The following is a 57,671-nucleotide window of genomic DNA, read 5'->3' as shown; positions in this document are numbered from 1 at the left end:
AGAGAGTTATACACCGGATGCCGGTCCATACATGGTGGAGTCGCTCAGAAGGGATTTCGCTTTTCTGAAGAATGATAATTTCCTGTTGTTCATGGACCCGTTCGATGATCAGACCAATGGCTTCTCTTTTGGCGCCAACGCCGCCGGGGCGCAATGGGACGGGCTGATGTACGACGGTGGTAAAGTAGATCTTAGCTGGGACAACAAATGGACTTCCGTGGTGAAGAACTACAAAGACAAGTGGGTCTTTGAGGCGGCTATTCCATTTAAGACCATCCGTTATAAGAAGGGGATTACGCATTGGGGGATCAACTTCAGCCGCAATGATCTGAAAACCACGGAGAAATCGGCCTGGGCGCCGGTGCCGCGGCAGTTTGCCACCGCTTCGCTGGCTTACACCGGCAGCCTCGACTGGGATACGGTGCCACCTGCCGCCGGCCCGAATATCTCACTGATCCCTTACCTGTTGGGCGGTATCGCCAAAGACTATGACAAGGGTACGCCTTCCAAATTTCGCCGCGACGTGGGCCTCGATGCCAAGGTGGCCATCACTTCGTCTCTGAACCTCGATCTGACGGTCAATCCCGATTTCTCCCAGGTAGACGTAGATAAGCAGGTAACCAACCTGGACCGTTTCGAATTGTTTTTCCCGGAAAAAAGACAATTTTTCCTGGAGAATGGCGACCAGTTCTCCAATTTCGGTTACAGCACCATCCGTCCTTTTTTCTCCCGGCGTATTGGCCTGGGTGCGCCGATTCACTTTGGCGCGCGCTTGAGTGGCAAACTGAATAAAGACTGGCGGCTGGGTGTGATGAACATGCAGACCGGCAAGCAGGAGGAAATAGGGCTGCCAGCGCAGAACTTTACTGTGGCGGCTTTGCAGCGGCGGGTGTTTTCGCGCTCCAATGTAGGTTTTCTGTTTATCAACAAAGAATCGCTGAACTATGATCCGTCCAAGGTGGAGGACAAGCCCGTTTACTCACGGTACAACAGGAACGTGGGCCTGGAGTACAACCTGGCTTCTTCCAACAACTTCTGGACCGGGAAGGCGATGTTGCTGAAGTCCTATAGTCCGGGTAAAACGGGGCATGATTTTGCCCATGCCGCCAACCTGCAATATACCAGCAAGGTGTGGAATATCAGCTGGCAGCACGAATACGTGGGCCGTAACTACAACGCCGAGGTGGGTTATGTGCCGCGGCAGGGGTATATCAAGCTGATGCCGCAGGTGACGAGGCTTTTCTTTCCGCAATCAGGTGTTGTCCTGAGCCATGGGCCGCAGGTGACCTCCACCTGGTTTTTGAATGAAAATTTCCGTCGTACAGACAATGAAAGTATGCTCAACTACGGCATCGTTTTCCGTAAGCGTAATACACTGAATGTTTGGGCCTCCAACACTTATATCCAGCTGCTGAACCCTTTTGACCCTACCAATACAGGCAAAGACAGCCTGAAGACAGGCACGCGGCATAACTGGAATACCGTTGGCGCCGATTATGTGTCCAAGCCGCAGAGCCTTTTCACGTATGCGTTCTCCGCCCGTTATGGAGGCTACTATGAAGATGGTACCCGGTTAATGGCCAATGCTGAACTGGGGTATCGTTTCCAGCCATACGTGAGTATTGCCGTCAGCGCTAACTACAATAATATCCGGTTACCACAGCCCTGGGGCAACAATTCTTTCTGGCTGGTAGGACCGCGCCTCGATGTAACGATGACGAATACACTGTTCTTCACCGGTTTTATGCAGTATAACGAGCAACAAAAGAACATCAACCTGAATACCCGTTTCCAGTGGCGTTATCGCCCGGCTTCCGATTTGTTTATCGTGTATACGGACAACTATCTGCCGGAACCGTTTTATGTGAAAAACAGGGCGCTGGTGCTGAAACTGGTGTACTGGTTTAATATTTAGTGATCACGTTGTTGACTATACGTAATTTCCTATCAGGTGCAGGGAGCTTCCCGCAGCTCCCTGTACGCCGGTAACTAACGTTCTCCACTACACGCTCATTGTTTAGGGGAGGCGCTACCGCCTGCCTTTTTCCCGATGCCTACCGCATGTATATTTCAATCGATTTCTGAATCCCTGTCGCAATCTCCCCATTTTTTCAAATTTTGCCATTTTTTGTTAATAAGCAGATGTTTAGATCTCGTTAACATTTCAATTCGCAATTCCATCTATCATTGTGATCGTAAAACACAATAGCCGCATCCTAAAAAAACTAAAACAGCTCAAAACATCAGAGTTTTCATTTACTATCGTTGTGAATACAACCCCCTGCGGTTTTTACTGTGGGGATTTTTCATGTCCCTAAAATTATCATGTATGCAAGGCTCCCAAAAACTGTCGTTTATACTTTCAGTAGGATTCCTGATGATACTGCATCCGGTGGCAGCGCAGACATTTATCACCATCAGCGGAAAGGTAAAAGGGGGGAGCGGGCGGCCCGTATCGGTATTATGGTGGAGTGAACCAGGCGTATCTCCGGCGAAAAGCCAGGAGGCTTTATTGCAGAAGGATTCCTTTAGTTTTCAATTGCCGGCGGAGCCGGTAGCTGCGCTGTTCTTTTACCTGGATGCCGGCGGCGCGAATAACTTCTACGGGACACTGCTCCCGGGCGACAGTCTCTCGCTGATGTTCGGGGAAGATACCCTGGTCCTCTCTGGTCGTGGGGCAGCCGCCTGCCGCGCACCATACCTCGCCCGCAGGGCGCAGGAACGGGTAGCGCGGCCGGTAAAAGACGATGCTGCCTCTCGGGTAGCCTGGTACCGGCAGCAGCTGCAGGCTGCGGAAAATGTTTTGCTGGGGTATCGCGACAGCCTTCCGGTCTTTATTTATACGATAGTACGGGCCAACGTGCTGGGAGAAACTGCCGCCAAAATGATCGCCTGCCTGTGGCATGCGTCGCCGGAGGGAATCAGCCTGGCGCAACAGGCATCTTTATATCAGCAGGTGATCCGGCCCTCGCTGCCGGCGGTGGTGCCCTCCGATACCACTGCCTTGGCTATACGATATCTGAACTACCTGTTGCAGAAAGCGGAAGCGGATTATTTTATGCAGCAGCACAGTCAGTGTACAGACCGCGAAATCTATGAGTGGATCAAAACGCATTATTCTGGTGTGTTGCGGGATAAACTGCTGGCCCATCAACTGTTGCAAAGCCTGGCCGCGGGCGGGCAACAGGAAGAGCTGGCCAACTGCGCGCACGACTACCTGTCCATTGTGCAGCATGCCGCCTGTAGGCAGGCTATAGCCGCCAGGTATGGCAAGATCAAAAAAGGCATCAGCAAAGGCATGCCGGCGCCGCCTTTCAGTCTGCCCGACAGCGCCGGGCGGCCTGTTAGCCTCAGCTATTTTAATGGCAAAGTAGTATTGCTGCATTTCTATGATGAGGATGACCAGCTGCTGCCTTCTCTGTCGGAAATCAATACCTGTTTCAATAAAGAAGAAGTGGTATTCATTCATATCAATTGTAACAACAACCCCGTTCCCAAATATCCCGGTCTGCAGTTGCAGGCTGACGGCCATATAGCCGGTGTCCTCGAACAATATAATATTAGTCGGTATCCTGCCTTGATTGTCGTGGGAAAGAACGGCGCCATCTACGCCACCCGGCCTCCGGACCCCACTGCTGATCACGGCGCAGCCCTTGCTGACATTATCTATGCGGCATTATTGCAGTAGCCCCATTTTCTGCTTATATCCAATATTTTATCTGTTCCAACGTTTATAAAAAGTACGCAGAACGACCGCATCAGCGCCATTGACCCGCAGCCGATTTTTAGAGAGAAACCCGTTTAAACTCAGTTTACTAATATTTATAATAAAATATATATATGGGAAATCTGGTTTAATCTTAGTTATTATCGTAAATTCAATATATAACCGTTAAGCCCCTCTATGCCACATGCCAAAGCGTTATTTTGATCGACTACAAACCATTGATTACCTAATCAGGATCAAAGGGACCGGTAAACCCGCTCAGTTAGCCAAGCGGCTTCGTATTTCCGAACGAACACTCTATGAATTCCTCAAAATGATGAAGGAGTTAGGTGCTCCCATTGAGTACGACCGGTACAAGGAAAGTTATTACTACTCAGAAAAAGGTGGTTTCAACATCCGGTTCTCCAAGAACCTTGTTACCGCCGCTGGTGCAGTAATGATGCTCCTCCTGATCAATCTCTGGTAAAAAGTCGGCGCCCCGGTTCACTTACCAGATCACCGGTAAGTAATCACTGCGCTTCAGCCGCCCCCAGTGGGCCTAAGATTCACACCGGCGGGTCATTAACCACCCTGCCAGCCCGAATCTTTTGTTACATCTTGAAAAAATGGACAGCCAACAGGGATTCATTCCTGTCCTGTCCATTTTTTTATTAAGCTTAAAATCTTTACAAATGATTCACAAATTCCTGCTTTATTCCCCCCATATTTACCAAAACGAAAAGTAACCCCGTTGGTATCCCCTGACAGGCCCCAACCGGGACCACTATAAAACGACTTTTTTTATAACGCGGTTTAGATTAGATTTTAGATTACACGCAGGTTTCTCTCCAGTCACCTGCTTATTTCTTATATTTAAGGCAATCTGATCGCAACCACACCAAAACAAATCTTATGTCCCGTAATTATTTTATGCTTCGCTGCGGTGATCAGCACGAAAAGATACCGTACGACGAACTGCAATACCTCGAAGTGATGAACGACCACATCCTGCTGCATCTGCAGGATAAACGCCTCGTGACTACGGAAACACTCGACTGGATCATGTCGCAGCTGCCCACGTCTGCCTTCCTGCGCGTGCATCAGTGGTATGTTGTGGCCTATCGTCATATCACCCATCTGGGGGACGATCATGTCCTGATCGGCGATGTCAGGATACCGGTCAACGCCCAGGCACTGCTGCCGCTGGCCGCCGCCATGGCCGGCAACTCACCGGCATTAAACGAACTACCGGATAGCCGTTAAAATTTTGTCCGCCACCCCGTTGGCATCTTCATCATAAGTATGCCCGCCAGGTAATACCAGCTTCCTGTAATGTGGTATCGTAAGATCGGCCAGGTTAAAATCTTTCTCCCCCGCCCGAATACCAGCAATACAGGCTTGCCGCTAATGCGGTTGATCTCTGCTGTGACGTTCATCCCCTTATTGGACGAACGTCCCAGCATATCAGAAATATGAACTTCCATATCGGTAAACCGGGAGGGCGATAAAAAAACAACCTGCGTCACCTGCGCAGACACATCTTCCGGTAACTGATTGTAGATGAAAGGCAACACATCGGCGCCCAGGGAATAACCCATCAGGATTACGCCATGACTGACGCTCCAGGCCGACTGGTAGTGGCGGATCAACGCTGCCACATCCGCCGCCGCCTGCTGCGCCGTTTTCCTGTTCCAGAAATATTTCAGGGCATTTAATGCCACCACCGGGTAGTTGTGCTGCTGGAAGGCATCCAGCATGTTGACGGAAAACTTCTTCATCCCGCCATCACCGGTAATATAAAGAATCAGCGGAGCAGTGCTGCCCGCCGCCGGTGCTTTTACCAGCACGGGCAACTTGTTCACATTGCTCTGCGCCGTCGACTGTAAAGCCAAACATATCAGTAATCCCATCAGCCACCAACGGCCTGTCTGTAATAAATATCCGGATAGCATATACAAAAATATCTCCTTCCTCCCAATCAAAATCTGTTCCGGCCTCAGGGCTGCATCACCTTACTCAGCGCCGCCGGCAACTGGATCAGATCAAAATCGTGTTCGTAAATCAGGTACTTGTTGGTCCACATCGTGGCATATTTATCCTTGAACTCGCGTAACCCCTGGTAATGACGGAAGAAACGCAGCTTTTCATAGGCGTACTTTACCATCTTTTCTGCCGTGTTCTCCGGCTGACTGATACCGGACATCGGCACCATCCCCAGGTTGAGGTATTGCAGGTCTTTGGCCTGCGCATCCTGTATCAGCGCAATAATCAGCGCATCCATTACCCCGCCGGGCGCATTGGTGCGCTTGCGGATCAGGTCATAGGTGCATTCTCCCGGCGCGTAATCAGGGATGATATTAAGGAACGCTGCAATCCTGCCATCGGCATCCGTCACCGTGATCACATCCTGGTCCCGCATGGCATCCACATCGAAAAGCCCCTGTGAAAACGTCATTTCTTTGACTTCATATTGCTCCAGCCACTCATCGCTCACTTCCTTCAGGGCGGATAACATGGCCGCAGATTGCGGCGCTGCGTGCAGTTGGGTCACATAACCCTTGTTGGCCAGGCTGTTGAGCGCATTACGCAGCGATTTTTTATCCTTGCCACTCAGCGTAAAATCACGGATATCCATAATGGCTTCCTGCCCAATCAGCATTTTTTTCTTCTTCAGCTGGCTGAAATAATAAGTGCTGTCTTCATCTACCCGGTAAAAAGCAGGCCGCAGGCCCATTTTCTTACATTGTTGTTCAAACTCCTCCAGCAGCAACAGTTTATTGTCTTCGCTGCAAACCGGTTCTTCCAGCACAATCGCAAAACTGCTGGCCACCCGGTAAGCGATAAAACCTTCATACTGGTCCGATACATACAGTATCTTGTCGTCTCCCACTTTAAAATAATCCATCGGTGAATCACCATACTGGCTCAGGTAGAAGCGGGCCTTCTCTGCAGAACTGTTGTTATGTCCGGATACAGGCAGGTAAGGACGGATAACGGTATAGAACAGGAAAGCCCATGAACTCACGCCCAATACCCGGATGGCCGACATAAATTCCCGCGCAAACCGCGTTACCGGTTGCAATCCATCGTCTTCCAGCAGCATAAAACAGTGAAATGCATGGCGCAGCGACTGTTGCAGCGTAAAGTCAATACCAAAGTGCCGCACGTTCAGGAAATAGAAACCGATGGTGCCGAAAAGCAGCACCAGCAGGAAGGTAGCGACGGCCGTAACAACGCCGATGTTCACCAGTTGCGGATTGCTTTTTACACGGTACTGCCGGGCGGTGATCAGCAGCAGGATACTGGTCACCAGCGCAAGGCTGGCCTCTTCGTAGTCGAGCGCTTTGCCGATGTGCCCCAGTACAGATATCAGCGATACCGACAACGCCACGATCCAAGCACTGCGCAGCCCTCTGAAAAGAAACGTGGCGGTAACCAGCAGTACCAGCCCCGAAAATACCACCAGCAGGTTGGATGCATGGATAGACGTACCGGGAATATAGGCCCGCAGCAGATGCATACGGTAGGCTAACGGTGGCGTCAGTACGGAGAAGATATTGACCATACCCAACAGGAAAATCAGGATGGGCGGCAGCAATCGCAGAACCAGGTCGCGGCCTTTCAGCGCAAAGGCCACCATGCCGGCCGCCAGCGGCAGCCAGAATTCAAACAGGCGGAATAATAAAGTGATTTCCAATGCCTCCAGCGTGCTGTAGCCATAGTTGCTGAGCAGGTAAGCGAGTGACAGCTCAATGGCGCCCAGTCCCCGTAAAAACGGAGAGATGATCAGGAAGATGGTCGCAACGATATAACCCACACAGGCGGCTTCCAGCGAGGGCGTGACGCCGGTGGCCAGCATGCTCAGGTAGAGATGCGCCACGCCGGCCACTTCTATCAGTACAGATGCGAGAACAGTGTAGGTAAAGGAAGGAAGTGACAACCGGAAGGTAAACATTTCATCCACCTTGTGCGCAGTAGCCGGGAAATACCGGATCAGCAGCCGGTAAGCTTTACCTTTGGTTTGCATGGACCGTACCAGCCCTACTACCGCACCCAGCAATACGCAGATGGCGGCGAGGCCCCAGGCGGCATCTTTCATGCTGCCGGTATGCAGCATGGCATACATCACCACCGGAATGCCCACCAGGAAAACAGACAGGATACCGATAAAGCCATAAATGCCGGATGCCTGATGTATCTGCTGTTTGTGTAACTGCGACCGGCGCAGGCTTTGCGGCACATAGGCCAGCGAACTGATACCGCCGGCCGGCAGGAATACGGACAACAGGTTGCGTTTCAGGAATAATTCAGTACCCAGATAAGGGCTGAGGCGGGCGCCGACAGCACGGAAACTGAACACGTACATGAGCGCCTGCAGCAGTATGTACACACCGGTGATGGCTATGCCGATCATCGCCCATACCCGGTCGGCCCGTTCAACGGCGGGCACCAGTGATTTCAGTTCATGACGCTGGGAACGGAAAAAATAAATCGCTAACAGAATGAATAATAAGGCCAGCATCTCCTTCCAGTGGAGCTTGCGCAGAAAAGCAGCAGACAGGATCTTTTTTTCAAAAGGCATGGTAAATGGTAATACTTGATTTTGTCGTTAACCCACAAAGTTAACCCTGTACTTTGGTGTAAGGCGCGTATAGCAGAGAGTTTAAGCGTATTTTAATGTCTATTCCATCAGGACAATTTTTTCGGTATGTATCGTTTGCCCGTTTTCATCGAGGAACTGTAAAAAATAGATGCCCCTGGCGAGATAAGAAGGAATATCCAGTTCATAATAATTGCGGGTGGGCAGCGGTTGCCGGTATTCCTTTGTCAGGATACGCCTGCCGGGAACATCCAGCAGTGCGATGGCTTTCACATGTACGCCGGCGCCGTAGTAAATGTGCACTACACGGCCGCGGACGGGGTTGGGCCACACGGTAATATCACCTCGTTCGTTTTTACCTTTCACGAGGCGCACGGGCCCGTAGAAGAAGCTTCCATCGGTCATGCTGACTTTCAGCCGGTAGAAAATAAATTTATCATTGGGTTGATAATCAGTGCTTGCGTAGCCAACAGGGAAGTAACTGATGCCGCCGGGGGAGCTGCTTTTCACGAACCCGATGGAATCGAAGTTATTGGTACCGGCGTATTTACGTTCCACGGTGAAGCCGGCGCAGAAGTACTCCCGGCCGGTGATCCAGTGCAGCTGCACGCTGTCGGCGTTGGTGTTGCTGCGGGTGGCTTCAAAATATTGCAGCGTGGTTCTTTCGGGGCTGTTGACCGTTTCTGCCACCAGGCTGGTGAAATAATTGGTGGCCGCGAGGTGTTGAAATGTCCTGACGCCATAGGCCGCCTGATGGTCCGGCCCGGTGGTGGAGAAGATGCTGGGCGACAAAGGGGCTGCGCGCTGTGCCGCGATGTCCCAGCCGGAAGGCAGATAGCGGGCCAGGTAGCTGGTGTTGCGGTTAGCTTCATATACCGGGCCTTCATCGCCGAAGCCATGCACCAGCCACAGGTTGATAGCAGCGTCCGGTTGGGATACGTCTACCTGCCACGTTTTGTTAACGCTTGTCAGCAACAGGTTAGGGCCTGTGGTAAGGTTTTGGTAGGCGCTATCGGTAACCCCTACACGAAAATCGGCCATCGTGCCTTTGTTGGCAATGGCGGCAGGTGTAAACGAGGCAGGACGGGTGCCTACCGGAAATACCACGGTGCCACTGGAAGCGGCTATCTGTCTGCGGTAGAGGAAGCCGCCGGCGGTAACGATAAACCGTTCGGGAGAATAATGCAGGATCTCTCCCGGCGTATGATGCCCTACCACCAGGTTCCAGCCGTTCAGGAAAACATACCCTTTTCGTATATCCAGTACGTTTACCACTTTGAGATCGCTGAGATCGTCGAGGATAATGCCCGGGGATGTTTCCACACTCAGGTTGGGGAAACTGGCCCCGGTGTTCATGACAGCGCTGAAGCCGCCGGTGATATGCTGGTAAAGCGCCGGATCGGGCTGTGTGAAGCGGAATAACCCGCCCGTGGCGCTGAAGCCGTCGCTGCTTTCATCACGGATCACCGCGTTGTTGCTGTTACGCCAGCGTAGTCCGAAGAAATTCACTACAGAGCCGCTGGTGGACAGGATATTGCCTTCATTGACCATATCCCCGAAGATGCTGATGGTGTCTGTACCGAAGATGCCGATGCGCGTATTGGGATGCAGCCATGTAGCTGCCTGCCCCGCCAGGGTGGCGGGAAGAAGCAATAGCAGCGATATGTAGAGCAGGTACCGGATAAAATATTGTTTTAGGCCGGCTAATAGCCGATGACCGTGAGAAAGACTTTATGTGATTTGTCAGTGTCTTGCGTCAAGCCATTCAGAATGGCCAGAACTGCGAGGTTGCCACGGACAATCAACAGATTGACAGCGGTTGTCGTGTAACTGGCTACGATAGGAATAGGACCGTCTGAAACTCCTGTTGTACCTCCTAAACCAGTAGCCTGAATACTCAGGATATTGGTAAAACCGGCATTGGAGATGTTGGCTGTGACCGAACCTCCGCCTGCGTTGTACAGGGTATCGGCCCATATTTTTATGGTATTGTTCAGCGGGGTGGAGGAGCTTTTGTTGTAAAACAACGGTGCGGCGGCCATCCGTACCACTTTGCCGGTAGCGTCCACTCCGATACCGGCGGCACTGGCCGTCACCGGCGATGCGCTGGTGAGGTTTTGTAACAATACGCCGGAAGTATTGGCCACGCCGCTGTTGACATGCAGGGTGGCGGAAGGAGTCGCGGTGCCTACGCCCACATTACCGGTGGAGGAGATGGTCACCCGCTGGGTATTGTTGGTCCTGAATACCAGGCCGGTAGCGTCGGTGGTGCCGACGAATTTAGTGAGTGTATCAGTACCGGTGTTGCCGGTCAGTTTCCAGCTGCTACCGGTAACGGCTATACTATCTGCCAGGCGCGACCAACCTCCGTTACGTCTTACCATCACGCTGCTGGCAGGGATATAGTAGATCAGCATGCCGTCGGGAGAAGAGGAGAGCGGTGCTACAGCGGTGTCCTGGATACGGGGAAGCAACAGGCCCTGGGTCTTCGCTCTTATTTCCAGCAAGGCTGATTTGGTGGTGGCAGCAACGGTATCGCTCAGCAGCAGCTGTTGCGCCTGCAGCCCTTGCCACAGCAGCAACAGCGCGCAGGTGAGCGCGCAGCCATGTAATATGATTTTCAGCATAATAACAGTTTAGCACCAGTAATGTGTCGTTGTCTATTTCTTGATGACCCACCAGTTGGTGCCGTCTGTCTGAATGGTTACATAGGTGTAGTTGTTGTAGATGGTGTAATTGCTGCCACCCTCTATCTGTCCGCCGGTAGGCTGGATGATTACGCTGTTGTCGATGCTGCCGCCGGTTTTTTTGATGGTATATACACGGCCAACGATGTTGGTGCCGGGAGGCAGGGTGATGGTAACGGACCCGGTGGAAGCGTTTACCAGTACGGTGTTGTCTGTTTCGGTGAGGCTGCCGGAGCTGTTGACGGACCGGATGTTCATGGACATGGAGCCGCTTACCTGCAGGGTGGAGTTGGCGCCGGCGGCACTGCCGATGTTGGCGCCTTTGCCTACGGCGAGGGAGTCGCGCAGGGTTTTGTTGCCCGCAAAGGTCTGCGTGGAATCGTTGACCACCCCGCGTGCCGTGGTGCTGGCATCGGGCACGTTGATGGTGATGCGGTTGGTAACGGAGGTACTGTCGATGTTGACATCGGTACCGGTTGTACCGGTGAGGAAGGAGATGGCGGGACCGGTTTGTCCGTTGATCTGCCGTATGCCCACGGAGAAAGCGCTGGAGTCTACCAGCCTGTTTTCGATGGCGCCGGTGGCGGGATTACGGAAAAGCACGCTGGTGGTGGCGGTGCTGACGGTGGGCGGGGCGGTGGCGAGGGTTACGTTGCCGGTGATATTGGCGCCGCCAGCGGTGACACGCAGCCCGTTGCCGACGGAAGCGGTTCCTGTTACACCCAGGTTGCCGGCCATGCTGGCGCTGTCGCGGAATGTTTTAACGCCGGCGAAGGTCTGGCTGGTGACCGATACGCCGCCCGGATTGGTGGCGTCAGCGGCCACCAGTTGCAGGGTGCCGGTAGCCGGGTCCAGGGCGAGGCCATTGGCGTTGGTCGGCGTGTTTATAAAAGCGCCGATGGTGATGGCCTGTTGTTTACTGCTGAAGTTTGCCCAGTCGGCGTAGGTAAGCAGACCGGTTTTCTGCGTAGTGCCGTTCACGATAGGAACGTTCATGGTGATGGTACTGTCTGCTGCCGTGGTGGTGATGCCATAGGCTGCATTGACGGTGTCTGCCCTGATGGTAAATCCTTGTCTGGCTACGCCGTTGAGCGTACGGATGGCGTCATTGAAGGCCGCAGCGGAGAGGTCCCGCTGGTTGACGGTGCCGGTAGCCGGATCGATGACCAGTACGCTTATCAGCGAGGTGCTGGCGGGCACCTGTTTGAGGGCTACGTTCTGATTGGCGCCGATACTGATCGCTTCGGTACCGTTGGTCCTGATGGACAAGGGCTGATTGTCGGATGTGCCGATATAGTCTGCCGACGTGGTGCCCGCGTTGCCTTTGAGTTGCCAGCTGCTGCCGGATACGGAAAGGCTGTCGGCCAGTTTGGCCCAGTATCCGCCGCGGCGTACCAGGAGGCTCTGTGTGCCGGTAAAATAGATGATCATCCCGTCGGGCGCGGTGGTGAGCGGCGCCAGGGTGGTATCCGGAATGCGGGGAAGCAGCAGGCCCTGCCGGAGGCTCTCCAGTTCAAGAATAGAAGCTTTGTTGATGGTTGACGGATTATCACCGATTTTCAGCTGCGCCCACGTTGTCTGGGACGCCAGCAGGAATAGCAGTAATGCTGCCAGACGAAGAAGCGTGTAGTTCTTTTTCATGCACAAGAAAATTAAGGGATGAGTGGATAAGGGGGACAAAGCGGTATAGGGCCCGGTTTTGGGGCTGGGAGCGGAGGTTGGATACAGGGATCCTGCAATAACTAATTCAGTATAAATATAAGCTTTCCCGTTAGGTTAAAAAGCAAAAAAATATCCCGGCCGGAGCCGGGATAAGTTGCAACAGACAGGGCCGTTTGCTGTTGCGTTATCATTGTTGAGTGTTGTTGCCTAGTGTTCGTCGGTGTTGTAGGGGACCACGAGTACGGGTATGCGGGCGTGACGGATAATATATTCCGCCGTGCTGCCTACCAGCATGTGATTGAGACCGGTGCGCCCGTGGGTGCCTACCACGAGAATGGCCGTCTGCCCGTTGTGGGCTTCATCCAGTGTTTCGTTTTTCGGGTTGCCGGTCGTTACACGGATGTTGATATTGGCAGTAGGGTACTTTTCTTTGTACGTCTGAAGAATGTCTTCTGCTTCTTTGATCCTGCCTTGTATGTCATCGGTAAATACGGGCCCGGCTTCCGGCAGGCCGAGGCCAATACCGATTTCGATCACGGTGAACAGCGAAACGGCGGCGTGCATTTTTTCTGCCAGTTCTACGCCGGTGCTGATCACCTGTTCAGAGAATGGACTCAGGTCGACTGCGATCAATATTTCTGCCATATGCGGTGTATTTATGTGTGAATAATTATTCGGTTATCTGTGTTTGTCAGGCTTTGATAGCGTCCCAGCAGAGGTCGAAGGTGGTGCTCATCCTGGCCTTTGTGAGGGCGGTGCCGCTGTAATGGATCTGTTTTACCAGCTCATTCATGGACCCGATAATAAAGGTAATCAGTAAATCCCTTTCCACATTTTTAATCAGTTGTTCTGCCTGTCCTCTCGCTATCAGCGCATAAAACGGTTCAGCCAGCTGCCTCGCCTTCTCCCGCGTAGCGGCGGTGATATAAGGAGAGTGGTAACACTGTTCCAGGAAAATGAACTCTTCGAAATGTTGCAACCGGTAACGGAGTATGTTCATCCAGATATGCCGGAAACCGGGTTTGAACGGCGCCTGCGGGTCATAGTCCCGGAAGGATACCGTCACGGAATTCTCCCGGCAGGCTGCAAACAACGCGTTGATCAGCGCGTCTTTGCTGTCGAAATAAACATAGAGGGTGCCGGTGGCGATCCCTGCTTCTCTGGAAATATCTCCCATGGTCATGCCCGCCAGGCCCTTTTTGGCGACCAGCTTGAGCACAGCCCTGAAAATACGGGCATACTTCTTATCGTCCTTCAATTTCACCCTACAAATATAAGTGAATATTTATTCGCTATAAAACAGTTTTAAATGGGCTGGAAAGAGAACGGTTCCGGCGCCTGTCGCGTAATGTTTCAACGGTGAAATGCCGCGTACCGCAGGCCATGAAACGAAAGAGTGAAGCAGGGGATTCGGGTAAAACGGATAAGCAACTTTTTTCGGTTAAGCCCCCGTAGCGTATACCACGGGGTAGTAAATGCGTTGATTAAATCGGGCGTCGGAAACTGCCGGTTTAACCAGCCTATAAATTTAGTCAACCATTGATTGGAAAAAATCCAACTGGCCTGGACAAGCCGATTGGGGTTTAGCTGAGATATTTGTTAGATGTATGCATTTCATTTGTTACTATTTTCCATAACGCAGTGTTAGTACCGTAATATTACTGGCAATCCGTTCTGATTTAGTTAACAGAATCTAAACGTCTTCGGATTAACAATTGACGAAGCGCCTGAAATTGACTGAAACCCTTTACAGGTAAGCATTGTCTGATTTTTGGTATTTATCCACACTTATTAACAGGTATCCACACACGATATTCACATATATGTTGATAACTCACGAAAGCCGCTATTGCAGGGAGGGTGATGTGGTTGGTTGACCGGCGGACGGCCGGGGATCCCCGGTTTATCCACAAATGTTATCCACATCTCCTGGGGGATGGAGTGAAATGGCTGCCTGGCGGGAAAAAATGCGTCCTGATAGCAGTAAGCGGGACCCAAACAGCCGGCAGGCGGGGGGAACGGCCGTCTGCCCGGTGGCAGTCCCGCTAACAGCGCTTCCCTGAAGCAACAACGCCGACCACAAAGGCAGATATCCCCGGAGATGGCCTCCCGGTCACTGGCCCGTCACAATGATTCTATGGACCTCCGCGTGGGTAACGCTGCATCTATATCGCGGTTATCGCGTGAAAAAGAAAAATGCACCCCGGGAGAAATGATGGCAGCCGCTCGTCAACAGTCGCATGGAATGGCGCTTATCGCTGCACCAGGGAACGCTGGTTTTAACCACCGGAGAAAAACTGCGGTAATGTGGCAGTGGAAACGATCGTGTGAAGAATGACACACCAGGAGCGCGGAGAACATACTGCTATCATGTAGCAACAGGAAAGCGACACATGGACGATACCAGGCTTACCGGCAAAAAAATACCCTTGCTGTGACAATGCAGCAAGGGCTTTAAAAACATTCACATGTCATCTGCAGAAATGTATAGCTACTGACAGATGTTTGATAATCAAAATTGAAGCCTAGTAATATGTTGAATAAAGTAAAAGCTAACCGTTGAAAAAGTTATCATGCAGGATGCAATTGTGTAACTTTCTGATTCGAAGATAAAAATTACATTTTGTAAAATTGGTTAACCATTCGTTAACGCAAATGCATGACCCTCAATACCTGCTTTTCTTGTACCATTTTCCCTTTCCCTGATAGCATTTTCCGGCCGCTTGCACAAGCCGCTGGTTATGTATATTTTTTGTCCGATGCTATAAAAATCCGCCGTTATGAAACGACTCGTACTGCTGTTATGGACAGTATGCCTGTATCCTGCTCTTTTTGCCCAGGACATGCCCGATATGTGGACCAGATCCGGTGGTAACAACGCTGCCCACCCGGGACTCAAATGGTTTACCGGCGCTAAATTTGGCTTGTTTATACACTGGGGGTTATACGCTAAGCTCGGTGGCCGCTGGAAAGACAGCAGTTACTACGGTAGCGGCGAATGGCTGATGAACAGGGCAAAAGCACCGGCCGCTGAATATGCAGAGGTCGCTAAGACTTTCAACCCGCAGGGGTTTAACGCGGAAGAGTGGGCTGGCATAGCCCGGGAAGCTGGCGTAAAATACCTTGTGATCACCGCCAAGCACCACGAAGGGTTCAGCATGTTCGACTCCAAAGTAACAGACTTCGATATCGTAGATGCTTCTCCGTACGGCAAAGATCCCATGAAAGCGCTCGCCAAAGCCTGCCGCGATAACGGTATCCGGTTCGGCTTCTATTACTCCCAGTTCCTCGACTGGCACGAGCCCAATGGCGGCGGCAACAGCTGGGACTTCAAAACCAAAGAGAAGGACTACCAGCAGTATTACCGCACCAAGTCCATCCCGCAACTGAAGGAACTGCTGACCAACTACGGGCAGCTGGGACTGGTATGGTTTGATATGCCGGGCGGCCTCACGCCTGAGCAAACCAAACAGATGATCGACAGCCTGCGGCTACTGCAGCCCAACTGCCTGTTCAGCAGCAGGGTAGGACATGGCCTGGGCGACTACCGCGATTTCGGCGACTCCGAAGTGCCACCGGTGCCCATCACCGGCGCATGGGAATCTATCTATACCCACAACGATTCCTGGGGATACATTCAGCACGATCTCAATTTTAAATCTCCCAAAGAAATTATACGCCTCCTCTCCAATGTGGCCTCCAAAGGGGGCAACCTCATGCTCAACGTGGGACCGGACGGCGATGGCAAATGGCCGCAGTATTCCATCGACTATCTGAAGGCTACCGGCAAATGGTTGCAGCAGTACGGTGAAAGCATCTACGGCACTACCTACGGACTCCTGCCGGCACAGCCCTGGGGCGTTACCACCAGCAAACCCGGTAAACTGTTCCTGCATGTATGGGAGATGCCGGCCAACCGCCAGCTGCGGCTCCCCGGCGTAGACGCACAGGTGAAATCCGTTAAAATCCTCGGTACCGGCCAAACGCTGACCTTCAGACAACGGCCCGGAGAAACGACCGTGCAACTGCCGGTAACGTTACCGGATACACGTAATACGGTGCTGGTAATGGAGTACAGCGGCAACCAGTCCGATCTCTCCCAGCTGCGTACCCAAACGGTCAGCAACCAGTACCCGCAGGCTGAAATACCCACGGTATGGGCCGTCTATAACGGCGCCGCAAAAAATAAACTTTTCACCTGGTCGCACTATTTCGGCGACTGGAAACACGATAACCTCGCCTACGGTATGATCACACCGGAAGATGCACTGGTGTTTCCGCTGGATATACAGGACGCAGGCGATTACAAGATCATACTGGATTATGCCTGTGAGAAGTCCGGCGCCTCCCAGCAAGGCGTGGTAACGCTCAACGGGCAGCGGCTGCCTTTCCTCACCCTGTTTACCGGTGAGTCCGACAGCCATCAGCCACTAATGTTTATCCAGCATGCGATCGGTAACCTGCATGTAGATAAACCAGGCAAACACAATCTCACGGTTAAACCAGTACCCGGTAATAAAAAAGAATTGTTCCGCCTGCGCAAGATCATCCTTCAGCCGGTGAAATGAGTATATGCTATAAATATAGTGACCAATGAAAAAAATAACGCCCCTGCTGCTGACGGCAGGCTTGTATGCCGCGATGGCAACGGCACAAACGAAAACGCCGGCCCGTGACTGGCTGATCGATCCGAAAGGATTTTCTGCCACCGCTACGGAGAAAGGGAAAGAAATTGTACTCAGCAACGGTTTGCTGAGCCGCAGTTTTCGTACCACCCCCAACGTTATCTGCACTGACTTCCGCAACCTTGTGAGCGGAGAGCAACTGCTGCGTGCCGTAAAACCGGAAGCCCGCCTCTTTATCAACGGACGCGCCTACCAGGTGGGCGGCGCCACCGGACAACGCCAGAACGCTTACCTGCTGCCCGCCTGGCTCGATAACCTGAAGGCAGGCGCCAGTGATTTTGTATATGCCGGTCACCAGTTCGCCGACATACAGCCGGTACTCGACTGGAAAGCCAGCCGCTGGTGCTCCAATCCCCGGCAGGCAACCGGTAAAGCGGTCATCTTCACCTACAAGGCACAGGCGCCCGAATTACAGGGCGTGACGGTAAAAGTACACTACGAAGTATTTGACGGTATACCGCTGCTGTCCAAATGGCTGGAGATTACTAACGGTACCGGGCAAACGCTGAAGCTGGACCAGGTGGTCCATGAGATACTGGCCACCCCGGAAGAAGAGTCCACGGTCGTAGGCAGCCCCGATAAAATAAAAACGCCGCATGGCCTTTATGTGGAAAGCAACTATACGTTCAATAACTCCATGACGGCATCGCTCAGCGACCAGACCACTCACTGGAAAACAGACAGTACCTATACTTCGCAGGTCAACTATGACCTGCTGACGCCCTGCCTGCTGGAAGTACATCCCAAAGTGCCGGTGGGCATCACCATGGCGGCAGGAGAACATTTTGAGTCTGTCCGTACTTATGAACTGCTGCTCGACAGTTATGACCGGGAACGCAACGGTTTGGCCAAACGCCGCATGTACCGCATACTGGCGCCATGGACCACGGAAAATCCCATCTTCATGCACCTGGTCAGCACCGACCCGGCAAAGGTGAAAAACATCATCGATCAATGTGCGGCTACCGGCTATGAAGGCGTGATCCTCAGCTTCGGCAGCGGTCTCAATATGGAAGACACCAGCGCCGCCAACATCGCGAAATTCAAAGCGCTGGCAGATTATGCCCACAGTAAAAAAGTAATGCTCGGTGGATACTCCCTGTTTTCAAGCAGGCGTATCAGTGATGAAGACGATGTGGTCAATCCCGCTACCGGCAAGCCCGGCGGTGCATTCTTCGGCAATGCCCCCTGCCTTGGCAGCAAATGGGGCCTCAGCTACCTCGATAAAATAAAACACTTCATCACCGCCACCGGCTTCGACATCTTCGAAAACGACGGCCCCTATCCCGGCGATGTCTGCGCTTCTACCACCCATCCCGGCCACAGCGGCAAAGAAGATTCCCAGTGGAAACAGATGCAGCTGCAGAAAGGACTGTATCGTTTCCTGAATGCAAAAGGCGTGTACATCAATGCACCTGACTGGTACTTTATGGACGGCACCAACAAGATTGGCCTTGGATACCGCGAGGTGAATTTCTCCCTGCCAAGGACAGAACAGCTGATCCTCAACCGGCAGAATATCTTTGACGGCACCTGGGAAAAAACGCCATCCATGAGCTGGGGCTTCGTGCCACTGAGCGAATACCATGGCGGCGGAGCTGACGCTACGCTGGAGCCGCTCAAAGACCACCTCGATACGTACGACCAGCTGATGATGCAATACTATGGCGCGGGCGTGCAGGCATGTTACCGCGGACCAAGATTGTATGATACAGACGCTACCCGCCAACTGGTGCAACAGGTGGTGAACTGGTATAAGAAATACCGCGATATCCTCAATACCGATGTGATGCATCTCCGCCGCCCCGATGGCCGTGACTGGGATGGTATCATGCACATCAGCGCCACGCTCCCGCAAAAAGCGATGGTGATGCTGTATAATCCAACAACAGCGCCCATCACCCGGGAAGTAGCGTTGCCGCTGTATTACACCGGACTTACACAGTCAGTGAAGATCAGGGAAAAAGAAGCGACGCCGAAAACGTATACGCTTGACCGTCAGTATACCGCCCATGTGAAAGTGACCATCCCCGCCTCCGGTTATACCTGGCTGGTAGCAGAATAAACACCAACAATACAAATCCTTTTAATTATAATTTATGAAGAAACTGACGTTCGCCATTATTACCCTGCTGTGTTGTCTGCAGATACAGGTGCAGGCGCAGAAAAAGATCTTCAACGAGACGCCTGAGCAAACGGAGAAACGCTTGTCCTGGTGGGTGCATGACCGTTTCGGGATGTTTATCCACTGGGGGCTGTATTCCCTGCCTGCCCGTCATGAGTGGATCAAAAATTATGAGCGCATTACAGACAGCGCTTATCAGAAATACTTCGACAATTTTAATCCGGACCTGTACAATCCGCGCGAATGGGCACGCATGGCAAAAGCGGCAGGCATGAAGTATGCGGTGATCACCACCAAACACCATGAAGGCTTCTGCCTGTTCGACTCCAAATACACCGATTACAAAGCGACAAAGACCGCTATCAAAAAAGACCTGGTCAGGGAATGGGTAGACGCTTTCAGGGCGGAAGGGCTGAAAATCGGGTTTTATTATTCGCTGATTGACTGGCATCATCCTGATTTTACGATTGACAGGGTACATCCGCAGCGTGTCAGTGATCCGAAGGAATATGAAAGACTCAATAAAGGCCGCGATATGGAAAAGTACCGTACTTACCTGTTTAACCAGGTGCGGGAACTGATGACCAATTATGGTAAAGTTGACATGCTGTGGACTGACTTCTCCTATCCCGGTGCGAACGGAAAAGATCATAACGACTGGAACTCCGTGGAGCTGCTGAAAATGGTGCGCAAGTTACAACCCGGCATTATTGTCAATGACCGTCTTGATCTCGGGGACTACGAAGATGGCGGTGATTTTGTGACGCCGGAACAATACAAGGTATCCGAATGGCCTACCCGTAACGGTAAGCGCATACACTGGGAAACCTGTCAAACCTTCTCCGGTTCGTGGGGATATTACCGTGATGAGACTACCTGGAAAGACAACAAACAGCTGCTGGTGCTGCTGATTGAGTCAGTGAGCAAAGGAGGCAACCTGTTGCTGAATGTGGGGCCTACTTCCAGGGGGCTGTTCGACGCCCGCGCGCAGGAGCGGTTGCAGGGCATGGGTGAATGGATGAAGGTCAACAGCCGCGCTGTTTATGGCTGTACAGAGGCGCCTGCGGGCATTCAGCGGCCGGATAATACCCTGCTTACGTATAATCCCGACACGAAAAGGCTGTATGTACACCTGCTGGATTATCCGTTGCAACGCATAGAATTGCCGGGACTGAAAGGAAAAGTAAGATATGCGCAGTTCCTGCACGATGGTTCTGAACTGAAAATGAGAGACACCGATAAAGGCGGACTGGCCATTGACGTGCCTGTACGCAAACCGGACGTGGAAATCCCGGTTATCGAGCTGATGCTGGAGTAGTCCGGCATGAATAAACAATGAGTATGAAAACGCAAAAGCGGGAGGTGCAATAAGCCTTCCGCTTTTTGCGTTTTTTCAGTTGTAGGAAAAAACCCTTCTTTTTGTGAGAAAAGATGTTATTTTTATCGTACCATTTCTTTTTTGTTAAACATTCGGAGTGAAGCTATAAGTCAGGATCAGGAAGATATTTCCGGCTTCAGGATACACCACTATCACAAGGAAGGTCCTAATGTCATCAACACAGCAATGGAAAAACCATATCCGTATCACCAATTCGCCGGACACAACTAACTATCAGGTATCTGTGCAGGCTTCCGTTGTTAACGGGAACGCATATGCCAGGTGCACGATGGGGCGGCGGAAGAAATATTAAAACCATTAAAACCATATTTTCCCCGGATGCTCTGTCAACAGGCTACCGGGGGCAATGAAGTAAAAGTATGCAAGATTGTAAGGTTGTCAGAGTAGTTATCAGCCAGACTGCGTGACGGTTAAAAGCACACAAAACCCTGTTGGTTTTCCGGAATATCCCGCCAACCGTTCCGGAGAACTGAAATTTGAAAAAATAAGAGAGGCAGTTTAAAAACGTACAGAAATGGTTAAAATATAATATATATGATTAAGTATAATTTGTTAGAATTGCAAAAATAGCCGGCTTTCAAAAAGCTGATAACTAGTTGATTGTAATTCAGTTAATCCTTAATTTATTGATTTAAACCACGTTAGTAGTTAGTTTTTACTCTAATATAGAACAAATTGTATATTAATATTTATTGAAAAACCATATACGTATCCGATTGACTGCTGCTAGTAATTGTATCAAATTTGTTTGGGGTATGGAAACCGTGTGAACTTTCCATTATGCAAAATATTCAGCCATACCAGCTTCCAGACTTACGGTTAAAAATGGAAGATTTTCATACGAAATATACATAACCCAAAAGGAATAATATGAAAAAAGTGGGGCCTATAAATGCTGGTCATTTAGGAGAAGGGGAAGTTTATGAGGTTGCAGCATTGCATAGCGAATCAACGAACATGTTACAACAATTAGCTAAAGATATCTGTAACCTTGTTTTTATGGATATAGAGATACCCGGATTGACTGCGATTGAGGCTGCCAGTATTGTAAAAGCTGCGTATCCCGACATAAACGTGATTTTGCTGACTTTAAATGAGAAAGGTAAATCTCTGACCGAGATGCCCGTAAGGGAAGAAGGTTTGGCGGTAGACCACATACCACCTGTGTCACTGACAGAGTTTATATCGCAGGTCTACGAAACAGCACTGCAGTCCAATATGGTAGCAGTAAACAAGGTATTGGCGTTTTTCCGGAAAGAACGCGGAAATGCTCATGACCCTTATGGTTTATCACCCCGTGAAAAAGAAATCCTGCGTTGCCTGGTCAATGGTGATACGTACAAGCAGATTGCCGAACACTGTCACATCAGTGTAGGGACCGTCCGCTCGCACATCATGAACATCTACCGTAAGCTTGACGTGAATTCCCGGTCCAATGCCATCGTGAAAGCCATGAAAGAACGGCTGGTGTAAACTTTTACCGGTTAAACTGACCAGTGCCAACAACGCACAATTGCCTGTGCCCGATGTGCCGCTATCATCAGTGGAAATGTGAATGCCCAACCTGGAGCCTGTGCCTGATTCCCTCAATGGAAACCGAACCTTTAACACGCATCAGTTAAGGTAGTGACATCTGTAAAGCCCTGCACTTGTGCCTGATCCTTCTCCATGAAAAAACCGAAATGTGATGATCTGACATACTGCTGTATGCCGGGCGGAGAATGCTATGCCGTCAGCTAAGCCGATCTGCAACAGGCTATGTTTATCTTGTACTGCCATCGTTGCGGCAGCAAAAAGGGAGGCCGCACAGATAAGGCGTCCGGCAACGTAGCCGGAGAGAAACAACAGGCATAACGGAGGGAGCGTTGGCTGCCGGCAGGCGTAATTTCCGCTGTAAGCTCCGCCCATCAGGCGGGCCAGTGGAAATCACTGCCGTCACAGTTTAAAAACTACCGATAAAAGACAAAATAATAGTGAAAGTTATGCAACCGTTTGCATAACTTTCACTATTCTATTTTAAACCTGTCGCCAAAACACGTTATGAAGCAGAAAAAGCCGCAGGAAAAATAGCCCAGCAACCAAATTCAGACAGCTTTTGGAACACCGTGATACAATGAACTGCCATGAAGGCCCTGCGCCGGAAATGGCCGTAGCGGCGTTTCTTTTGACCAACAATAACAGTTATGAAAAGAACAGGATTCTGGTGCATGTTATGGTGCCTGTTGTCGGGCAGTTACTTTTGCCAGGCACAACAATCTATCCGCCTCACACAGCAATGGGAATATCTCCGGGGAGATCTCGGCGGTATCTGGGAAGCCGTCAGGCCCGCGGCCGCAGGCAGCCCCGAATCAGTACCGCTGTGGCAACAGGTAACCCTGCCGCACTGCTTCAACGCCACGGATGCCGTGAGCCCGGAAGAAAACTATTACGAAGGCCCCGGCTGGTACCGCACCCTGCTGGACATCCATAACCCTTATACAAACGGCCGTACATTACTGCATTTTGAAGGCGCGGGACAAAAAACGGCCATATACGTCTACACCACCAAAGTAGCAGCCCATACCGGCGGTTATGACGAATGGACGGCCGATATCACCGAAGCAGTACAGCAGTTCCTGCAATCGCCCGACGCCAAACGCTTCAAAGGAAAAGTGCCGGTGTCCGTCCGCTGCGACAATACCCGCGACCTGGAAATGATTCCCTCCGACATGTCAGACTTTAACGTGTACGGCGGATTGTATCGTTATGTTAATCTCGTTTATACGCCGGCGTTATCCTTCGAAACGTTTCATGTGCAAGCCATCACAGACGCTGCAGGCAACAATGGCACACTAAACGTCAGCGCCGCTTTCCGTAACCCGGGCAACATCTCCCGCGGTACACTGGAATTGCGCCTGCTCGACCCGCAACAGAAAGTCGTGAAAGAGGTCCGGCAGGACATCAGTATAAAATCAGGTGAACAACCACTGGCCAGCATCTCCCTGAAAAAACCAATGCTATGGTCTCCCGGCCAGCCCGCCCTGTACACCGTGGAAGCCCGCCTTACCTCCACCGCCGGTACCGCCGAATGGAAAGGCCATACCGGCTTCCGGCACTTTGAATTTGTGAAACAAGGGCCTTTCCTGCTCAACGGCAAGCGCCTGCTGCTGCAAGGTACCCATCGCCATGAAGACCATGCCGGCGTAGCCGCCGCCATGACGGAAGACATGATCCGCCAGGAAATGTTGCTCATTAAAAATATGGGCGCCAATTTTATCCGGCTCGGCCACTACCAGCAATCACGCATCGTATTGCAGTTGTGCGACAGTCTCGGCATCCTGGTATGGGAAGAAATTCCCTGGTGCAGAGGCGGACTGGGTGGAGACACCTACAAAGAGCAGGCGCGCAGGATGCTTACCAATATGATTAGCCAGCATCGCAATCACCCGGCTGTCATCCTGTGGGGACTGGGCAACGAAAACGACTGGCCCGGCGATTTTCCTGAATTCGATAAGGAGAAGATCCGCACGTTCATGTCGGAACTGAACACCATGGCACACCAGCAGGATAGTACGCGCAAAACCACCATCCGCCGTTGCGACTTCTGTAAAGATATCGTGGACGTATACTCGCCTTCTATCTGGGCGGGCTGGTACCGTGGCCGCTATACGGAATACAAATCCGAAAGCCTGAAAGAGATAGCCCGCGTACCTCATTTCTTTCATGCCGAATGGGGCGCAGACAGCCATCAGGGCCGCTTCGCGGAAGAACCGGAACAGTTTATCAAACAGGTAGCTACCGGCAAAGGCGCTGATGAACGTACCGGCGATTTCGCCCTTACCGGCGGCAACGCCAGGGCCTCCAAAGACGGCGACTGGTCTGAGTCGTACGCGGTGAACCTGGTAGACTGGCACCTGAAAGAACAGGAGACCATGCCTCAGTTGACCGGCACCGCTTACTGGGTGTTCAAAGATTTCTCCACACCGTTGCGGCCGGAAAACCCCGTGCCTTATGTCAATCAGAAAGGCATCGTGGCCCGCGACCTTACTCCTAAAGAAATATATTATGTGTTCCGGTCGTACTGGACCGAAGCGCCTATGGCACATATCTACGGCCACGGCTGGCCCGTGCGCTGGGGGAGGGAAGGAGAGGCCAAAGAAATACGCGTATACTCCAACTGCACGGAAGCAGAACTGTTTGTCAACGGAAAAAGCGCCGGTGTCAGAAAACGTAACAGCCAGGACTTTCCCGCTGCCGGACTGCGCTGGCAGGTGCCGCTGCCAACAGGCGTCAACCGGATAAAAGTGGAGGCCCGTAAGGGAAAGCATACCGTCACCGATGAAGTCACCTGGCAATACCAGACCGCCACATGGTCGGCCCCCGTGAAACTGATAGTAGAGGAAGATAGAACCTTTACCGGCGATAACCTCCGGAAGGTACGGGTAAAGGCCGTAGACGACAAGGGCGTGCTGTGCCTCGATGCGGCTAACGAAATCACTTTTTCAATGGCCGGAGATGGTCAGCTGATAGTGGACCAGGGCACCGCCAGCGGCTCCCGGAAAGTACAGCTGGCTAACGGCCAGGCCTGTATCTTTTTGCGCACCACCGCTTCCGGCGCCGCGGCAGTGGCTGCTACGGCTAAGGGACTGGCTTCCGGTATTGTTACCATTACCTATTAACTGTATTCAAACACGATGTGCTCATGAAAAAATTTTTTACCGGGATAGGGCTGCTGATTTTTTCGTGGCAGGCGTACGCCGCCACTCCGGCCGATTCCCTGCTGAAGCTCTGGTACAAACAGCCTGCCCGGCAATGGGTGGAAGCGCTGCCTGTAGGCAACGGCCGCCTTGGCGCCATGGTCTTCGGCGGCGTACAGAAAGAAGAGCTGCAACTCAACGAAGGTTTCCTTTGGTCCGGCACGCCGCGCAACGGCGATAACCCGCTGGCGAAAGAAACACTGCCCCAGATGCGCCAGCTGCTGAATGAAGGCAAATACAAAGAAGCCGACAAGCTGGCCAAAAAAATGATGGGCACTTACAGTGCTCGCTACATCACACTGGGCAGCCTCTTTATCGAGAACGACGTGCCCCGGAACGCAGACAGCTACCACCGTGAGTTAGACCTCAACAGCGGTGTAAGCAAAGTTGCTTACACCGCTGACGGTGTGCATTACACCCGGGAAGTTTTTTCCAGCTACCCTGCACAACTGCTGGTGGTCCGCTATACTGCCAGCAAACCGGGCATGCTGCGCTTTCATACAAGCTTCGCTAACGGGATGCCACATACGAACAAAGCCGTCAATAATCACTACCTCGTAATGAAAGGCCGTTGCCCGGAATATGTGGCCAGCCGCCCTTATGAAGCCAAACAGATCGTCTACGGCGATAAAGGCATCAACTATGAAGTGCACCTGGATGCCCGCGCCAGCGGCGGTAAAATAACCGCTGATACCGCAGGTATCACCGTGAACGGCGCTACGGAAGCGGTGCTGCTGGTATCCATCGGTACCAGCTATAAAAGCCCGGAAGACTGGGCCGGAGATCCTGCCGCTGCCGCCGCGTCGCCGCTGAAGAAAGCGCAGGGCGACACTTACGCGTCCCTGCTGAAAAAACACCTTGCAGACCACCAGCGTTTGTTCAGCAAAGTGTCGCTGGACCTGGGCACCGACGGCGGCGAACAACTGCCTACCGACGAACGCCTGAAAGTATATACCAGCAACGGCGGCAACCGCGATCCGCAGCTGACCACCCTGCTCTACCAATATGGCCGCTACCTGATGATCGCCGGCTCCCGCAAAGGAGGTCCCGCACTCAGCCTGCAAGGCTTATGGAACAAGGAAATGCAGCCGCCATGGGGTTCCAACTACACCATCAATATCAATACGGAAATGAATTACTGGCCCTCTGAAACAGCCAACCTGTCGGAGTGCGGCCAGCCGCTGTTTGACTTCATCCACAAGATGGCCAAACGCGGACGTGTAACCGCTGCCGTTAACTATGGCGCTTCCGGCTGGACCGCTCATCATAACACAGATATCTGGGCGATGACCAACCCGGTGGGAGGCTTCGATTTCAGCGACCCCAACGGAAATCCCAAATGGGCGATATGGCCTATGGGCGGGGCCTGGCTGAGCCGCCACCTGTGGGAACACTACCTGTTCACCGGCAATAAACAACAGCTGGAACAAATGTACCCCGACCTGAAAGGCGCCGCTGAATTTATGCTCGACTGGCTCATAAAAAATGACAAAGGTCAGTGGGTGACCAATCCTTCCACCACCCCGGAAAACAATTTCCTGATAGACGGAAAAAGGGAAGGCTCCGTGAGCATCGCTACCACTATGGACCTGTCCATCATCCATGATCTGTTTACCAATACTCTGCGCGCCGCGGCGGTGCTGGGCAAGGACGCGGACCTCGCCGCAAAAATAAAAGACCGGATGAAAGATATGTTTCCCTTCCAGGCAGGACAATACGGTCAGCTGCAGGAGTGGTATAAAGACTGGGACGATCCGAAAGATAATCACCGTCATGTATCTCACGTGTATGGCCTCTTCCCGGGCAACTTCATCAATCCGCGCCGCGACACGGTACTCGCGGCAGCGGCTAAACGCAGCCTGCTGATGCGCGGCGACGGCGGCACCGGCTGGTCCAAATCATGGAAGATCAACTGGTGGGCACGCCTCGAAGATGGCAACCACGCCTATACGATGCTGAACAAACAGCTGTTCCTCGCCGGCGGCCAGGAGGTGAGCGTAGCCGATAACAGCGGCGGTTCTTACCCCAACCTGTTCGATGCGCATCCGCCTTTCCAGATAGACGGCAACTTCGGCGTTACCTCCGGTATTACCGAGATGCTGGTACAGAGTCATGACGGTGTGGTGCACCTGTTGCCTGCCCTGCCGGACGCATGGCCCTCCGGTAGCGTCAAAGGCCTGAAAGCGCGTGGTGGCTTTGAAGTTGACATGGAATGGAAAGACGGTCAGCTCACCCACGCAGTGGTACGTTCCCTGCTGGGCGGCAACCTGCGCATCCGCACGGCAAAACCGGTGCAGGTCAACGGCGTAGCGCTGCAGCCGGCGACGGGCGTTAACAGCAACCCTTTTTATCCCTTGCCCATTCCGGTAAAAACCGAGGTGAAAGATGTGTCTAAACTGGCGGAGCTGACGCTTAAAAAAGTATATGAGTACGATGTGCCCACAGTAGCCGGTAAAATCTACGACATACGATGAATTTCAGGAAGACAATATTCAGTATAGCCGTTAGCGTTGTATCTGCCGCCACCATGGCGCAGGTAAAAGGCGATGACGACGGCATCCTTGCCCAGAAAGCCGCCAGTCGTGATAAAACGGCCATTGATTCGGCTGTATACGGCTGGTGGATAGCCTCCATGAAAACCCATGACCAGCGCATCGCCTGGTGGCGAGAAGCCCGCTTCGGTTGTTTTATTCACTGGGGCGTGTATTCCGTGCCCGGCGGCGAATGGAACGGCAAAAAGGTGGAGGGCTACGCTGAACACCTGATGCGGAAAGAAAAGATCGGCCGGCAGGAGTATGCGGAAAAACTGATACAACATTTTAACCCGGCGCACTTCGATGCCGACGCCTGGGTGAAAATGATCCGCGATGCAGGTATGCGGTATCTCGTCATAACCGCCAAACATCATGATGGCGTGGCGATGTGGCCCACCGCCATCGGGGACTACAGCATTGGCCGGTCATCCTTTCAGCAAGACCCGATGGCGGCGCTGTCGGCTGCCTGTAAAAAATACGGTATCCGTTTTGGCTTTTATTATTCACATGCTTTTGACTGGGAACATCCGGACGCGCCCGGCAATGACTGGGATTACAATAATCCCGGCGGCGATAAAAACCTGTATGGCGGTACCAACTGGTACGACGCCCATCCGGAGCTGCTGCCGAAAGCCGTGAAGTATGTCAATGAAAAATCTATCCCGCAGATACAGGAGCTGCTGCGCAAATATCATCCGGACATCCTCTGGTTTGATACGCCGCACAAGCTGCCGCTGAGCGAGAACATCCGCATCCTGGAAGCCATTCGCGCGGTGGATGACAAGGTGGTGGTCAACGGACGGCTGGCCCGCACCGGCGCCATCTCCTTCGGCGATTATAAAAACACTTCCGACCGGCCGGCGGAGTTTTATCCCGTGACCGGCGACTGGGAAGCGATTCCTACTACCAACGAATCGTATGGATATTCCCGTTATGACAGCAGTCATAAGCCGGTGGGGTTCTTCATCCGCCTGATGGCCAAGGCCGCCGCGAAAGGAGGCAACCTGCTGATGAACATCGGTCCGGAAGGAGATGGTTCCATAGACCCCCGGGACACGTTGATCCTGCACGGCATTGGCAGCTGGATGCAGCAGAACGGAGAAAGTATCTACGGCACTACCGCTACGCCCTTGCCGCCACAGCCCTGGGGCGAAAGCACCCGCAAAGGCAATAAACTGTACCTGCACGTATTTCACTGGAGCAATCCGTTGTACGTAGGCGGTTTGTACGGACACGTAGCAAACGCGTACCTGCTGGCCGGCAAGCAGCCGGTGAAAGTGACCCGCGTGAACCCGAAAGACCTGAGCATCACGCTGCCGGAAAGCGCGCCGGACAGTGTGAACAGCGTAATCGTCCTCGAAATGAAAACCATAAAAGGCGACAGTGCACGCGTATTGGACACGCGGGGTATCACCAACGTGCTGCGGGCATTTGATGCCACACAACACGGCAAAGGCTTCTCTTTCGGCGATGGCAAGAAGGCCGCTTACTATGTGCACGGCTGGAAAAATATGGACCAGTACCTCAGCTGGAAGGTGCGGACTACCCGCGACGCCGTGTTTAACATCGGCATCAAATACGCTACGGACCAGCCTCCGGGCAATGCCTGCGAAATCCGTATCGGTAAAAATGTGATCCGGGCAGCAGTGGCATCTGCCAGGAAAACGGAGATCGTTACACAGGCGTTACGGGAAATCAGGCTGCCGGCAGGAGAATATGAGATCACGGTGAAACCCACGCAGATCAGTGGTACGGAATTAATGAGACTATTTGAAATCACTATGCAACCAAAATAACGTTATGAAAAAACACTCCCTGATATTAACAACCTGTTTGCTGCTGGTCCACTTACTGGCCCGCGCAGGAGAAACAGACCGTTTTATAAAAGCGCTGAAAGCCAGTCCGGCTACGGTGTACCAGTCCGGCGGCGCCGTGGCGCCGGCCACCGTGAAGGTGGTACGCAACTGGTCCGGCGAACTGTGCGATGTACGGGTAGTCAATACCGGTGGGCAGCCTGTAAAACTGAAAGAAGTGGTGCTGGGCGCCGTAGGCAGGGTATTGCCGTCTTCTACGCCCTTCTATGCAGAAGGTTTCCAGATGCTGACGCAGACTGCCGGTACACTGGCGGCGCCTAAAACATTAGGCAACTACACCGATGAAGGCCATTATAAAATACCGAAGCCCGAAGGTTACCTGGCGGTTTACAACCTGCTGCGCCTGTACCCCGTGAAAGACGTACAGCTGTTGCTGGGATATACTTCCAGTAACCGCTTTGTGGGCAAGTTCTACCTCTCCGCAGATACCATCAAGGCAGTGATAGACCTGGAAGACCTTGAGCTGGCGCCGGGCAAGGAGTTTAAGCTGGAGGAACTGATGGTGCTTAGCGGCAGGGACGGCAACAACCTGCTGGACCGCTTTGCTGCCCGCATTCATCATTTCCATCCGCGGCTGGAGTTCAAAGCGCCGCCTGCCGGCTGGTGCTCCTGGTATTGTTTTGGTCCCAGGGTGACCGCGCAGAATATTTATGATAATCTCGATTATATCAAAACCAATATTCCTGCGCTGAAATACATCCAGCTGGACGACGGTTATCAGCCGCATATGGGCGACTGGCTGGAGGTGGGCAACTCTTTCGGCGGCAACGTGCAGCAGGTGCTGCATACCATCCGTGATAAAGGGTTTGAGCCGGCTATCTGGGTAGCGCCTTTTATCTGCGACAGCAATTCCACCATCTTCAAACAGCATCCCGAATGGCTGGTGAAAGACAAAAACGGCAAACCGCTGCGCAGCGACCTGGTTACTTTCGGCGGCTGGCGCCTGAAGCCGTGGTACGTGCTGGATGGCACCCATCCGGAAGTACAACGGCATTTTGAACAGCTGTTCCGCACCATGCGCAACGACTGGGGCGTTACTTACTTCAAGCTCGACGCCAATTTCTGGGGAGCAATTCATGGCGGCGTTTATTACGACAAAAATGCAACAAGGGTGGAAGCTTACCGTCGTGGTATGACCGCTATTCTCAAAGGTACCCGCGACGCTTTTATCCTCGGGTGCAATCACCCGCTGTGGCCTTCACTGGGACTGGTACACGGTTCCCGCAGCAGTATGGATATCAAACGCACCTGGACCGTCTTCGAAAAGTCAGGCCGGGAGAATCTCTACCGCTCCTGGCAAAATGGCCGTCTGTGGTGGAACGACCCCGACTGCCTGGTGCTCACCGGTAATATGCCTGACAATGAGTTTAACTTCCATGCGGCGCTGATATATGCTACCGGCGGCATGTTGCTCAGCGGTGATGACCTGACCAAAATATCGCCTGAACGGCTGGATATGCTGCGCAAAGCAGCGCCTCCCACGGCGAAAGCGGCCGCCTTCACCGATACCAATTTTGAAGTGGGAGAAGTCAATACGGCGACAGGAAAAAATATCATCTTACTCAACTGGCAGACATCTCCCAAAAAACTAACGGTAAAACTGGACAAACCCTGTGAGGTGCTGGATTACTGGACCGGGAAAAGTTATGGCCGGCATACCGGTACCTTTACCATGGAAGTGGGAGGGCATGACGGAAAGGTCTTCATCACGCAAAGTCGCTAAGCAACATAAGCAGCAAAGGAGCGGAGATCGCCCTTTGCTGTTTTTCGTTTCTCCTTTTCCTGACCTCTTTGTGTGCTCTTTTTTTCTTATTTTTCTTAGCGCCTCTGCTGCTTAGTGTCTTTGCGTGATCTTCTTTTTTTCTTATTTTTCTTAGCGCCTCTGCTGCTTGGCGTCTTTGCGTGAACAAATATTAATTCCTATGCGGTACATTATATTGTTTTTATTACTGCTCGCCGGGCAGGTGCAGGCACAGTCCCCGCTGCTGAAGAAGGTGCTGCAGGACACCAGGCCGGCTATCCTGGAGCGTGCCGGCTGGGCGCTGCAACAGATGCCGCTGACGATTACTGCGTTTAGCTGTGACCGTAGTGCGGGCGGCAAGCACGATTTTTATTCCGAAGGCGATTACTGGTGGCCGAACCCGGCATCTGCCGATAGTCCGTATGTGCAGCGCGACGGGCAAAGTAATCCGGATAACTTTGTGAAGCACCGCGAGGTGATGATCCGTTTCAGTCGCGTGATGGGGGCGCTGGCAGCGGGCTACGTGGCCACAAAAGATAAAACGTACCTGCAGCATGCCCTGGTGCATGCCCGTGCCTGGTTTGAAGATGAGGCTACGCGGATGAACCCCGGCCTGTTGTATGCGCAGGCTATCAAAGGCCGTGCTACCGGCAGGGGGATTGGTATCATCGATACTATACAGCTGCTGGAAGTGGTACAGGCGCTGCGGGTCATGGAAAAGGCCGGCGTAATACCGCCGGCCGACCTGGTGGCGTTTAAGAGCTGGTTTACCGCCTACCTGAACTGGATGACTACCCATCCTTATGGTAAGGATGAGATGAATGCGAAGAACAATCACGGTACCTGCTGGGTGATGCAGGTAGCCGCTTTTGCACAGTTTACCGGTAACCGCGAGTGGACCAACTTCTGTATCAACCGTTATAAAACAGTATTGTTGCCCGCACAGATGGCGGAAGACGGCAGTTTTCCGCTGGAACTGCGCCGGACTAAACCTTACGGCTACTCGTTGTTTAACCTCGATGCGATGAGCACTATTTGCCAGCTGCTGAGCGACAAAAAGAATAACCTCTGGCAGTATACGGCAGAGCAGCGTAATATAGGCAAAGGCATTGCTTTCCTGTATCCTTATGTGAAAGACAAGAGCACCTGGCCTTATCCCAAAGATGTAATGTACTGGAGCGAGTGGCCGGTAGCACAGCCTTTCCTGTTGTTTGGGGCGGCAGCTTTCAATAATATGGATTATTACCGCCTCTGGCTGATGTTAAACCATGATCCTCAGGTAGATGAAGTGCTCAGGAACCTGCCTGTACGCAATCCCGTGATTTATTTGTGATTTACGATTTTTTTTAATATCTTTAGGTTCCTATGAAATAAAAACTTTAGCGGTATGAGTTGGATGAACGACTTGTATGTCATTTACCAGAAACTGGATGCCAACAGTTGTGAAGCGGTAAAAAACGACATTCTTAAAGCCCAGATGGATGGCTGCAGCAGGGGTGAAATTTACTTCCTGGTATTACAGCAGCTGGTGCGTATAAAAAGGGAAAAAGCGCCTGTTTATGAGTTGATTAAAGAGGAGGTGGAAAGCTTTATCCATTACAGTAGCAATCCGTATAAGCTATCCGCCTAATTCTTCTATCAGCTTCTGCACCTTGATATAATTGGGAGCCTGGGATGGTATTTTGAGTAACCAGTCCAGACATTCCTGCCTGTGTCCTTCCTTAAGATAGCTCAGTCCCATGTAAAAAGCAGCTTCGTATTTGAGGTCGTTGCTTTGTTGATATACCTGTAGCAGGTCTGCCCGTGCCGGCTGGAGCTGGTTCAGGTCTACCTTGCATACGCCGCGGTAGTAGCGGGCGTAGAGGTTATTGGGATATTGCTGCAGTACTTTGTCCAGTATGGTGATGGCGTCGGCAAAATGGCCGCGGTTGAATTTCTCAATCGCTTCCCGCGGTAGCCGGAGGCTGTCTGCGTCGGGCGCCTGCATTTCGGTGGAGGCAAACTGGCGGTAGATGTTTTTCCGCCAAGGGCTGACATACAACATGATGGCAACGCCTGCGGCAAACAGGGCAATGAGGATGACAGTGTTGCGGATATGCGTGGGCGTACTTTCTTTCAGCGTAAACCAGGCGTTGCGGCGGGAGAACAGCTGATGCAGCAGCGCATCCCGGGAGGGATCTTTACAGATGCGTTGTGCCAGCAGCCGGCGGAAAAGTTCAAACCGTTTCACCTGTTGATTGAGCGTGGCGTCTGTTTTCAGACGCGCGTCGAAAAGTCTTTTTTCAGCTTCAGTCATCTGGTCTGCCAGGAATCGGTCGGCAGCAGCGAGGTCATCTGCAGTCATGCTGCCGGACTTCAGTTTGGCGTCGAGGTCTTTGAAGAGGGAGAGATAGCAGGACTGCCTGCTGGCGGGAAGTTCCTGTACCGGTATCTTAGTGGCGACGGCGATGTCTTCCTGCAGGCAGTCAGTGAGCGACCAGCTCAGCAGTTCTTTACAGGTATCGCTGAGTTGGAGATAATAACTGTAAGCAAGCCGTCTTTTCTCGCCTTCTTTCAGCACATCTTCTATATCGATCATATCATCGCGGGTGAGGGCGGCGTTCTCTTCCGCTTCCATGCCGGCGATGCGTTGTCCCCTTCTTTCCAGTTCCCGTTCCCATATACGCTTGCACAACAATTGCAGAAAGGGCTCAAAGGAGCTTACCTGCAACGGGTGGCGCCGTGCATAATAGTAGATGTCCATCAATGCTTCTTCGAAAATATGGGCTGCGTCTTTGACAGTGCCGCTTTTTTGCAGTATGAAACGTTTCTCTTTGGAGGCGAAACGCTGGTAGATATCGTCAATAATTTCCGGAGAGTGTTGCAGCAAGCCCTCAATGTAGTCCTGGTCGTAGTGTATTTCAGGTGACATACCTATCGTTTTTGCCTTTTCGTCTGTATTAAAAATATTAAACCTTCCCGAGGTGGCCTAATTATTTATTCTGTGCTCCGGCTTTTGTATCTTGCCGGTTATACCAGTTTCCCAGCCACAGGACAGTAATCTTTTGCACCTATGCCAGCCGTTGATGAGCTGATTATACGTTTTATTCAAACGCCACATGATCCTGCGTTACAGGAGGCCATTGCTACTTTGGTCGCTGAAAGCCCTGAACAGGCAAGCTATGTGGAAAACAAGCTGGCTGCATGGCTTGCAGCCTCCAATACACCTGTTGCTGCCGCCACTGCGGTGGAAACAACATTGCTGCCGGCTTTCCTGTACTCCGTTAAAACATGGGCCGCAGCGGCAGTATTGATTGTACTGGCAGCTGTCCTGTTTTTGCTACATGTCCGTCAAACACCCCATAAACTGCTTTCTCATGTCAACAATACCGGCCGGATAGATTCCCTGCGTTTTCCGGGCGGATATATGCTACTGAACAAAAACGCGGCCATTTCGTTCGATAGCAGCCGCCGGCAATCTGTGTATGCGGTCGTTTCGGAAGGAGATGTGTTTATAGACCTTGGCAGTAATACATCCTGTACCGTGCTGGTCCCCGGAGATTACCAGCTGGAAACCACAGCCGGGGCTTTTCATGTGCACGCGTCTGCCAGCCGTACCAAAGTGTTTGTCACCCGGGGGGCCATCGGTGTTGCGGGGAAAAGACAGGACACAATGACGCTCACGGCCAGCATGCAGGGAACGCTGGACGGCCGGCGGGCGCCTGCACGAAAGAAGCTGGCCAGCCAGGCTCCGCTGGCATGGAAAACAGGGGAACTGGCTTTCCGCAATGTGCCGGCCGCTGAAATACTGGAAGCGGTGAGTGGAGTGTATGGTATTCAGATTATGGTCCCGCCCTCTGCAGAGAGCCGTTGTACAAAAAAGCTGACGATCAACCTGAACAAAAAAACGGAGAAAGAGACAATTGCATTATTGCAGCAAAGCCTCTCAGCTCACCTGGTAAAAGACAGCATGGACCGGTACTATCTGACGATTAAATAAAACAAGGGACGCCCTGTAGCGCCGGGTAGACCGGGCCGGTGGAGGGATGGGTTAAAGGCTTGGGAATGCTTACAGTACAGGGGTTTTATGGCAGTCTTACAGGTTCAGTCCTGCATGCAGGCGCAGGAGAACCGCTTTTAAGGAGGTGATGTCTTCTTCTCCTACAACATCGATGTAGCTTGCTTCTATTTCTTTGATGGCCTCGGAGGACTCAATCAGCAGCATTTTCCCCATATCGGTGAGGAAGATGAGGCTGGCGCGGTTGTCGGTGTCATGTTTGCGGGTGGCGATGTAGCCATCTGCCTCCAGGTTTTTCACCACTTTGCTCATGGCCTGTTTGCTGATACGGGCTTTTTTAGCCAACTCATTGTTGATCGTGCCGGCATCATCGATGTTGATGAGAACGACCATGTCGCCCGGACGAAAATTTTTGTAGCCCCGTTCCAGCAGTTTTTCTGTCAGGCGCTGGTCGAGATCTTTTTTTACGAGGCTGAGCAGGCGGCCCAGACTGGACTTTCTCCTGGCAAGGGAAGCCTCGTACCTTTCTTCTGTTGTACTCATAAATACTGTATGTAGGTAGGTTTGGTATGTTGAAACAGCGAAGGGCTGACACGGCGTCAACCCTTCGATCAATATGATTATGGTAAAGAACAGTGCTGTTTGTACACGTAATCAGCCATTACGGTATGGTCTCAAATATGCTTTCTGCCCTGGCGTAGCATCTCAGTCCGACGATGGTATTGCTTATCCCCACCCTTACTCTTTGTGCAGACCTGATGCTGGTAGATGTCAGTCAATCAGAGCCTAAAGCCCCCGCGATGCCCATTTCCAGGCCTCTCAGCTCTGCCAGGCCGCGCAGGCGGCCGATAGCGCTGTAACCGGGATTGGTTTTTTTCTGCAGGTCGTCCAGCATCTGGTGCCCATGGTCCGGCCGCATTGGAATGGAAACATTGCGGCGTTTCATGGTGAGCAGGATGTTTTTCACCACGGCAAACATATCGACGTCGCCTTCGAGGTGATTGGCTTCGTGGAAGTTGCCCTGTGCATCACGCTGGGTGCTGCGCAGATGGATGAAATGGATATGATCGCCCAGCCGTTCGATCATGCCCGGCAGATCATTATCAGCGCGTACGCCGTAGGAACCGGTGCAGAAGCACAGTCCGTTGGAGGCGTAAGGAGCAGCTATCAGCAGCTCTTTGGCGTCCTGCTCGGTGCTCACGATACGGGGCAGCCCGAAAATCGGGAACGGAGGATCATCCGGATGGATGGCCAGTTTCACGCCCACTTCTTCCGCTACCGGTGCTATCTGTTGCAGGAAATAGAACAGGTGCAGCTTCAGCTGGGTGGCGTCAATACCTTTGTATTTGTCGAGTGCCTGCTGGAACTGTTCGAGCGTGAAGCTCTCTTCGGAACCGGGCAGGCCGGCGATGATATTTTTCTGTAACAGCTGCCTGGACTCGGCCGTCATGCTGTCGAAATGTTCCTTGGCGCGGGAGATCTCCTCTTCGGTATAATCTTTTTCAGCGTCCGGGCGTTTCAGCATGAACAGGTCGAACGCCATGAACGCTGCTTTTTCGAAACGCAGGGCCCTGGAACCGTCGGCTACTTCGTAGCTCAGGTCTGTACGGGTCCAGTCCAGCACCGGCATGAAATTGTAGGTGACTACATGGATGCCGGCAGCAGCGAGGTTACGGATAGATTGCTGGTAATTGGCAATGTATTCCCGGAAATTACCGCGCTGCGTTTTAATATCTTCATGAACAGGGATGCTCTCTACTACAGACCAGGTAAGGCCTGCCGCTTCGATCTCCGATTTACGCTTTAAAATCTCTTCTGTCGTCCACACTACTCCATTGGGTACATGGTGCAATGCTGTTACGATGCCGGTAGCGCCGGCCTGTTTTATATCAGACAGGCTAACCGGATCATTGGGCCCGAACCATCGCCATGTCTGTTCCATTCTCAGCATAATGCAATATTAGTTTTAGTAAAATCCAGAACTTGTGAATCAAACCCCAAAAATAGAATCTATCAGCAGATAATCAAAGTTTAATAAAGGGTTTATGTAAGCAACACCATCATGAGGTCCATCACGTTGGTTTGCGTAGGCCCTGTAATCAGCAACCCGCCTGCTTTTGAGAAGAATGTCCAGGCGTCCTGCCGTTGCAGGAAATCCCGTGCGTCGAGCTGCAGGGCTGCGGCCCTTTCCAGTGTATGGCCATCGGCGATGGCGCCGGCGGCATTGGTCGGCCCGTCAGTACCATCTGTACCGGCGCTGAGCAGGGTAATGCCTTCATGACCGGCGAGGGCGATAGCAGCGGCCAGCACCAGCTGCTGATTGCGGCCGCCTTTGCCGTTACCGGTAACCTGCACCGTGGTTTCCCCGCCTGCCAGCAAACAGGCCGGCCGCGGTCCTTCATAAGCGAGGGCAGCTGCTGCCAGCGTTTCCGCTACCGTATGGGCATCGCCGGTAGTGTCCGACGCCAACACCTGCGCATGGTAACCCAGGCTGCGCGCTTTGTCAGCCGCGGCTTGCAGGGCAATGTGATTGGTGCCGGCGAGATAGTGATGCACCCTGCTGAAAGAAACATCGCCTGCCTTGGGCGTATCGGGAATAATACCTGCCACCCCGTCGGCGAGGTAACGCCGCAAGGGGAGGGGCAGCTGTTCCGGCAGCCGGTATTTTTCCAGGATAGCCACAGCATCGGCAAACGTAGAAGGGTCGGGCACTGCCGGCCCTGAACCGATTACGCTCAGATCGTCTCCCACCACGTCGCTCAGCACCAGGGCGCATAACGTGGCCGGATATATGTTTTGTGCCAGCCACCCGCCTTTTATTTTAGAGAGATGCTTACGCACGATGTTTATTTCGTGAATACCGGCGCCACTGTTCAGCAACAAGGTGAACACCTGTTGCACGTCCGCCAGTGAACTGCCTTCCGGCACATCGGCCAGCAGCGCGGAAGCGCCGCCCGACAGCAACAGTATCACCACGTCGTTTTCGCCGGCAGCGGCGGCTGTTTCGAGGAAACGGCGGGAAGCTTCCAGGCTGTGTTCATCGGGCACAGGGTGACCGGCTTCCAGCAGCTCCAGGTGCTGCAGCGGCAGGGAATGACCGTATTTGGTAACGATAAAACCCTCCGGACGTAGGTGTCCTTCCAGCACCTTTTCCAGTTCCTGTGCCATTGCGGCGGAAGCCTTGCCGGCACCCAGCACGATCAGGCGCCCCTGTGGGGGCAAAACATAATCATCTCCCGAAATAACAAGGGTGGAAGGGGCTTTTACCTGCACATAACGGCGTATCAGCTGCACCGGATGTACAGCAGATACCGCATGCATGAAAATGGATTGTATGTCTCCGGCTGCTGAGATAGTAATACCTTTTGGTTATGGACGCGTAGCCTGTTTACGTTGTCTTTTCTTTTCCATCTTTTCTTCCAGATGCTCTTTTTTGCTCATCTCCCAGTCATTCCATTTTTTGTACTGGCTGGCGGTAAGCACATTCTTAAAACGCTGGCTGCGTTCTGTCTCCAGCGCTTTGAACTGCTGCATCCGTTCTTTTTTTTGAAGCCCGGTATTAGCGCGAATGGCGTCCATCCGGCGGATAATATCGGCGTTGATGGTGTAAATCTGCTGGTACTGGTCCCGGTTCAGTCCTACCTGTCTGGATATTTTATCGCTGAGCTTATCGGCCCTGCCCTCTACGCCCCAGCGGCCACGGTTATTGGTGCTGTCTTTCGTTTGTGCAGTGGTGGCGAGCCCGATGCCCGTCAGCAGGCAACACAGCAACAGCACCATGGGAAGCGAGAATATCTTCATAGTCAGCTATTATATATGAAATTTAGACAAACTTAACGGGTAAACCCTTGTCAAATTATCCCTTTTTCGTGTTAATGCAAAAACTATTCATCCTTACCACTCATAAAAAAAAGCGTCAATTACTAACACCTCGGTCAATCATTTATTACATTTAAGACCAGCAACTGAAAATCTGAATCGAAAAAAAACCGAACATGAAAAGAGCTTTTGAGAAACCCGGGAGGGCCCTGCTTTCCCGCGGCGTCGCCTATGCCCTGAACCGGCACCGCAGTAAACTGCTGGTGTTCTCGCTACTGTTGGCAGGCTCCTATGCCCATGCACAGGAAACTTTTCCGGTAAACGGAATTGCGGACCCGAAGGACCGGTGTTTCGCTTTTACCCACGCTACCATCGTTAAAGATGCGCAGACAACCCTCAGCAATGCCACGCTGGTGATCCGTGACGGCAAAATCGTTGATGCCGGCCCGGGCGCTGCCATCCCTAAAGACGCAGTGGTGGTGGACTGTAAAGGGAAGTACATCTATCCCTCTTTTGTAGACATCTTCAGCAGCTACGGCCAGGCCGATGTAAAACGTACCGGCGGCAGCTGGAATGCCCCGCCACAGTTCCTATCCAACACCAAAGGAGCCTACGGCTGGAACCAGGCTATTAAGAGCGAAGTAAACGCAGTGGACCTGTTCAGCACCGACGAGTCCAAAGCCGCCACCCTGCGGGAAGCCGGCTTCGGCACAGTAGCCACCCAGCAGATGGACGGCGTGGCCCGCGGCACCGCCGCCCTCGTGACCCTCGCGGCCGACAAGGAAAACAAAGTGATCGTCCGCGAAAAAGTAGCGGCCGGCTACTCCTTCGACAAGGGCAGCTCTACCCAGAACTACCCCAACTCACAAATGGGTTATATCGCCCTGCTGCGCCAAACCTACCTCGATGCACAGTGGTATAAGTCACAACCCGCCAAAGAAGGCGTCAACCTCAGCCTCCAGGCCTGGAACGCCAACCAGCAGCTGCCCCAGATCTTTGAAGTGAAAGATAAATGGGACGCCCTGCGGGCCGACAGAACAGGCGATGAATTCGGCGTGCAATATATCATCAAAGCCAGCGGCAACGAATATCAGCGCATCCGGGAAATAGCGGCTACCAAAGCTACTTTTATCCTGCCGCTGAACTTCCCGGGCGCCATCGATGTGGAAGATCCCAACGACGCCCGCTTTGTATCCCTGTCAGAGATGAAACACTGGGAGATGGCCCCCTCACAGCCTGCCGCTTTCGAGAAAGCCAATATCCCTTTCTGCCTCACCGCGGCTGACCTGAAAGATGTGAAATCTTTCCTGGGCAGCGTACGGAAAGCCATCGAATATGGCCTGAGCGAACAGAAAGCGCTGGAAGCCCTCACCAAAACACCCGCCAGCACCCTCAAAGTGTATGATAAAGTAGGCAGCCTTGAAGCAGGTAAACTGGCCAACTTTCTCATCACCTCCGGTCCTGTGTTTAAAGACAATACCGTCATCCTCCAGAACTGGGTGCAGGGCAACCGCTACCTCGTAAAACAGGATGGATGGAACGATATCCGTGGTATCTATACTGTTAGCCTGTCATCCGGCAACAATATCACCGTAGAAGTGAAAGGCACCGCCACCGCACCGTTGCTGGCAGTATTACAGAAAGACACCCTGCCCGGCCGTATCGATATCAACGATAAGCTGGTCACCCTTTCTTTACCGCTGGTAAAAAACGGCCGCAGCAATGTAAGGCTCAGTGGCCTGATCGGTGAAAATGGCTGGTCCGGTACCGGGGTGGATACCAGCGGCGCCAGCGTGAGATGGAATGCTGCATTTGCCCGCACGGCGCCCGCCAAAAGCGATTCTGCGAAGAAAAACGGCAGCGTGGACATCGGACAGTTGTATTATCCGTTCAGCGGTTATGGCTGGGATAAACTGCCGCAGCAGCAGGACATCCTCATTAAAAACGCCACGGTATGGACCAACGAAAAAGACGGTAAGCTGGAGAATACGGATGTGCTGGTACGCGGCGGCAAGATCGCGCAGATCGGCAAGGGCCTGTCCGCCGGCAATGCCCGTGTGATTGACGGTACCGGCAAACACCTGTCTGCCGGCATCATCGATGAACACTCCCATATCGCTATCTCCAACGGCGTCAACGAATCATCACAGGCCGTTACCGCTGAAGTACGCATCGGCGATGTGCTCAATCCTGATGATGTGAACATCTACCGCCAGCTGAGCGGCGGCGTTACCGCCTCTCATTTGTTGCATGGCAGCGCCAACCCCATCGGCGGCCAGTCACAGCTCATCAAGCTGCGCTGGGGCCAGGATGCGGAAGGGCTGAAAGTGGCCAACTGGGACCCCTTCATCAAATTTGCGCTCGGCGAAAACGTAAAGCAGTCCAACTGGGGCGAACGTAACACCGTACGCTTTCCGCAGACAAGGATGGGCGTAGAGCAAGTATATGTAGATGCGTTTACCCGTGCCCGTGACTATGAAAAGCAGGGGGCCGGCAAACGCCGCGACCTGGAGCTGGACGCACTCGTGGAAATTCTCAACGCCAAACGTTTCATCACCTGTCACTCTTATGTGCAGAGTGAAATCAATATGCTGATGCATGTGGCTGACAGCTTCCGTTTCCGCGTCAACACGTTCACCCATATCCTCGAAGGATATAAAGTGGCCGACAAGATGAAAGCGCATGGCGCCGGCGCCGGCACCTTCGCCGACTGGTGGGCTTACAAAATGGAAGTACAGGACGCTATCCCGTATAACGCAGCCATCATGCACAAAGTGGGCGTGGTGACCGCCATCAACTCCGACGACGCCGAAATGGCCCGCCGCCTGAACCAGGAAGCCGGCAAAATCGTGAAATACGGCGGCGTGCCGGAAGAAGAAGCACTTAAAATGGTGACGCTCAATCCTGCCCGCCTGCTGCATGTGGATAACCGCATGGGTAGCATCAAAGTAGGTAAGGACGCTGACCTGGTGCTCTGGAGCGACCACCCGCTGAGCATCTATGCCAAAGCAGAGAAAACCATCGTAGACGGTATCGTGGAATTTGACCGTGACTATGACCTGCAGCTGCGTCAGCGTATCGCTGCAGAGCGCAACCGGCTGGTGCAGAAACTGCTGGGCGAAAAGAAAAAAGGCACGCCTACACAGAAAGCCGCTTTCACACCGGATGAAATGTACCACTGCGAAGATCTGCAGGCTGGTCATCAGGAAGGCCTCGGAATAACTACCGGCGCCGGGTTCTAAAAAACTGTAACATCATGAAAAGAAGCATATATCTACTGGCCCTGGCTTTCGGCGCAAGTTCCGCTTATGCCCAGGAAACCATTTTGCCGGCCCGCCCGCAGGACAAGCCGGTATATCTCACTAACGCCGTTATCCATGTGGGCAACGGCCAGGTGATCGAAAACGGGACCATCGCTTTCGCCAAAGGTAAAATCACCGCTGTTGGCGCAGGCGTGTCCGCCTCCGGCGATGCTACCGTGCTGGACATGAAAGGACAACATGTGTATCCCGGCATCATCGCGCCGGACACTAAACTGGGCCTCGTGGAGTTTGAAAGCGTAAGAGCCACCATCGACGCCCGCGAGGTAGGAGAAATCAACCCCTCCATCCGCTCTCTCATCTCTTATAATACCGATTCCAAGGTGATCAACACGCTGCGGTCCAACGGTATACTGCTGGCACAGGTAACGCCCGAAGGGGGCATCGTCAGCGGTACCTCCTCCGTCGTGCAACTGGACGCCTGGAACTGGGAAGATGCCGCTTATAAGACGGACAACGCGCTGCATTTCTTTATTCCCCGCCTGGTAAATACCGGCGGCCGTGGTTTCAGAGGCCCGCAGCCCAGAGACCCCGTGAAAGAAGGGCTGGAGAAAGTAGAAGCGGTGCGGGTATTTTTCCGCGAAGCCAAAGCTTACCTGCAGGAAAACAAACATGCCGCCACCAATATCAAATTCGAGGCGATGCGCCGGCTGTTCAACCGCGAGCAGAAGCTGTTCATCCACTGTGAACTGGTAAAGGAAATGCTGATAGCCATCGATTTTGCCAAAGAGTTCAACATGGACGTGGTGATCGTGGGGGGAGCCGACTCCTGGCAGATCACAGACCTGCTGAAGCAAAACAACATCGCCGTGGTGCTCACGCAGCCGCATAGCCTGCCGCTGATGGCCGACGACGATATCGATCAGCCATACAAAACAGCCGCGCAGTTACAGAAAGCCGGTGTGCTGTTCTGCCTGAGCAACGAAGGTTTCTGGCAACAGCGCAATCTCGGCTTTGAAGCCGGTACCGCCAGCGCTTTTGGCCTGAGCCGTGAAGAGGCGCTGTCTGCCGTAACGCTGAATGCCGCTAAGATACTGGGCATCGATAAAATCACCGGCTCACTGGAAACCGGTAAAGACGCCAATATCGCTGTCAGCACCGGCGATATGCTGGATATGAAGTCCAGTGTGATCACCCGCGCTTTTATCCAGGGCCGGGAAATCAACCTGGACAACAAACAGCATCAGCTGTATGAAAAATATCAACAGAAATACCAGATAAAGTAATTACGAATTACGGATTACGAATTACGAATTGAGGGCTTCCTGTTAGAAAGGTTACTTAATAACCGCTCTACAAGGAAGCCCTCAATTCGTAATCCGTAATTCGTAATTGTTTACACTGCTTTTACGAGGAAATAGTTTTTCCCTTTTTGCAGCAGGATATATTTATCCCTGAGTAACGAAGTAGTGTTGACGACCATTTCAATGCCGGGCACTTTTACTTTGTTAACGCTTACACCACCGCCCTGTACTGTTTTGCGGGCTTCTCCCTTGCTGGGGAAGATACCGGTTTCTGCGAGGAAACTAACGATGTCTTTGCCGGCTTCAAGGTCGGCTTTGGCAATTTCGTGCTGTGGAAGTTCTGACGTTACATCCATCAGATCTTCTTCAGACAAAGCGAGGAGCGCTTCTGCGGTGTTTTTATTATAGAGGATGGAAGATGCTTCCACCGCGTTATTATAGGCTTCTTCGCCATGGATGAAAGTAGTTACCTCCTGCGCCAGCCTTTTTTGTAAAACGCGTTTGCCGGTATCCTGGCGGTGTTCTTCAATAAGAGCATCTATCTCTGCTTTCTCCAGGAAGGTGAAAATTTTGATATAGCTTTCTGCGTCTACGTCAGTAGTCCTCAGCCAGAACTGGTAGAACGCATAGGGCGAAGTCCTTTTCGGGTCCAGCCATACGGTGCCTTGTTCGGTTTTACCGAATTTGGTGCCGTCTGCTTTTTTGATCAGCGGGCAGGTAAAGGCGAAAGCCTGGCCTTGCACTTTGCGGCGGATCAGTTCTGTGCCGGTAACGATATTGCCCCATTGGTCGGAGCCGCCCATCTGCAGTTTGCAGTTTTTGGCGGTATACAGATGAAAGAAGTCGTATCCCTGGATGAGCTGATAGGTAAATTCGGTGAAAGACATCCCGTTATCGCCTTCGATTCTTTTTTTCACAGAATCTTTGGCCATCATATAGTTAACAGTGATGTGCTTACCCGTATCGCGGATAAAGTCGAGGAAGGAAATGTGCTGAAACCAGTCGTAGTTATTCACCATTTCCGCCGCATGAGGTTTGGCAGGATCGAAATCCAGGAAGCGCTCGAGTTGTTTACGGATACCTTCCACATTTCTCCGGAGGGTTTCGTCGTCGAGCATTTTCCTTTCTTCTGCCTTGAATGAGGGGTCGCCCACCATACCGGTAGCGCCGCCTACTAACGCCAGGGGCTTATGTCCTGCCTTTTGCAGGTGCACCAGCAGCAGGATGGGTACCAGGCTGCCGATGTGCAATGACTCTGCAGTAGGATCAAAACCAATGTAAGCAGTGGTCATTTCCTTTTGCAGTTGCTCTTCAGTGCCAGGCATCATATCCTGTAGCATACCCCGCCAGCGCAGTTCTTCTATCAGATTCATGATTCAATAACAATTTTTGCAAACCTACACAAAAATGTGGGAACAGGGGAGATAAGGTGTAAAGGACTGTTTTTTCGGCAGGTTACAGAAATGCCGTATTTTTAACCGAAGCCGGTAGCCGGTTGATCACAATCATATTCAGTCATCTTGTTATATATTATCTGCAAAATTTATTTGATATGAAAAAAGGATGGTGTCTTATCCTGCTGTTACTCGTGGCCGGTTCTCTTTCTGCGCAGGATTGCGGCGGTTATTATTACCTGCTGAACAACGCGCAGGTGGAAATGACGGTGTTTGACGGCAGCAATGCGCCGATCGGTAAAACCCTTTATAAGGTGAGCAATGTACGCAAAGAGGCAACGGGTACGGCCTCCGACTTTACGGCGACGGTGTTCGACAAATCCGACAATATGATCACCACCAGCCAGGGCAGCTTCAAATGCACCGGCGACGGGGTGGCCATAGATATGAAGGTAGGTATGCCTTCCCTGTCACAGTTGAAAGACCTGAAGATGGAGGCCAAAACCACCAATGTCTTTCTCAACTATCCGGCAAACATGCAGGCGGGACAGGAACTAAAGGGCGGTACATTTGAAATGGCCGGTAATATGGGCGGCATGGAAGTAGGCGTGGCCTATACCGTGAACAACCGGAAAGTAATGGGCAAAGAGAAGATCACCACACCGGCGGGCAGCTGGAACTGTTTCAAAATCAGTTATAACCTGTCGTTTAAAATGCAGATGCTGGGCAACAGCGTTCCGATGGAACTCACCGCTACGGAATGGTTTGCACCGGGATTCGGGGTAGTGAAAACGATATCTTACAGGGAAGGAAAAGAAGCCGGATCAACGATGATCACCAGTTTCAAAAAATAACCAGATAAAAAAATTCATAAATAAAGAACGGCCTTGTATCACTACAAGGCCGTTCTTTATTTACATCTGCCGGAGGCATTTCACCAGGCTGTCACGCCAGTAGGGGACCTGTATGCCGAAGGTGTTTTTGATTTTTTCTTTATTCAGTACGCTGTAGGCTGGTCTCGCAGCGGCTGTCTTGTACTTGTCAGAAGTCACGGGCAGCACCCTGGTGGTGGCGGCGGTGAGTTCCTTGATCGTAACCGCGAAGTCATACCAGCTGGTAACGCCTTCATTACTGTAGTGGTACACGCCGCCCAGTTCATCCTGTGGATGATCTGCCTTGTATTGCAGGATGTCCAGAATGGCGGTGGCGAGGTCGCCGGCATAGGTGGGCGTGCCCGCCTGGTCAAATACGACGCTCAGTTCCTCTTTTTCCCGCATCAGTTCCTGCATCCGTTTTACGAAATTGACGCCATGCTCGGAGTACAGCCAGGAGGTACGTACCACGATGGTATCGGGATTGTACCCGGTGGCCGCGGCTTCTCCGCGCAGTTTGGAGGCGCCGTAGATGCTCTGCGGGTCGGTATCGTCTGTTTCTGTATAGGGAACGTTCTGTTTTCCGCTGAACACATAATCGGTGGAAATGTGTATCAGCTGCGTGTTGTGCCGGGCGCAGGCTTCCGCCAGTGCCAGCACCGCCTGGAAGTTGAGCAGGAAAGCATTGTCTTCGTCGGATTCTGCTTTGTCCACTGCCGTATAGGCGGCACAGTTAATACAGGCGTCTGCCTGGTGAGTGCTGAACCAGGCGGCTATCGATTCCGTATCAGTGATATCCAGTTCGCCGGCATCGGTAAAATGCAGGTGGAACTGAGGATAGGCTTCGGCCGCTTTTTTCAGGGACTGTCCCAGTTGGCCGTGTCCGCCGGTAACAAGAATATTTTTCATGGCAAATAGCTGCTGTTAAAAGACAAAATTATGGGTAACGTCCGCCAGTTTAGGCAGCAGGAGGTCTTTTTCTGATACCAGTGCCTTCTCCAGGTCAATGCCCCAGTTGATGTTCAGTGCCGGATCATTATAGATAATTCCGCCTTCACTGCTTTTATGATAAAAGTTATCACATTTGTACATCACCTCAGCAGTATCACTGATAACGGCATAACCATGGGCGAAACCTTTTGGTACCAGTAGCTGGAGTTTGTTGGCCGCGCTCAGTTCTATTGCATAGGATTTACCATAAGTTGGAGAACCTGTCCGCAAGTCTACCACGGCGTCCATAATGCTGCCCTCCAGCACCCTGATCAGCTTGGTCTGGGCATGTGGTTCGAGCTGATAGTGCAAACCTCTCAGTACGCCGTAGGTAGAGCGTGCCTGATTGTCCTGTACGAAATTATACTCCAGGCCAGCGGCAAGGAATGTGTTGGCGTTGTAGCTTTCGAAAAAATATCCACGGTGATCTCCGAAGACAGGCGGCTCATATATGATTAATCCGGGAAAGCCGGTTTCTGTAAAAGGCATAACTGTAATTATCGCTTTTGATACTGCTCCTGATAGTATTTCTGATAATTGCCGCTGGTGACGTGCTGCAGCCATTCTTCGTTGGCAAGATACCAATCTACCGTTTTCTCCAGTCCTTCTTCAAACTGAAGGGATGGTTCCCAACCCAGTTCCTTGTTGAGCTTGGTGGCATCAATGGCATAGCGCAGGTCGTGGCCGGCGCGGTCTTTCACATAGGTGATCAGCTGGGCGGAGGTACCTTCGGGGCGGCCCAGTTTTTTGTCCATGATACGGCACAGCAGCTGTATCAGGTCAATATTTTTCCATTCGTTGAAACCGCCGATGTTGTAGGTTTCGCCGATCCTTCCCTTGTGGAAGATGGTATCGATGGCGCGGGCATGGTCGTTGACATACAACCAGTCGCGAACATTCTCTCCTTTACCATATACGGGCACCGGCTTATTGTTTTTGATATTATGGATGGCCAGCGGGATCAGTTTCTCCGGAAAATGATGTGACCCGTAGTTATTGGAACAGTTGGAGATAATGGCCGGGAGATGATAAGTGTGATAATATGCCATCACAAAGTGATCGGAGCTGGCCTTGGAGGCTGAATACGGCGAACGCGGATCGTAAGCAGTCGTTTCATGGAAAAGTCCTTCCTCGCCAAGCGAACCGTACACCTCGTCGGTAGACACATGATAAAACAGTTTGTTTTCCATGTTGTCTTTCCAGTATTTACGGGCGATGTTCAATAATACGGCCGTCCCCAGCACATTGGTTTTGATGAAAGCCAGCGGGTCCATAATAGAACGGTCCACATGGCTTTCTGCAGCGAGATGTATCACACCATCAAACTGGTACTTCCCGAAAAGCTGATCGATAAAGGCTTCGTCTGTAATATCTCCCTTTTCAAAAATATAATTAGGGAGATCTTTAACATCCAGCAGGTTTTCGAGATTACCGGCATAGGTCAGCGCATCCAGGTTCACGATCTGGTAGTCGGGATACTTTGTAACAAATAATCTGACTACATGTGAACCGATGAAGCCTGCTCCACCTGTAATTAGTATGCTTCGTTTCATGGAATGATGAATAGTTGTTTTCTTATTTTAATAATGCCTGTTTGAAATATTCGAAGGTGATCTTCAGGCCTTCCTGTCTGCCTACCTTCGGTTCCCAGCCCAGCAGGGTCCGGGCTTTGGTGATGTCCGGCTGCCGTTGTTTCGGATCGTCTTTTGGTAACGGATGATAAACGATCTTCTGTTTGGAGCCTGTCAGTGCAATAATTTCTTCCGCAAACTGGTTGAGCGTGATCTCTTCCGGGTTCCCGATGTTTACCGGCAGATGGTAGTCGCTCAGCAGCAGGCGGTAAATGCCTTCGATGAGATCGTCTACATAACAGAAGGAACGGGTTTGTTTGCCGTCGCCAAACACTGTCAGGTCCTGCCCGCTCAGCGCCTGGCTCATAAAGGCCGGTAAAGCGCGGCCGTCATTGAGGCGCATGCGTGGGCCGTAGGTATTAAAGATACGGACGATCCGGGTTTCCACGCCATGGAAATTATGATAGGCCATTGTAATGGACTCCAGGAATCTTTTAGCCTCGTCATATACACCGCGCGGGCCTACAGGGTTTACATTACCCCAGTATTCCTCTGTTTGCGGATGTACATTGGGATCGCCATATACTTCGGAAGTGGAAGCCACAAGGATGCGGGCTTTCTTTTCCTTAGCCAACCCCAGCAGGTTATGTGTACCCAGCGATCCTACCTTCAGGGTCTGGATCGGCATTTTCAGGTAGTCGATCGGGCTGGCCGGCGATGCGAAATTCAGGATATAATCCAGTTTTCCCGGAACATGGACAAATTTGGTAACGTCGTGATGATAGTATTCAAAGTCCTGTAGGGGAAACAGGTGTTCTATATTTTTGATATTCCCGGTGAGGAGGTTGTCCATGGCAATCACATGAAAGCCTTCCTTAATGAAGCGATCGCAGAGATGCGAGCCCAGGAAGCCGGCTGCGCCGGCTATGAGGATTCTCTTTTTTTCCATTTATTAAAGGTATGTAATGATCGGTTAAGCGATGGCAGCGCGACCAACGCTCTCATAATGGTATCCCATTTCTCTCATGCGCGCTACTTCAAAAAGATTACGGCCGTCGAAAATCGCTTTGTGTTTCAGGGCAGCGGAGATTTTGTGGAAATCCGGTGTCCTGAACACGCTCCATTCTGTGGCGATGATCAGTGCGTCCGCCTGCTCAAGGCAGGTGTACTGGTGCTCTGCATAAGTTATTTTATCGCCTACGATCTGTTTAACATTTTCCATGGCTTCGGGGTCAAACACCGTAATCGTGGCGCCGGCAGCCAGCAGTGCATCGATGATGTACAAGGCAGGCGCTTCCCGGATATCGTCTGTGTTGGGCTTGAAGGCCAGTCCCCATAAAGCGAAGTGTTTGCCTTTCAGGTCATCGTTAAAATAGGCTTTTATTTTGGGCAACAGAAACAGTTTCTGTTTTTCGTTAACATCCATCACGGCGTTCAGTATACGGAAGTCGTAGTTGACGTCTTCAGACGATTTTACCAGAGCCTGCACGTCTTTCGGGAAACAGCTGCCGCCGTAACCGATACCGGGAAACAGGAACCGTTTTCCGATGCGGTCGTCGCTGCCGATACCCCTGCGGACCATGTCTACGTCGGCCCCCAGTTTTTCACACAGCACGGCTATCTCATTCATAAAAGAGATTTTAGTGGCGAGGAAAGAGTTGGCGGCGTATTTGGTCAGCTCGGCGGATTTTTCATCCATATATATGATCGGGTTGCCCTGCCTTACAAAAGGGGCATAGAGCTCACCCATAACTTTGCGAGCCCGTTCGGAATTAGTGCCGATAACCACACGGTCGGGTTTCATAAAATCGTCAACAGCCACACCTTCCCGCAGAAATTCCGGGTTGGACACTACGTCAAAAGGCGATTTACAGTTTTTAGCGATAGCCGCCGTTACTTTTTCAGCGGTACCTACAGGCACGGTGCTTTTATCTACGATTACCTTGTAATCGGTCATCAGTTTACCCAGCTGTTCTGCCACTTTCAGTACAAAAGACAGGTCGGCAGCGCCATCCGCGCCAGGAGGTGTTGGTAATGCCAGAAAAATAACTTCTGCATCACGGATGCCTTCTTCCAGGCTGGTGGTAAAAAATAAACGTTCTTCCTTGAGGTTACGTTCAAACAGTTTTTCCAGTCCGGGCTCATAAATAGTGATCTGACCGGAAGAAAGCTTTGTTACTTTGTTGACATCGATATCTACGCAGGTAACATCATTTCCTGTTTCTGCGAAACAGGTACCGGTTACCAGTCCTACGTAACCAGTGCCTACTACTGTAATCTTCATGCTGGGGAATTGTTTAGAAATGATTTGATAGAATGAATAATGTGATCTAACTGATCTTTGTCCATTTCAGTGTGTATCGGCAAGGAAATCACCCTGGTGGTGAGATTATCGGTTACGGGTAAGTCAAAGGCTGCGCCGCCAAAATGCTCGAACATCTTCTGGCGGTGAGCCGGCACAGGGTAATAGATCATGGCAGGCACCTGCTTTGTTGCCAGGTATTCCTGCAGCTTGTTTCTGTCTGCGCCATTCAGTTGGAGGGTATATTGATGAAACACATGGTAGCTGTTGGGGGCGCGGTAAGGTGTGGTGACCTGCGGCATATCGGCAAAAGCGGCGTCGTAGGCGTCTGCCACGGCTCTGCGGGCATTGATGTATTCATCCAGCAGCGGCAGTTTGATACGCAATACGGCTGCCTGTACGGAGTCGAGGCGGGAGTTGACCCCTACCACATCGTGATAGTAACGGGCTGACTGGCCATGGTTGGCCACCATCCTGATTTTGGCCGCCAGCGCATCGTCGTTGGTGAACAGGGCGCCGCCGTCGCCATAGCATCCCAGGTTTTTGGAAGGGAAGAAAGAGGTGCAGCCGATATGGCCAATGGTGCCGGCTTTCTTCACGCTGCCGTCTGCAAAAGTATAGTTGCCGCCGATGGCCTGTGCGTTATCTTCGATCACGTACAGGTTATGTTTGGCTGCCACCGCCATCAGCGGTTCCATGTCTGCCACATGACCGTAAAGATGTACTGGTACGATCGCTTTTGTTTTAGGGGTGATGGCTTTTTCCACTGCCGCCACATCGAGACAGTAAGTCTGCGGGTCCACGTCCACGAATACAGGCTTCAGCTGCAACAGGGCGATCACTTCGGCGGTAGCGATAAAAGTAAAGGAAGGGGTAATCACTTCGTCACCGGGCTGCAGGTCCAGTGCCATCATCGCTATCTGTAAGGCATCGGTGCCGTTGGCGCAGGGAATCACATGTTTGATGTCCAGATACTGCTGCAGCTCTTCCGCAAATTTCTGCACCGCTCCGCCATTGATAAAAGCAGCGGATTCCAGCACTTCCTGGATGGCGGCATCCACTTGCGGTTTAATCTTCGTATACTGGCGTTTCAAGTCAACCATCTGAATAGGCACCATATGCTATGTATATTTTTATTTTGTTTAAAGTGTGCAAATTTACAAATTTTGGGATTGGGTGGGGATTATCTTTGCAGGACGATTAAATTTCAGTAAAAGTACGCAGGCGAATGTTAGCAAGGGCAATTTATGATACCGGTATCCGGCTGTACAGGGCAGGAGTAGGTTTGGCAGCCATGGGCGGCAAAAAGAAGGCATCTTTATGGCTGGATGGCCGTCAACACTGGCGTTCCCGGATGGAGCAGGCCGGTATGGGCCGGCACCCGCTGATTTGGGTACATGCCGCCTCCCTCGGGGAGTTTGAACAGGGCCGGCCGGTACTGGAGGCGCTCCGGCGGCAATATCCCGGCTATAAAATTTTGTTAACATTTTTTTCCCCCTCCGGCTACGAAGTGAGAAAAGACTACCCCGGCGCCGATTACATATACTACCTACCACTGGATACCCGCCGCAATGCACGGGATTTCATCAGCATCGCCCGGCCGGCGCTGGCGCTTTTTATTAAATATGAGTTCTGGTATCATTTCCTCACGGAACTGTATACACGAAAAATACCGGTACTGCTCGTTTCGGGTATTTTCCGGGAAAACCAGCTCTTTTTTAAAGGCTATGGCGGCATGTTCCGCCGGCTGTTACAGCAGCTGACCCACATCTTCGTGCAAAATGAAAGCTCCATGCGCCTGTTGCAGGGCATCGGCATCCGTACGGCCAGCATCAGCGGGGATACACGGTTTGACCGGGTGGCGGCGCTGCTCACGGAGCAAGCAGCTTTACCGCTGGTGGCGCAGTTGGCGGGCAACAGCCACCTGCTCGTGGCAGGCAGCACCTGGCCGGAAGACGAACAGCTGCTGGCATCATGGTGGCGGCAAACAACCCGCCCCGGCATGAAAATGATCATCGCGCCCCATGAAATCCATGAATCCCATATCCGGCAGGTACAGGCCCTTTTCCCGGAAGCGGTGACCTACTCCGCACTGAAAGCGGGCGCCCCGCCTGCAGACGTGCTCATTATTGATAATATCGGGATGTTAACCACCCTGTACCGCTATGCCTATGTGGCTTACGTAGGCGGCGGCTTCGGAAAAGACGGTATCCACAATCTGCTGGAACCGGCGGTATACAGCAAACCGGTGATCATAGGACCGGAATACAGCAAATACTTTGAAGCCGTGGAACTGGTGGCGCTCAAAGGCGCCCTGGTGGTGTCAGGACTTACCAACCTGGAAGACTATATGCAGCGGCTGCTGAACGAGCCTGCTTTTTATGAGGAAACCGCTTCCATAGCGGGCAACTATGTAAAGGACAATAAAGGGGCTACGGAGAAAATCCTGCAATATATTCAGGAGAACCGCTTTCTCAACAGGGAATAGAAGTGTTTTACCAGGTGGTGGTCGTCCTGCCATCCCTGGATGATCTTGATCTCCCGCTGTATCCAGTAATCGGCTTCCTGCAGGGAGTTAAACTCATTGATGGTTTTGACGGAACGTTCGTAGAGATCGGTATCGCCGCGGAACAGTTCCTGGATGAACTGGTACTTGTCGTTGATGCCAATGGCGGCGCGCAGGTCTTTTACCGGCATGTCCCCCAGTTTCTGGGCTACTTCCATTTGTTGCTGCCGCAGGCGGTCATTCAGGGAGAGACCGCTATGGTTGCCTACCAGTTCGTTCAGGTCTTTGCGGATACCATGTGTATCAGGTACTGCATGCGCCTTTGCCTGTGTTTGTACCGGTGATGGTGCAGGTGTGGGGGCAGGAGCAGGAGCCGGTACGGGTTCCGGTTCGGGTGCCTGGTCGAACAGTGTAGCGGGAGGGGGCGCTTTTTCCTTTTCTTTTTCCCTGGCAGGGACTTCCCTGGAAGCGGGTTCCGGTAACGGTTCCCTGGCGGCGGGAGGGGGCATACTGGCTGCCAGCGTAGGGATCGGCTGGGCCGTTATCACCGGTTCCGGTTTGGAAGGAACAGGGTCTGCTGTCACAGCGGATTGTGGATAACCTGCAGCCGGGACTTCCGGTTTATCTGCCGGTAATGTTGTAGTTTGCGCTGCGGTTGTAACCGGTACGGACATGGGGGGCTGCACGGGCATGATCACAGCAATGTCTTGTCTGTTCTGCATTTCCTGCTGCTGTTGTTTGTTGCGCACATACAACACCTCCGCCTGCAGCAACTGTACATAGTAAGATATCGCCTGCAGGTCTGCACCGGAATTTTTCAATTCCTGTAACTTCTCAATTAATGCATTTATTTTTTCCATGCCTTAATTGTTAACGCTTAGTGATAGGAATTATTTTATTTGGATAAAATTAGCGTATTTTAATTAATTAATAATCAAAATAATACAATATGTTTATTGAACCTTCTCTTGCAGGAGGACGGAGAGGCTGGATCGAGGTAATATGCGGCTCTATGTTCTCGGGAAAAACCGAAGAGCTCATCCGCCGCCTGAAGCGTGCCCGTATCGCCAATTTAAAGGTAGAGATCTTTAAACCGGTGATTGACACACGTTATGACGAAGGTAGCATTGTATCGCACGACGAGAATAAAATTGTTTCCACGCCTATCGACAACTCACAGCAGATGCTGCTGCTGGCGCAGGACGTAGATGTGGTGGGAATAGACGAGGCGCAGTTTTTTGATGCGGAACTGCCCAATGTATGTGATAAACTGGCATTACAGGGTATTCGGGTGATCGTGGCGGGGCTGGACATGGATTATACCGGGAAGCCCTTCGGGCAGATGCCGTTTATGCTGGCCAAGGCCGATTATATCACCAAACTGCACGCCATCTGCGTGTGTTGCGGAAATATCGCCAACTACTCTTACCGCAAATCTGCGGAAACAGAAACATTGCTGCTGGGGGAAAAAGACCTGTACGAACCCCGCTGCCGGCATTGTTATTATGAAGTGAAATAACAGGATCATCCATAAAAAAGCAGGCCGGTCTCCCTGGGGACCGGCCTGCTTTTTTTAAAATATGTCAACTCCGGGATGTCAACCCGCGGATTGCTGTTTTACTTTGAACGTGAATTTTTTCTGGGTAAGGTAGCTGAAGATGACCACCAGCGCGGTGGTGAAGATTTTACCGATGGTAGGGTAGAAGTGCAGCCTGTCTACAAACAGCTTCATCAGGAAGTAGTTGAGCAGGATGCAGATACCTACCAGCAGGAAATAACGGAACAGCTGTACCCGGCCCCTGAGATTGGACTCGGAGAACACCACGTACTTGCTCAGAAGGAAGCCTGTGGGGAAAGTCACGGCCATCGACATAAACAGGGCAGCGATGTGCGCGCTGATATCAATAAAAGGCAGATGGATCATCTCCTTCTGTAATACAAAATTGTAACAGATGAAGTACAAAAGGATATCCATCGCCGTATTCCCGCCACCACAGGCGAGGTAGCGGAAGGTCTGCCGGGGCATTACCCGGGCAAACGGCTGATAGAAGAAGTCGATGATATGTAGTATGATCCTGCGTAACATGTTAAAACTGGCGCAAATTTAGTCGTTTTAGGATTTTCCGGGCACCTATTTAAACTTATCTTAACATATTTCTCTTTTTCCAGGCAGATGGGGGTTGCTTTTCATAACCGGTCGCTGACTGTAAAGCTACGGTTTGTTGCTGCCACACCTGCGCAGCCAGGACGGCAGCCAGTTTGTCTATCTCCGGACGCTCTGCCAGCAAGGCTTGCGGCGTATAATATTTATTGATAAAATTGGTATCAAAACGGCCTTCAATAAACGCAGGTTGCTGCAGGGCCCAGTGACCGAAGGGCAGTGTGGTGCGGATGCCTTTCACCTGGTATTCTTCGATGGCGCGGATCAGCCGGTGGCGGGCTTCTTCACGGGTGCTGCCCCAGGCGATCAGTTTGGCGATCATCGGGTCATAGAAGATGGGGATGTCCATACCTTGTTCATAGCCATCGTCTACCCGTACGCCGTATCCCTGCGGTCGGATGTAGGTTTCCAGGCGGCCGGTGTCGGGCAGAAAGTTGTTGGCCGGGTCTTCGGCGCATATACGCAGTTCTATCGCATGTCCGTTGATCGTAAGGTCTTCCTGGGAGAACGACAGCTTTTCGCCGCGGGCCACCTTTATCTGTTCCTTCACCAGGTCGAGGCCGGTGATCAGCTCAGTGACAGGGTGTTCTACCTGCAGGCGGGTGTTCATCTCGAGGAAGTAGAAGTTCAGCTGCTCGTCTACCAGGAACTCTACGGTGCCGGCACCGTAATAATTACAGGCTTTGGCCACATCCACGGCGCATTTTCCCATAGCGGCCCTGATGGCGGGCGTCAGCACAGAAGATGGCGCTTCTTCTATCAGTTTCTGGTGCCGGCGCTGGATAGAGCATTCCCGCTCGAACAGGTATACGCAGTTGCCATGCTGGTCGCCCAGTATCTGTATTTCAATGTGGCGGGGAGCGCCGACATATTTTTCAATGAAAACGGCATCGTCGCCGAAGGCACTGAGGGCTTCGCTTTTAGCCAGGCGGATCTGTTCTTCCAGTTCTTCCGGGGCGTTGACTACGCGCATGCCTTTGCCGCCGCCGCCGGCGGAAGCTTTGATCAGGATCGGGAAACCGGTTTTCTTCACTACCTCCCGCGCTTCTTCCACGCTGCGGAGGGGCGTTTCAGTGCCCGGTACCATCGGTACCCCGAATTTTTGTGCCGCCTGTTTGGCCGCCAGCTTGCTGCCCATCGTTTCAATGGAAGCAGCCGCAGGGCCGATAAAAGTGATACCGGCATCGGCCACCAGTTGCGCGAAACGCGCATTTTCACTCAGAAACCCGTAGCCCGGATGGATACCGTCTGCCCCGCGCTCTTTGGCCACCGCAATAATTTTTTCCCCCAGCAGGTATGACTGGCTGGAAGGCGCAGGTCCTATACACACCGCTTCGTCGGCATATTGTACAAAAGGCATGGTGCGGTCAGCTTCTGAATACACGGCCACTGTCTTGATTCCCATCTCACGGGCAGAACGCATAATACGCAAGGCTATTTCTCCACGATTGGCTACCAGGATCTTTTTCATGCAAAATTTTTAACAAGCAGCTAATATAAGCAATTACGAATTACGAATTACGAATTACGAATGGAGGGCTTCCTTACAGAGCGATTCGTTAGTAATCTTGCTATAGGAGGACTCTTCATTCGTAATTCGTAATTCGTAATTCGTAATTCGTAATTCGTAATTCGTAATTCGTAATTCGTAATTCGTAATTCGTAATTTCGCCGGATGAAATCTGCCATCCACCAAATATATACGCTGGTCCGGAAAGACCTGGTGCTGGAGCTGCGGCAACAGTA

At 52.1% G+C, this 57,671-nt stretch carries 43 protein-coding genes (2 of these 43 cut by a window edge); 21 read left to right on the top strand and 22 right to left on the bottom strand.

The window, feature by feature from the left end:
* The 4 genes from HF324_RS30405 to HF324_RS30390 all read left to right on the top strand — a co-directional run.
* A protein-coding gene (locus HF324_RS30405) for a DUF5916 domain-containing protein (RefSeq protein ID WP_246269325.1) crosses the window boundary here: on the top strand, positions 1 to 1,915 show its 3' portion. It extends 275 nt beyond the left edge of the window; 1,915 of the gene's 2,190 nt are visible here — the last part of the coding sequence; its start codon lies beyond the left edge, outside the window; it ends in the stop codon at positions 1,913 to 1,915.
* A 414-nt stretch (positions 1,916 to 2,329) separates the two neighbouring features.
* Positions 2,330 to 3,688: a peroxiredoxin family protein gene (locus tag HF324_RS30400; RefSeq protein WP_193114975.1), complete on the top strand. Its 1,359-nt coding sequence runs from the start codon at positions 2,330 to 2,332 to the stop codon at positions 3,686 to 3,688.
* A 352-nt stretch (positions 3,689 to 4,040) separates the two neighbouring features.
* Entirely contained in the window at positions 4,041 to 4,193 is a 153-nt protein-coding gene (locus tag HF324_RS33735) for a hypothetical protein (RefSeq protein ID WP_235021499.1), read from the top strand.
* 425 nt (positions 4,194 to 4,618) lie between these two features.
* Positions 4,619 to 4,969: a LytR/AlgR family response regulator transcription factor gene (locus tag HF324_RS30390; RefSeq protein WP_168807271.1), complete on the top strand. Its 351-nt coding sequence runs from the start codon at positions 4,619 to 4,621 to the stop codon at positions 4,967 to 4,969.
* On the opposite strand, the gene HF324_RS30385 is transcribed toward HF324_RS30390, so the two are convergent.
* The 7 genes from HF324_RS30385 to HF324_RS30355 all read right to left on the bottom strand — a co-directional run bounded on the left by HF324_RS30385 (position 4,966) and on the right by HF324_RS30355 (position 13,919).
* On the bottom strand, positions 4,966 to 5,658 hold the full coding sequence (locus tag HF324_RS30385; RefSeq protein ID WP_168861538.1) for an AcvB/VirJ family lysyl-phosphatidylglycerol hydrolase: 693 nt from the start codon (positions 5,656 to 5,658) through the stop codon (positions 4,966 to 4,968). The two genes, HF324_RS30390 and HF324_RS30385, sit on opposite strands and share 4 nt — an antisense overlap.
* 44 nt (positions 5,659 to 5,702) lie before the next feature.
* Positions 5,703 to 8,288, bottom strand: coding sequence for a phosphatidylglycerol lysyltransferase domain-containing protein (locus HF324_RS30380; RefSeq protein ID WP_168861537.1), 2,586 nt, complete (start codon positions 8,286 to 8,288; stop codon positions 5,703 to 5,705).
* Between the two features lie 99 nt (positions 8,289 to 8,387).
* Positions 8,388 to 9,959 carry a T9SS type A sorting domain-containing protein gene (locus tag HF324_RS30375; RefSeq protein ID WP_168861536.1) on the bottom strand — a complete coding sequence of 524 codons (1,572 nt, stop codon included), beginning with the start codon at positions 9,957 to 9,959 and terminating at the stop codon, positions 8,388 to 8,390.
* A gap of 50 nt (positions 9,960 to 10,009) precedes the next feature.
* Complete coding sequence (locus tag HF324_RS30370) at positions 10,010 to 10,933, bottom strand: phage tail-like protein (RefSeq protein WP_168861535.1); 924 nt, start codon at positions 10,931 to 10,933, stop codon at positions 10,010 to 10,012.
* Between the two features lie 33 nt (positions 10,934 to 10,966).
* Positions 10,967 to 12,634 (bottom strand): phage tail-like protein, encoded by a 1,668-nt coding sequence (locus tag HF324_RS30365; RefSeq protein ID WP_168807260.1) that lies wholly within the window; start codon positions 12,632 to 12,634, stop codon positions 10,967 to 10,969.
* Between the two features lie 228 nt (positions 12,635 to 12,862).
* On the bottom strand, positions 12,863 to 13,300 hold the full coding sequence (locus HF324_RS30360) for a universal stress protein (RefSeq protein ID WP_168807258.1): 438 nt from the start codon (positions 13,298 to 13,300) through the stop codon (positions 12,863 to 12,865).
* A 46-nt stretch (positions 13,301 to 13,346) separates the two neighbouring features.
* The gene (locus HF324_RS30355; RefSeq protein WP_168807256.1) at positions 13,347 to 13,919 is read right to left on the bottom strand and encodes a TetR/AcrR family transcriptional regulator; all 573 of its coding nucleotides are present in this window, start codon (positions 13,917 to 13,919) and stop codon (positions 13,347 to 13,349) included.
* A 1,516-nt stretch (positions 13,920 to 15,435) separates the two neighbouring features.
* Between HF324_RS30355 and HF324_RS30350 the strand changes: the two genes are divergently transcribed.
* The 10 genes from HF324_RS30350 to HF324_RS30305 all read left to right on the top strand — a co-directional run bounded on the left by HF324_RS30350 (position 15,436) and on the right by HF324_RS30305 (position 33,379).
* A complete protein-coding gene (locus HF324_RS30350) occupies positions 15,436 to 17,223 on the top strand; it encodes an alpha-L-fucosidase (protein WP_168807252.1) in 1,788 nt (595 codons plus the stop codon).
* Between the two features lie 25 nt (positions 17,224 to 17,248).
* Positions 17,249 to 19,405, top strand: coding sequence for an alpha-galactosidase (locus HF324_RS30345; RefSeq protein WP_220101252.1), 2,157 nt, complete (start codon positions 17,249 to 17,251; stop codon positions 19,403 to 19,405).
* A gap of 34 nt (positions 19,406 to 19,439) precedes the next feature.
* The gene (locus tag HF324_RS30340) at positions 19,440 to 20,783 is read left to right on the top strand and encodes an alpha-L-fucosidase (protein WP_168807250.1); all 1,344 of its coding nucleotides are present in this window, start codon (positions 19,440 to 19,442) and stop codon (positions 20,781 to 20,783) included.
* Between the two features lie 1,038 nt (positions 20,784 to 21,821).
* Complete coding sequence (locus HF324_RS30335; RefSeq protein WP_220100644.1) at positions 21,822 to 22,337, top strand: response regulator transcription factor; 516 nt, start codon at positions 21,822 to 21,824, stop codon at positions 22,335 to 22,337.
* A 710-nt stretch (positions 22,338 to 23,047) separates the two neighbouring features.
* Positions 23,048 to 25,522: a glycoside hydrolase family 2 TIM barrel-domain containing protein gene (locus HF324_RS30330; RefSeq protein WP_168861534.1), complete on the top strand. Its 2,475-nt coding sequence runs from the start codon at positions 23,048 to 23,050 to the stop codon at positions 25,520 to 25,522.
* Positions 25,523 to 25,545: 23 nt separating this feature from the next.
* Positions 25,546 to 28,074: a glycoside hydrolase family 95 protein gene (locus HF324_RS30325; RefSeq protein ID WP_168861533.1), complete on the top strand. Its 2,529-nt coding sequence runs from the start codon at positions 25,546 to 25,548 to the stop codon at positions 28,072 to 28,074.
* Entirely contained in the window at positions 28,071 to 29,930 is a 1,860-nt protein-coding gene (locus HF324_RS30320) for an alpha-L-fucosidase (RefSeq protein WP_168861532.1), read from the top strand. The genes HF324_RS30325 and HF324_RS30320 overlap by 4 nt, the downstream gene beginning before the upstream one ends.
* Positions 29,931 to 29,934: 4 nt before the next feature.
* Positions 29,935 to 31,731: a glycoside hydrolase family 36 protein gene (locus HF324_RS30315; RefSeq protein WP_168807241.1), complete on the top strand. Its 1,797-nt coding sequence runs from the start codon at positions 29,935 to 29,937 to the stop codon at positions 31,729 to 31,731.
* Between the two features lie 199 nt (positions 31,732 to 31,930).
* Positions 31,931 to 33,082 (top strand): alginate lyase family protein, encoded by a 1,152-nt coding sequence (locus HF324_RS30310; protein WP_168807239.1) that lies wholly within the window; start codon positions 31,931 to 31,933, stop codon positions 33,080 to 33,082.
* 54 nt (positions 33,083 to 33,136) lie between these two features.
* The gene (locus HF324_RS30305) at positions 33,137 to 33,379 is read left to right on the top strand and encodes a hypothetical protein (protein WP_168807237.1); all 243 of its coding nucleotides are present in this window, start codon (positions 33,137 to 33,139) and stop codon (positions 33,377 to 33,379) included.
* Here HF324_RS30305 and HF324_RS30300 read toward each other — a convergent pair.
* The gene (locus HF324_RS30300; protein ID WP_168807235.1) at positions 33,368 to 34,660 is read right to left on the bottom strand and encodes a tetratricopeptide repeat protein; all 1,293 of its coding nucleotides are present in this window, start codon (positions 34,658 to 34,660) and stop codon (positions 33,368 to 33,370) included. The two genes, HF324_RS30305 and HF324_RS30300, sit on opposite strands and share 12 nt — an antisense overlap.
* A 141-nt stretch (positions 34,661 to 34,801) precedes the next feature.
* Here HF324_RS30300 and HF324_RS30295 point away from each other — a divergent pair, with 141 nt between their 5' ends.
* Entirely contained in the window at positions 34,802 to 35,728 is a 927-nt protein-coding gene (locus tag HF324_RS30295; protein ID WP_168861531.1) for a FecR family protein, read from the top strand.
* A gap of 96 nt (positions 35,729 to 35,824) precedes the next feature.
* Here HF324_RS30295 and HF324_RS30290 read toward each other — a convergent pair whose 3' ends face one another.
* From HF324_RS30290 to HF324_RS30275, 4 genes are all read right to left on the bottom strand, one after another.
* Positions 35,825 to 36,289 (bottom strand): MarR family winged helix-turn-helix transcriptional regulator, encoded by a 465-nt coding sequence (locus tag HF324_RS30290; RefSeq protein ID WP_168807232.1) that lies wholly within the window; start codon positions 36,287 to 36,289, stop codon positions 35,825 to 35,827.
* A 232-nt stretch (positions 36,290 to 36,521) separates the two neighbouring features.
* Positions 36,522 to 37,697: a mannonate dehydratase gene (gene uxuA, locus HF324_RS30285; RefSeq protein WP_168807230.1), complete on the bottom strand. Its 1,176-nt coding sequence runs from the start codon at positions 37,695 to 37,697 to the stop codon at positions 36,522 to 36,524.
* A 92-nt stretch (positions 37,698 to 37,789) separates the two neighbouring features.
* Positions 37,790 to 39,067 (bottom strand): glycerate kinase type-2 family protein, encoded by a 1,278-nt coding sequence (locus HF324_RS30280; RefSeq protein ID WP_168807228.1) that lies wholly within the window; start codon positions 39,065 to 39,067, stop codon positions 37,790 to 37,792.
* Positions 39,068 to 39,115: 48 nt separating this feature from the next.
* A complete protein-coding gene (locus HF324_RS30275) occupies positions 39,116 to 39,547 on the bottom strand; it encodes a DUF4890 domain-containing protein (protein ID WP_168807226.1) in 432 nt (143 codons plus the stop codon).
* Between the two features lie 194 nt (positions 39,548 to 39,741).
* Between HF324_RS30275 and HF324_RS30270 the strand changes: the two genes are divergently transcribed.
* The gene (locus HF324_RS30270) at positions 39,742 to 42,807 is read left to right on the top strand and encodes an amidohydrolase family protein (protein WP_168861530.1); all 3,066 of its coding nucleotides are present in this window, start codon (positions 39,742 to 39,744) and stop codon (positions 42,805 to 42,807) included.
* Positions 42,808 to 42,821: 14 nt separating this feature from the next.
* On the top strand, positions 42,822 to 44,111 hold the full coding sequence (locus HF324_RS30265) for an amidohydrolase family protein (RefSeq protein ID WP_168861529.1): 1,290 nt from the start codon (positions 42,822 to 42,824) through the stop codon (positions 44,109 to 44,111).
* A gap of 110 nt (positions 44,112 to 44,221) precedes the next feature.
* Here the strand turns inward: HF324_RS30265 and tyrS are convergent, their stop codons facing one another.
* Positions 44,222 to 45,502: a tyrosine--tRNA ligase gene (gene tyrS / locus HF324_RS30260; protein ID WP_168861528.1), complete on the bottom strand. Its 1,281-nt coding sequence runs from the start codon at positions 45,500 to 45,502 to the stop codon at positions 44,222 to 44,224.
* 179 nt (positions 45,503 to 45,681) lie between these two features.
* On the opposite strand from tyrS, the gene HF324_RS30255 reads away from it, so the two are divergent.
* The gene (locus HF324_RS30255; RefSeq protein ID WP_168807210.1) at positions 45,682 to 46,377 is read left to right on the top strand and encodes a TapB family protein; all 696 of its coding nucleotides are present in this window, start codon (positions 45,682 to 45,684) and stop codon (positions 46,375 to 46,377) included.
* 60 nt (positions 46,378 to 46,437) lie between these two features.
* On the opposite strand, the gene rfbD is transcribed toward HF324_RS30255, so the two are convergent.
* Genes rfbD through HF324_RS30225 form a run of 6 tightly spaced genes read right to left on the bottom strand, consistent with a single transcriptional unit; the run spans position 46,438 to position 52,376 of the window.
* Positions 46,438 to 47,304 (bottom strand): dTDP-4-dehydrorhamnose reductase, encoded by an 867-nt coding sequence (gene rfbD, locus HF324_RS30250; protein WP_168861527.1) that lies wholly within the window; start codon positions 47,302 to 47,304, stop codon positions 46,438 to 46,440.
* A gap of 15 nt (positions 47,305 to 47,319) precedes the next feature.
* Positions 47,320 to 47,874: a dTDP-4-dehydrorhamnose 3,5-epimerase gene (gene rfbC, locus HF324_RS30245; protein WP_168807206.1), complete on the bottom strand. Its 555-nt coding sequence runs from the start codon at positions 47,872 to 47,874 to the stop codon at positions 47,320 to 47,322.
* An 8-nt stretch (positions 47,875 to 47,882) separates the two neighbouring features.
* Entirely contained in the window at positions 47,883 to 48,938 is a 1,056-nt protein-coding gene (gene rfbB / locus HF324_RS30240) for a dTDP-glucose 4,6-dehydratase (RefSeq protein ID WP_168861526.1), read from the bottom strand.
* A 22-nt stretch (positions 48,939 to 48,960) separates the two neighbouring features.
* Positions 48,961 to 49,905 (bottom strand): UDP-glucuronic acid decarboxylase family protein, encoded by a 945-nt coding sequence (locus HF324_RS30235; RefSeq protein WP_168807202.1) that lies wholly within the window; start codon positions 49,903 to 49,905, stop codon positions 48,961 to 48,963.
* Positions 49,906 to 49,929: 24 nt separating this feature from the next.
* Positions 49,930 to 51,240, bottom strand: coding sequence for a UDP-glucose dehydrogenase family protein (locus HF324_RS30230; protein WP_168861525.1), 1,311 nt, complete (start codon positions 51,238 to 51,240; stop codon positions 49,930 to 49,932).
* Positions 51,237 to 52,376, bottom strand: a complete 1,140-nt coding sequence (locus tag HF324_RS30225) for a DegT/DnrJ/EryC1/StrS family aminotransferase (RefSeq protein ID WP_168861524.1) — start codon at positions 52,374 to 52,376, stop codon at positions 51,237 to 51,239. The genes HF324_RS30230 and HF324_RS30225 overlap by 4 nt, the downstream gene beginning before the upstream one ends.
* 110 nt (positions 52,377 to 52,486) lie before the next feature.
* On the opposite strand from HF324_RS30225, the gene HF324_RS30220 reads away from it, so the two are divergent.
* Positions 52,487 to 53,746 (top strand): 3-deoxy-D-manno-octulosonic acid transferase, encoded by a 1,260-nt coding sequence (locus HF324_RS30220; RefSeq protein ID WP_168861523.1) that lies wholly within the window; start codon positions 52,487 to 52,489, stop codon positions 53,744 to 53,746.
* Here HF324_RS30220 and HF324_RS30215 read toward each other — a convergent pair.
* On the bottom strand, positions 53,716 to 54,624 hold the full coding sequence (locus HF324_RS30215; protein ID WP_168861522.1) for a DUF8457 domain-containing protein: 909 nt from the start codon (positions 54,622 to 54,624) through the stop codon (positions 53,716 to 53,718). The two genes, HF324_RS30220 and HF324_RS30215, sit on opposite strands and share 31 nt — an antisense overlap.
* A gap of 89 nt (positions 54,625 to 54,713) precedes the next feature.
* Here HF324_RS30215 and HF324_RS30210 point away from each other — a divergent pair, with 89 nt between their 5' ends.
* Positions 54,714 to 55,283 carry a thymidine kinase gene (locus HF324_RS30210; RefSeq protein WP_168807192.1) on the top strand — a complete coding sequence of 190 codons (570 nt, stop codon included), beginning with the start codon at positions 54,714 to 54,716 and terminating at the stop codon, positions 55,281 to 55,283.
* 78 nt (positions 55,284 to 55,361) lie between these two features.
* On the opposite strand, the gene HF324_RS30205 is transcribed toward HF324_RS30210, so the two are convergent.
* Entirely contained in the window at positions 55,362 to 55,850 is a 489-nt protein-coding gene (locus tag HF324_RS30205) for a GtrA family protein (RefSeq protein ID WP_168807190.1), read from the bottom strand.
* Between the two features lie 55 nt (positions 55,851 to 55,905).
* Entirely contained in the window at positions 55,906 to 57,396 is a 1,491-nt protein-coding gene (gene accC, locus HF324_RS30200) for an acetyl-CoA carboxylase biotin carboxylase subunit (RefSeq protein ID WP_168807188.1), read from the bottom strand.
* A gap of 204 nt (positions 57,397 to 57,600) precedes the next feature.
* Between accC and HF324_RS30195 the strand changes: the two genes are divergently transcribed.
* A protein-coding gene (locus tag HF324_RS30195; protein WP_168807186.1) for a heme exporter protein CcmB crosses the window boundary here: on the top strand, positions 57,601 to 57,671 show its 5' end (the start). 592 nt of this gene lie beyond the right edge of the window; only the first 71 of its 663 coding nucleotides appear in the window; it begins with the start codon at positions 57,601 to 57,603; the stop codon falls past the right edge of the window.

It is taken from the genome of Chitinophaga oryzae (assembly GCF_012516375.2).
Taxonomy (GTDB): domain Bacteria; phylum Bacteroidota; class Bacteroidia; order Chitinophagales; family Chitinophagaceae; genus Chitinophaga; species Chitinophaga oryzae.
This window is presented reverse-complemented; position numbering and strand designations above follow the sequence as displayed.

Coding starts and splice junctions, on each gene's coding strand:
- HF324_RS30400 (WP_193114975.1), top strand. CDS start 2,330: ATGCAAGGCTCCCAAAAACTGTCGTTTATACTTTCAGTAGGATTCCTG.
- HF324_RS33735 (WP_235021499.1), top strand. CDS start 4,041: ATGATGAAGGAGTTAGGTGCTCCCATTGAGTACGACCGGTACAAGGAA.
- HF324_RS30390 (WP_168807271.1), top strand. CDS start 4,619: ATGTCCCGTAATTATTTTATGCTTCGCTGCGGTGATCAGCACGAAAAG.
- HF324_RS30385 (WP_168861538.1), bottom strand. CDS start 5,658: ATGCTATCCGGATATTTATTACAGACAGGCCGTTGGTGGCTGATGGGA.
- HF324_RS30380 (WP_168861537.1), bottom strand. CDS start 8,288: ATGCCTTTTGAAAAAAAGATCCTGTCTGCTGCTTTTCTGCGCAAGCTC.
- HF324_RS30370 (WP_168861535.1), bottom strand. CDS start 10,933: ATGCTGAAAATCATATTACATGGCTGCGCGCTCACCTGCGCGCTGTTG.
- HF324_RS30365 (WP_168807260.1), bottom strand. CDS start 12,634: ATGAAAAAGAACTACACGCTTCTTCGTCTGGCAGCATTACTGCTATTC.
- HF324_RS30360 (WP_168807258.1), bottom strand. CDS start 13,300: ATGGCAGAAATATTGATCGCAGTCGACCTGAGTCCATTCTCTGAACAG.
- HF324_RS30350 (WP_168807252.1), top strand. CDS start 15,436: ATGAAACGACTCGTACTGCTGTTATGGACAGTATGCCTGTATCCTGCT.
- HF324_RS30345 (WP_220101252.1), top strand. CDS start 17,249: ATGAAAAAAATAACGCCCCTGCTGCTGACGGCAGGCTTGTATGCCGCG.
- HF324_RS30340 (WP_168807250.1), top strand. CDS start 19,440: ATGAAGAAACTGACGTTCGCCATTATTACCCTGCTGTGTTGTCTGCAG.
- HF324_RS30335 (WP_220100644.1), top strand. CDS start 21,822: ATGTTACAACAATTAGCTAAAGATATCTGTAACCTTGTTTTTATGGAT.
- HF324_RS30330 (WP_168861534.1), top strand. CDS start 23,048: ATGAAAAGAACAGGATTCTGGTGCATGTTATGGTGCCTGTTGTCGGGC.
- HF324_RS30325 (WP_168861533.1), top strand. CDS start 25,546: ATGAAAAAATTTTTTACCGGGATAGGGCTGCTGATTTTTTCGTGGCAG.
- HF324_RS30320 (WP_168861532.1), top strand. CDS start 28,071: ATGAATTTCAGGAAGACAATATTCAGTATAGCCGTTAGCGTTGTATCT.
- HF324_RS30315 (WP_168807241.1), top strand. CDS start 29,935: ATGAAAAAACACTCCCTGATATTAACAACCTGTTTGCTGCTGGTCCAC.
- HF324_RS30310 (WP_168807239.1), top strand. CDS start 31,931: ATGCGGTACATTATATTGTTTTTATTACTGCTCGCCGGGCAGGTGCAG.
- HF324_RS30305 (WP_168807237.1), top strand. CDS start 33,137: ATGAGTTGGATGAACGACTTGTATGTCATTTACCAGAAACTGGATGCC.
- HF324_RS30300 (WP_168807235.1), bottom strand. CDS start 34,660: ATGTCACCTGAAATACACTACGACCAGGACTACATTGAGGGCTTGCTG.
- HF324_RS30295 (WP_168861531.1), top strand. CDS start 34,802: ATGCCAGCCGTTGATGAGCTGATTATACGTTTTATTCAAACGCCACAT.
- HF324_RS30290 (WP_168807232.1), bottom strand. CDS start 36,289: ATGAGTACAACAGAAGAAAGGTACGAGGCTTCCCTTGCCAGGAGAAAG.
- uxuA (WP_168807230.1), bottom strand. CDS start 37,697: ATGCTGAGAATGGAACAGACATGGCGATGGTTCGGGCCCAATGATCCG.
- HF324_RS30280 (WP_168807228.1), bottom strand. CDS start 39,067: ATGCATGCGGTATCTGCTGTACATCCGGTGCAGCTGATACGCCGTTAT.
- HF324_RS30275 (WP_168807226.1), bottom strand. CDS start 39,547: ATGAAGATATTCTCGCTTCCCATGGTGCTGTTGCTGTGTTGCCTGCTG.
- HF324_RS30270 (WP_168861530.1), top strand. CDS start 39,742: ATGAAAAGAGCTTTTGAGAAACCCGGGAGGGCCCTGCTTTCCCGCGGC.
- HF324_RS30265 (WP_168861529.1), top strand. CDS start 42,822: ATGAAAAGAAGCATATATCTACTGGCCCTGGCTTTCGGCGCAAGTTCC.
- tyrS (WP_168861528.1), bottom strand. CDS start 45,502: ATGAATCTGATAGAAGAACTGCGCTGGCGGGGTATGCTACAGGATATG.
- HF324_RS30255 (WP_168807210.1), top strand. CDS start 45,682: ATGAAAAAAGGATGGTGTCTTATCCTGCTGTTACTCGTGGCCGGTTCT.
- rfbD (WP_168861527.1), bottom strand. CDS start 47,304: ATGAAAAATATTCTTGTTACCGGCGGACACGGCCAACTGGGACAGTCC.
- rfbC (WP_168807206.1), bottom strand. CDS start 47,874: ATGCCTTTTACAGAAACCGGCTTTCCCGGATTAATCATATATGAGCCG.
- rfbB (WP_168861526.1), bottom strand. CDS start 48,938: ATGAAACGAAGCATACTAATTACAGGTGGAGCAGGCTTCATCGGTTCA.
- HF324_RS30235 (WP_168807202.1), bottom strand. CDS start 49,905: ATGGAAAAAAAGAGAATCCTCATAGCCGGCGCAGCCGGCTTCCTGGGC.
- HF324_RS30230 (WP_168861525.1), bottom strand. CDS start 51,240: ATGAAGATTACAGTAGTAGGCACTGGTTACGTAGGACTGGTAACCGGT.
- HF324_RS30225 (WP_168861524.1), bottom strand. CDS start 52,376: ATGGTGCCTATTCAGATGGTTGACTTGAAACGCCAGTATACGAAGATT.
- HF324_RS30220 (WP_168861523.1), top strand. CDS start 52,487: ATGTTAGCAAGGGCAATTTATGATACCGGTATCCGGCTGTACAGGGCA.
- HF324_RS30215 (WP_168861522.1), bottom strand. CDS start 54,624: ATGGAAAAAATAAATGCATTAATTGAGAAGTTACAGGAATTGAAAAAT.
- HF324_RS30210 (WP_168807192.1), top strand. CDS start 54,714: ATGTTTATTGAACCTTCTCTTGCAGGAGGACGGAGAGGCTGGATCGAG.
- HF324_RS30205 (WP_168807190.1), bottom strand. CDS start 55,850: ATGTTACGCAGGATCATACTACATATCATCGACTTCTTCTATCAGCCG.
- accC (WP_168807188.1), bottom strand. CDS start 57,396: ATGAAAAAGATCCTGGTAGCCAATCGTGGAGAAATAGCCTTGCGTATT.